The sequence below is a fragment of the Amycolatopsis circi genome (assembly GCF_003385235.1).
Lineage (GTDB): Bacteria > Actinomycetota > Actinomycetes > Mycobacteriales > Pseudonocardiaceae > Amycolatopsis > Amycolatopsis circi.
Window position 1 is genome coordinate 1 of the sequence record NZ_PQIA01000024.1, and the last position, 57,671, is coordinate 57,671.

A 57,671-nucleotide genomic window follows, 5' to 3' on the forward strand; every position below is an offset into this window, starting at 1 on the left:
CCCGGCCGGGTCGGTTCGGCCGTCGGTGCGGGCCCTTCGGTCGGGATGGGCTTTCCGGGGTGGGTGCTGGGCGGCGGTTCGGCGGGCGGGGTGCCGGTACCGCAGGAGACGGCAGCGACGGTCACAGTGATCGCTGGTGCGCCGGGGGTTTTGACGGTAATGGTGCCGGCGGTTGCTTGTGGTCCTCCGGATTTGCCTGGGGTGACGGTGAGGTTCCCGGTGGAACGCGTCGGGGCCTTGACGGTGGTGACGCCGTTGCGGCAGGTTGCTGAGAACGGGCCGACGCTGGTGGTGCCGACTCGGACGCTGGAAACCGTTGCCTCGGCGAGTCCGGCTCCGGCGCGGAGGCTGATGCCGCTGGCGACCACGGCGCCGCTGGGGGAGGAGACGGATCCTCCGCCGGTCTTGACGCTGCCGCTGCTGGAAACCGACGGCGCAGGGCCGAAATGTTCTCCACCGCTGACGGTGATGCCGGATGCGCTCGAGCCGGAGCCGGCTGCGAGTGCGGCGGGTTTCGCCGTCAGCGAGGTGGTTCCGACGGCGACGCCGAGGACGAGTGCGCTGACGCCTGCCCCGGCCAGTGCGAGCCGGACTGCACGCGGTTGTGTGGGCATTGTTTCTCCTTCTTGGGTGGGATCAACGGATGAGGACCGGAGTGCCCAGGGGCACCTCGGTGGCCAGCCGGTGCAGTGCGTCGGGAGGGACGCGGACGCAGCCGTCGCTGGAGCGGGTGCCGAAGACTTTGGGGTCGGGCCAGGTGTGGATGCCGGTCGTCCCTGGGCCGCCGCCGTAGGTTTCGTGACTGGTCGAGTGGATCCCCAACGGGAGGATCACGGGACTGTAGGCCTGTTTTCTGTCGGTGAGGGACGCCATCACGAACGTCCGGCCCGCTGGAGTCGGTGCGGATTCCTTGCCCACTCCGACAGTCCAGGCGGCGACCGTAGTGCCGTCGTGTGTGAGCGTAAGCCGGAATGCCGCCCTGTCTACTTCGATCCGGTAGGGAGTCCGGGTGATTGCCAAGGCGGAGTCTTGGGTGGATAGCCATCCGACCGATCCGTTCGGGCGGGACGGCAGCAGGACCTGGACCCAGCCGTCTTCCCTTGCTACAACGGGAACCCAGGTGTCGGAACTGATCTCGTGCGCAGGCAGCATCGCGAGCGGTGCCGCGCCGGGAGCGCGGTAGACCGGGACCGGTCGCAGCGGATGCACGACTGTTCCGTCCGGCGCATCGCGGTCGTTCACGTCTCGCGGTGCGGCGGGGATCGTGGCGTAGGTCGTGGCCTGAGGGAGCGACTCGGGGCGCGATACAGGTTGAGGCGTGATCGGTGGCGCGGTGTGTTGTGCCGGTGCGGGGATGCCTTCGCCGGTCGCCGACGGTGCCACGTCCAGGACGTTGTTCACGGAGATCGCCAGCAGCAGCCCGCACGCGAAACCTCCGGCCACGAACAGGAACCGGCGTGTCCAGGTGTGCAGCGGCGACGGGTGTCGGGAGAAAGGCGCGGGCATCGGGCCTCCGGTGGCGGGATCGGGAAGGGAGGTGGTGCGGGCCAGCCCCCTGACCGGGCCCGCACCACCGGTTCACTTCGCGGCGAGCGCCGCGACGAAACCGCGGTCGGGAGTGCCGACCCCGGTGACGTTGTCCCAGCCCGGCCCGCTCTGGAGCGTCTGGGGTCGGGTGTCGAAGTCGATCAGGTACTGGCCCTGCTGGCTCGGCACACCGGTCCCCGGCAACGTGTGCATCGTCGGACTGAATATGCCAGCCTTGACGGGCGTGACGTCCTTGATCCCGGCTCGCAGCGCGTACAGCGACGGGGCCAGCAGTCCGCCGCGCGCACCGCGTACCTGCTGGGCGTCGGCTGCCAACCCGGCGACAACGGGAGCGGCGAGTGACGTGCCGCCGAAGGAATACAGGCCGAACTGGTCCTGCCGTGTCTGCCCGACCAGGAAACCGGTGTAGGAGTCGGCCAGTGCAGCGATGTCCGGCACTGCGCGGTGTCCGTGGCTCGCCGAGGCTGGGACGACGCCCTCCTGCCAGTCAGGAGCGCCATAGAGTGCGGAGGAACCGCCCCCTGCACCGCCAGCGAAGGATCCGTCGGTGTTGCGCTGAGGGATCCACTTCCCGCCGGAGAGAGTGTTCCCGGCGTTCTCCCAGCCTGTGACCACAACCGGCTTGTTCTGCTGGTTGAGGCCGACGGTGGTGCCGCCTACCGCGGTCGCCCACGGGCTGGAGGACGGGAAGCTCGCGGTCGCTGCTCCGGTGACGCCGGCGTTCGTTCCGGCGTCGCCGGTCGAGACCACGATGGACTGCCCTTGGATGGCGGCCTGCAGCGCGATCGAGTTGAACTGGTCTCGGACCGCTGGGGCCAGGCTCCGTTCACCGTCGGCGTTGCCCCAGGAGAACGACAGCACGTCCGCGGCGTTCTCGTTGACTGCCTTGACGACCGCGTCGTACAGCCCGCCGAGGCAGGTCTTCGCGGCGTAGTACCGGATCTTCGCGTTGGGTGCGATGGCATGGGACGACTGGACGTCGAGCGCCTGCTCGCCAGCCCACCCGTCGGCGTCGCACTTCTGTTGATCGGTGAACCCGCCATCAGGCAGAACCGCGGTGTACTGGCCGGGCTTCAACTGGGGAATTCCGGTTTGGCCCGCCGCCTGGTTGGCGTCTTGCGCGACGGTGTTCCCGTTGTAGGCCCCGACGATTCCGATGGTGGTGCCGGATCCCTGGTCGCCGGAGCCGAGGCTGTACATGGCGCGCAGGGAGGTGCCGGTGTAGCCGCACAGCGAGTTCGATTGTGCGCCGGACGGGTACTTTTGCGGGACGTCGGTGTTGTTCTGCTCGCCCCACCAGCGCGCGCAGTGCTGGGCACTCGGGGCGTGCGGTGCGGTGTGCTGCGGGCGGATTGTTTGGCCGCTGTCGTCCAGCCCGATCACCGTGCTGACCATGCCGCGTAGCGCGCGGGGAATCGTGACCGGGTTTTCGGGTGCGGTGAGCGTTCGCGCGAGTCCGCTGATTTTGGTGCGGTATGAAGCGAGGTGCGTGCCGAAGGCGCGTTCGAGATCGCCGGTGGTGCCTTCGATGTCGACGAACATTCGGTTTGTGCTTGTGTCCTTCACTGTCAGGCCTGCGTGGGCAAGCCAGTCCCGCACCTGGCGTACAGAGTCGTCGGTCGGCCCGAACCGGTCGGTGAATTGTGCAGCGGAAAGGAAATGCCCGCGCTGGCTGCTTCCTGGCCTCGACACGTCGGCGGCAAGTCGTGCTGCGCCACTGGGATCGCGCAACGCCAAGGCGACTTGCACGCGGCGAACGTCTGAGGTGTCGGCGTTGCCGACCTTCGCCGAAGGCGTTGCCCACTCGGGAATACTGCCGGATAGGGCGCTGCGGTCGTTGTTCGCGTCATGGGTTCCGTCGGCGATCGCAGGTGCGGCGACAGCCGACGAGAGCGCCAGCGCCGCGGCCAATGCCGCGGTGGGCGGAGAAAAACGCATGAGTGTCCTTAGGTTGGTTTTGTGGCACGACAAGGTCGCGCCGGTTACGGCGCTGACGATGAACTGAGGAGAAAGTGATGCTGCCCGGCGATTCGCCGACAGGCACGGCACAGTAAGAGTCCATTGAGGACTGAAACTGCTGCTTTCGTGGTGCGCTGGGTTGGGTGAGAGCGAAACCAAGCCCGGTTCGCGGCGGCCCTCGGGGCGGGCCGCGTCCGAATGCCTGTCGGTCGGCGCGGTTCAGGTGGTTCGGTATCTCGGCGACGCAGTCAGGGCGCGGAGGGATGATTGAGAACGTGCGATCCCTCGGTGCGTGAACGTGCGTCGCCGGCACGACGTCAGTCGGCACGACAACTCCCGTGTCGGCGGCCGTCCGGCCAGTGCGCCGCACCCTCCCTGATGCGGCGGCCGTGGCGGCCAACTCGGTGTAAACCTACCCGCTGACCAGACTTTGTCAACAGGTGAATTCAATATGGGTTAGCGTGGGCCGTCAGTCTTCGTCGGTTGCCTTCTGATCCCGCGAGATGGCGGACAGAATCTCGATCAGCGCTTGCTTGTTGTCGGGGGACGAGTTGTCGAGAGCGGAGCCGATCTCCCGGGCCTGCACGCTTTGCAGGCCGATCTCGTTCATCAGCTCGAGGATGCGCCAGTCCGGTGCGGCGAGTTTGGTCTCCGTGTCGGGAAAGCCTGTGATCTGCTCGGCTGGCGTGGCGGGATCGAGCGCACGCGCGTCGATGCGCCAGTAATCGGCGAAGCCGTTCACCTCCGACGCACGTGGCATCGGACGGCGACCGGCCCGTAGGTTGTTGATTTGCTGACGGCTGATCGAGATCCCGCGATGCTCCAGGAGCCAGTCGGCGATCGCCTGGGCGGACGCTCGCTTCGTCCGCAGTTCGGCCGCGCGCGCCGCGATGAACTCCGGGTCGGTTACCGGCGTGCGATCGGCGTCGTAGTGGACGAACGACTCGTGGTCCAGCAGGTGCGTGAGGCGGCCGGAGAAACCGTCGAACCCAAGCAGCGTCCGGTACAGCGCGGTCTGCTGCTCGGCGGTGCGACGAGGGATCGGCGAATCGCCTGATCCGCGTGCGCTACCGCCCTGCTGCGCGCGCCGGTCGTTCATCTGGTCCCCTCGGTGCTGCTTGACAAGCACTGCTGTGTCGATACGCTGGCTCGTGTCGTGACAACACAGCGAGTCAAATCTCTCACGACCAGCCCTCCTTGACAACAGCTGAAGTCGTCGTGCCCTCCAAATGGAACGCGACGCAGGTCAGCGACGTCCGGGAGATACAAGATGGACACTCTGTCCGGCGGCACCGCCGCTGACCGGCACGCACCGGGAAACGCAGACTCGCTCCGCGCCAGGTTCGGTTTGGTGGCTCCGATCTTGGGCGCGTCCGGCGGCGTCGGGGCGAGTGTGGTCGCCGCTGCGCTCTCGGACGCGCTGCAGTTGGCCGGGTACTCGGTGCTGCTCGCCGACACCGCGGGTCCGGTTCGGTCCGGGCTCGGGCGGGCCGCCAGAGCGGACGGCCCGGTGGTCCGGGTGCCGGAGCCGACTGCGCGCGTGCGGTTCTCCTGGCGTGCGCAAGCGCTCGTGGGCCGGGTCGAGGACCCCGGCACAAGCCGGTCAGTCGCGCCGTCCTTGTGGTGGCTTCCCGGAGACCACCGCGTGCAGGCGACGGTTGTCGACGTCGCCGGAGACGCTTGGGAAATCGCGTCGGACGTGCGGTTGGGCACCGGTCGCTGGCTGGGCCTCGCTACGTGTCCACTGCTGGTCCTACGGCCTACCGTGCCGGGTCTGGTTCAAGCGGAGCAGGTTCTCGCTCGCCTCGAACCGTGGGTGTTGCGGCGGATGATTCCGCCGATCGGGCGACTGGTGGTCGTAGGTGCACGGCGATGGCCTCCGCGGGTTGCGGCGACCGCTGGGTACCGGGTCAGTGTGTTGTTGGAGAGCGCGGTCTTCGTGCCGTACGAGCGTGACGTCGCCACCGCCGGGATTACCGCCGACGTCACGCCGGACAAGATCCGCTCCGCTCTTTCTCCGCTGCTGCGCCAGTGGCGGACGGCGGGATGGCTGTCGCCTCCTCCTCCAGGGCGAAAGACCCCGTGATTTCGCGGTAGCTCGCCCTCGTCGTTTGAAGCCCTCCCGCTTCCCGCACCGGCCTCGTCCGGTGTGCCGAGCAGGGAGTCGCGATGCTCAGCCATGTCGTGTGGGCGTGGATCGTCCATCTCGCGGATCTTCCGAATCCGGACCCGGAGAAGCCGCCGGGAGCCGACCAGATCCTCGGGCTCGTCGGCAATGTGAAGTGGGCAGCCGGGATCGCTTTGCTGGTCGGGTTTTTCATGGGGTTGGTGGTGTGGGCAGGCGGCCGGTGGGTCGATCACCACCGCGCAGGCAAGGTCGGCCTGGTCATGATGCTCTGCGCGGTCGGCGGTGCTCTGCTGTACGGCATTGGCTGGACCGTCATCAACGGCTTCGCGGGTGCGGCACGATGAACAGCGACATCGACGACCGTACGCGCACGCGTGCCAGGATCCGTTTGCTGGCAATGGTGTTCGTCGGACTTGCGGCCATTGCAGCGTTCGTGGTCATCGCGCACACCCGGACCTCGCAGGCGACGCTGTCAGACCCGCCCGGTGCCGTGCTTCCTGGGCCGGGGCAGTTGCCCGGCGATCCGGAGTCGACGCTGGCGACGCGCCCGATGACTTGGTTGCCTGCGGAGGCGGCGCAGCCCCACCCCCAGAGCCCGCGAACGGCCGGACCGCCGATCGTGCTGCCGTCCCCGTCGCAACGCGCTGGATGGTGGATTCCCGACGGCTTCCCGCCGACCGCGGAAGGCGCACTGGCGCAACTGGCGGCCCTCAATCAAGCCGGGCTGTCCGGAGGAGATCCCGAAACCTACGACCGGGCCTACGCACAGTCGGCCCTGCAAGGAGCGCCGTCGGTTGCCGATGCGGGGTTGCACGTGCTGCTGCGGGAGTTCCGCAAGGCTGCCGGGATCGCCGCGGGCGAGATAACCGACGGACTGACCGTGCGTTATGAGGTGACCCACGGGCTGATCAAAGGCACTGCCGACCAGGGCCGTTACGTGGTCGCGTGCACCCTGGGACAGTTTTCCGTCGACTACCAGGGCCAGGGCATGAGCGTCGGAGTCGGGGATTGCCAGGCGCTGCGGTGGACCGGAAGCAGTTGGCGGATCAGTCCCGGACCCCGAGCGGCTTACGCCCCGTCGGCATGGCCGGGCACCAACGAATCCGTCGATGCTGGCTACCGGGCGCTGGGCGGTGCGCGGTGAACCCGATCGACTGGCTCACCCAGCTGGGAACCCTGGGCAAGCTGGCCGGCGGCGTCGCCAGCAAGGGACTGGCGGTCGCCGCCGGGAACGTGTTCGACTCCATCATGCAGGGCCTGTGGGGGTCCGGGCTGACCGTGCTGCAGCTTGTCCTCGAAGGCGTCGACGCTTACTCCCGGTTCACCGTGTCCAAAACGGACGGGCCGATCGGCGTCGTGTGGCCGTTCATGCTGTGGATCAGCGGTGTTCTCGCGTTGGGACTGTTCTTCTGGCAGATCATTTCGGCGGTGCTGCGCGGAGGGCGAGGGTTCACCCGCCTTGTGCTTGGACCTATGCAGTACTGCGTGGCCCTCGCGGTGTCAGTCGGGATCGTTGCGGCATTGCTGGCTTCGGCGGACGGGCTCACCACGTTCCTGCTGGGCTACGGCCTCCACAGCGACCGGTTCGCCGACGCGATGCACGTCCTGAACTTTCCCGACACTGTCTCCAAAGCGTTGAACGCGGTGATCCTCGGCGTCTCGGCCGTGCTGGGAACTTTCCCGGCCGGGTTCGGCATGGCCTTCGAGATGATCCTGCGGCAGGCCGGAATCGACGTGATCGTCGCGACGATCCCGATCCTCGCTGCCGGACTGCTCGCCAACACGACCTCGCGCTGGTTCTGGAAAGGCGTCCGGGGCCTGCTGGCACTAATCTTCCTCAAACCCGCGATCGCACTGGTCATCGTCATCGGCGTGGCCACGGTCGCTGGCCGGCAAGGCCTGTTCGGGTTGCTGTCCGGGATTGTGACGCTGCTGCTCGCGCTGTTCATGCCGATCGTGCTGTTCAAGCTGTTCTCCTTCATCGACCCGAACGCGGGCGGCGATCTCCGCGGCGAGATGTCGGATCTGGGCGCGGACACCTACGGGCCGGACAGCCTGCCCGCGAACCAGCTCGGGAACATGTTCGACAAGCTCAAGAAAGCTTGGCAGGACTGGAGATCAGGCTCTGGGGACGACGACGGCGACGAGGACAACGCGCAAGAAAACGCGAACGACGAACGCTTCGATGCTGCCGACTCCGAACCAGACTTCGAACCTGAGGACCACGAACCCGACGACGAGGAAGACGAGCGAGACGAGGAGCAGGATTCGGACGACGAATCCGCCGAGGACGACGCTTCGCCTGCCGACGACGTTCTCCCGCCTGTAGTCGACGCGGTCGAGGATCCAGCAGAAGAGGTGGTGCCGGACGACGATCCGCAGGACAACGACGATGACGACGACCACGGCCCAGCCGAGGAACCGGTGGTCGAATGAGTACCGGCACCCGGCTCTACACCGGACTCGGACACCGAGAACACGACGGCTGGCTGCTCGGCCTCCGCCCGGCACAGGCCCTCGCCTGCGTACTGCTCGCCCTGCCCGTGATCTTCCCGTTGGCCGGGGGACATCTCGCCGGAGCCCTGGCGACTGCCATGGTCTCCGTCCCCGCGATCGCATTGATCGTGGTTCCCGTCCGCGGCCGTCCGGCGGCCCGGTGGCTCTTCGACTGGGTGCTGTTCCAAGTCGGAATCGCGTTCGGCTGGTCGCGCTGGCAGTCCCGAGCCGCCACCGGAGCAGCGGTCGACCCGGCTCTCCCGGATCTGCCCGGCACCCTCGCGCGGTTGCGGTTCCCCGACGGTCCGCCGATGCGCGACCTCGGCCGGATCTGCCTGATCCACGACACCGGCGAAGCCCGTTGGGGTGCAACTGCGAAGCTGACGCACCGCGGAGTCGGCATGCTGTCCGACGCGCAATGCCAGCGACTCGCCAACCGTCTGGGAAACCTGCTCGCGACGCTGGCGCACCGCGAGGTCGTCGACCGGATGTCGCTGCTGGTCCGGACCGTGCCCGACACCGGTGCAGAGTACGACGCGTGGCGCTCGGTGCATGAACGCGTGGACGCACCTGCTGCTGCACGCCGCGCGGAGCGCGAGTTGGACCGCACAGTCGGAGCTGTCTCGGTCCGGCACGAGGTATTCGTGACCTTCACCGGCCCGGAAGCCGCGCTGCGCCGCCCGGCCGCAGCCGCCGGCGGCGGAACCGACGGGCGGGCTGTCGTCCTGTACCGCGCTCTCGACGGCCTCACCGAGTCGTTGCGCGCGCTCGGCGCGCAGCGGGTGACCTGGCTGTCCGGTGCCGGCTTGGCCGAAGCGATCCGGACCGGCTTCAACCCTGGCTCCGCCGGCTCGCTGAACGCTCGGCGCTCCGGCGTCGCGTGGGCCGCGGCCGGTCCCGGCCAGACGCCGACGCCCAGCGCGCGGGTCTACCGGCACGACGGATTCGCCACCGTGTCCTATGCCGTGCTGATGCCAGAATCCGGTACCACCTTCGGTTCTCTGAGCGGCCTGCTGGCGGTGCGCACAGCCGGGGAACGGCGCGCCCTGGCAATCCACTACGAAGCACTTCCTCCTCGCCGTGCTCGCAGCGCGGTCCGGGCAGGCAGGTTCCGCGCCGGAGCGGTGCGGGACTGGAAGCGCTCCAAGGGTTTCAGCGCCGCGGCGTCCGAGTCCCGCGCGGCTGCGGGCGCGCGAGCGCAGGAGCAGGCCGTCGCCGCCGGACACGGGCTGGTGCGTTTCGCTGCCGCGACTGCGATCACGGTGCCGGGGGAGTGGAGCGTGGAGGACCACGCCGCGCGGATGGAGAACGACATCGCGGGGCGCTTCGAGCTGCTGCGCCTGGACCTTGCGCAGGACGCGGGGTTCGTCGCCGCAGTCCTCCCCGTCGGCATCGGCCTGCCTCGCCTGCGCGGAGGCCTGGTCTGATGCCCGCGCGACCGCCGGAACGAACCGCTGCCGATCTCCTGACCACATTCGGCGCAGCCCCGTGCCCAACGCCTGGGCGATCGGCACCGGCCAAGACGGAACGCGACCGGGTGAACCGCTCGACGGCACCGTTGCGCGGGCACGCCCGGCCAGGCCACGGATGGTCGCCGGTGCTGGCACCGCTGCCGGTGTACCAAGCCAGCACCCGCGAGATCGGCGGACTGTTTCCGCTGCTGGTGGCCAGCCCGATGCCCGCGGTCGGTGCCCGGATCGGCTACGACGTCCAGTCCGGGGGCGCGTTCTACTGCCACCCCGTCGAATGGGTGCTGCGCAGCGGCCTGGCGACCAATCCCAACATCGCGCTGTTCGGCGAACCCGGCCGCGGCAAGTCATCCACGGTCGTGGCTTTCGCGCTGAGGATGCTCAACTTCGGCGTACGCACCCTGATCAGCGGAGACGTCAAAGGCGAGTACACGCCGGTCGTGCGAGCACTCGGCGCGACGCCGATCGAACTGGGCGCGGGCAGTCACGCTCGGGTCAACGCCCTCGACCTCGGACCGCTGACCGCCCGCTGGCAAACCTGGACTGCGCGGCGGCAACGGGACGAGCTTTCCAGCGTGTTGGGCCGGTGGGTGCAGCTGCTGGCCGCGCTGGCCGAATCCCAAGGGCATCCACCGAGCGTGTCCGACGAAGCCGCGCTGGCAGCGGTCCTGCGTCGCCTCGTGGGAGCCAGCGACGGCAACACCCGACTCCGGCCGATCACGATTCCCGACGTCCACCGGGAACTCGCCGCCCCGGATTCCCAGCTGTGGCGCGATCTGCGATACGAGGGGCGGCCCGACTTCCTGCATCAGCTGCGCCCGATGACCGACGCGCTCGCGAATCTCATCTCCGGCGCACTCGCCGGGATGTTCGACGCACCCACCACCGTGGCCATTGACTGGGACGCACCGGTGCAGAGCATGGATCTGTCCCGGCTGCGCTCCCGCGGAGACACGGCCGTCGCGGTCGCGCTGACATGCCTCGGAGCCTGGTCGTCCCTGGCCACCGATCTTCGCGACGACGGCGACATCCGCATCGTCGTGCGCGACGAATGCTGGCGGCAGCTGCGGCTCGGCCCGCGCGCGGTCGCCGCGATCGACGCGGAGCTGCGGCTGTCCCGTTTGGAGAAGATCATCCAGATCCTGGTCCTGCACAAGCTGTCCGATCTGTATTCGGTCGGCGCAACCGGATCGCAGGCTGTGTCGATCGCCAAGGACCTCATCGCGCTCTGTTCCACGAGAGTCCTTTTCGGACAATCCACGCGCGTCGCGGACGACCTCGCCGACGCGCTCGCGCTGACCGGACCGGAGCATCAACGGCTGACCGGGCCGGTGAACGAACGACTCGGCCGCGCGCTGTGGAAGACGGAGAACCACCCGGCTCATCTGGTGCAGACCGTGCTGTCCAGCTTCGAAAAACGCCTGTTCGACACCAATGCACAACTGCGGCCGACCGCAGGCCGCGGCAGGGGAGAAGGGCGAAGCCGTGGCTAACAGCCGTATCCGCCTGCAACCACTCGCCACTTTCCTGAACCCGAACCGGGAGGTCTACGTCGGCTGGGACGAGGGCCTGCAAACCTACTACGCCCAGGTCTTCGACGGACAAGACGAGCAAGGAGAGGACCGCCTGACCGTCGATGTCGGCAATGGCCTCGGCGACGTCACCTATCCCGGCGGCGTGATCACCGCGCTCCGGCCCTACGCCGAAATCACCGACGACCTCGGCGAACTGCTGAACGTCAGCCGCGTCTCGACGACGCCGACCTATACCGACTTGCGACCGGATTCCCGGCGCTACCAACAGGAGCAGTATGCCCAGTCCGGGTTGAACCGGCTGTACCGCCCGGACGGCTTCGTCACCACGCTCACCCGCGACGACGTCGCCCCCGTGCTCGGCGAGCACGGCTGGGCATCCAGCGGAATCAAAGCCACCGAGACCGGGCACACCGAGACCTACCGCCGCGGTGACCAGGAGCTGACCCTCGCCTGGACCTGGCCCGACCAGGACTACGACACCGAACGCATGCTGAGCCCGATCCACCTCGACGGTCAGCGCCACGGCGTGGACAAACGCGAAGAACTGTCGAGCTTGCTGGCCGAAGGTAGCCCGGATCCACAGGTTCTCACGCCAGGCAGCGAGGAGCGGGTCGACGAACTGCTTACCGGCATCTTCACTGACGACGAAGCGCAGAACCATGATCGTCGGTTCGACGCCGGGCCAGACGAATCGTGGTTCGACGACCCGCCGTCCGACGACGAGGGATTCCACTCAGGACTCGGCACCTAGCACAGCAGCGACCCGAAGGAGGTTCTGACATGGAGAAAGAGACAGCGGAACGGATTAGCCAAGCCGCAACCGAGGCCGCTGATCGCGTGTGGAACAGCTCCGTGATACCGAAAAACGTCAACTCGGGCGGCCTGCAATCGGCTATGTCCGCAGTCGAAAACCAAGCCGACGCGGCGTACCAAAAGACCGTCAGAGAGATGTCCGCTGCTCTCGGCTTCGAGGAACGTGACTACTACTTTGCCGATCCGCTCGCGGCAGTGATTCACGAGCCCGACTGTATGGCCGAACGAAACGAGTACTCGCTTGACGATCTAGCGGATGTGCTGAACAGCGAGGTCGACGAAGACCGTCTGCTGGACGACCACTTCCGGGCCAACGACGACCTCGGCCAAGGCTTCGGGTACTGAGCATGCTTCGGAGTTGCCGATGAACCGGGCGACCAAAGTCGTCACGGGCTTCGTCACTGCCGTCGTGACGGTGCTCTGCGGGCTCCTGCTCGGCGTCGCGATCGTCGCCGCCGGGCAGCCGCCCACGGCCATCGCCGCGGCGGGTTGCGGGAACTCCGCGTCCGGGACCGGACGGATCGTCCGCAGCGAACGGGACGCGGAAGCGACCAACATCGCCCGGACCATCGTCGGCATCATCCAGCAGCGACAGCTTCCGCGCCGGGCAGCCGTCATCGCGATCACGACCGGCCTGGTCGAATCACGCCTGCACAACCTCGACCACGGCGACCGCGATTCCCTTGGCGTATTTCAACAACGGCCGTCCCAAGGCTGGGGGAGCCGCGCGGAGATCCTAAACCCCGCACACGCCACGAACACCTTCCTCGACCATCTCCTCGCCCTGCCCGGATGGGACACGCTTCCGCCTGGCAAAGCGGAACAAGCCGTGCAGAACAGCGGCTTTCCCGGCCGTTACGCACCTCGCGAGCCGGAAGCGGCCCAGATCGTCGCCTCCATCTGGACCGGCCCGGACAACCCCGTCCCGCACACGACCGGTGATACTTCGACGACCACCTGCGGAGACGACGGTAAATCCGACGTCCCGCTGCCGCCCGGCAGCGACCAGAAGACGCGGATGCCGGCCGGATTCACACTGCCCGCGGATCCGCAGCAAAAAGCAGCGGTCGGGTACGCCGTGGCGAAACTGGGAAAACGGTACGTCTGGGGAGGCAAAGGCCCGGACGCCTTCGACTGCTCCGGCCTCATGCTCGCCGCATGGGCCACCGCAGGCATCGGCATCCCCGCGTCCACCCTCGGCCAGGTCAAAGCCGGCCACGCTGTCTCCGACCAGTCGCAACTCCAGCCGGGCGACCTGCTGTTCATCCCCGGAGCCCTGGGCACCCCCGCCCAGCCGCGCCACGTCGGCATGTACGTCGGCGCCGGGCTGATCGTCGACGCCTACGACGAAAAGCACGGGGTGATCGTCGAGCGCCTCGCCGACTGGTCCGCCCGCATCGTCGCCATCCGCCGAATCGCTGATCCAGCTTCGCCCTCCCCTCCGCCAGGAGGGAGCCAGCACCGATGACCGACCGCTGGTGCCTTCCCCGCACGGGAGGGACGCCGCTGTGCCCCGTCACCGCTCCGAACCAGCCGACACCGACCGCGACGTCGTGTTGGTGGCGCTACTCATTGCCGCAGTGCTCGTCGTCTGCGCAGTCGCCTTCGCGCTGACCGCGTCCGCAGTGCTGACCACCGGGTTCTCCACCGACACCTGGGCCTGGCCGACGCCACCTCGGTCGCTCAAGCTCGCCTTGCAGGTCGTCACGGATCCTGCCCGCCCGGCAGCAGCTCTGACCCATCCCTTCGACAACGGCATATCCGGCCGTGAACTGGCCTTTTACGCATACGCGATAGCCGTGATCATGGTGCTCGCGAGCATGATCGTCGGCGTCTCGATTCCGGTCTGGCGGCGATGCGGCCCCGTCCGACCAGGCCACGCCACCCGGCTGCAGGTCCGCCGCACCCTGACGCCCGCCGCCGCCCGGCGCACTGCTGCCTGGACCCGTCCGGATCTCACTCGGGAGCAACGCCGCCGCGCTCCGATCACCCAGATTTCCGCGCCGCTGCCACTTGGGCCGTACCGGGAACGCCTGGTCGTCTCGCTGGAAACACCGACTGGCACGATCGCACCGACCCGGTCCGGCAAGTCCCGCACCGACCTCGTCCACAAAGCCCTCGACGCACCGGGCGCGTTGTTCGCGTCCACGACGAAGAACGACCTGGCCGAATGGTGCCTGCTCGCCCGATCGCGCCGAGATCGCGGCGGTACGGCCTGGTTGCTGGACATGACCGGAACCACCGACTGGCCCCGCCACGTTCGCTGGAACCCGGTCGCCGGCTGCGACGAACCCGCAGTTGCGTTGCGCCGTGCTGAAACGCTGATTGCGACCTCGGCGCTCGGGATCGAAGATGTCGGCGGGAACGACGCCGTATTTCGCGGCCGGGCAAGGGTTGTGCTGCAGGCGTACTTGCTCGCTGCTGCCCGCCATCAACGCGGGATCGACGACCTGATCACCTGGTCGCTAACCAAACCCGCCGACCAGGAACCCGCCGAGTTGCTGCAGCGCGAATTCCCGTTCCTGGCCTACAACCTGCGCTCGGAAACCGGCATGGTCGCCGAGACCGCCGACGCGGTTTGGATGAGCGTGCGTCGCGCGCTCGAGCCCTTCATGAACCCCGATGTCCGTGCGCTTTGCACCCCGGGCAGCGATCCGTTCGACATCGACACCCTCCTCGACACCGGCGGCAGCGTTTTCGTCATCGCCGGTCAGCACCAAGCCGTGCAGGCCCGTCCGGTACTGAGCGCGTTTGCCGAGGAGTTCCTCACCCGCGTCCAGGAACGCGCACTGCACCAGGAACACCGGCGCAACACGCCGCCAGCGACCACGATCCTCGACGAAATCTACGAAGGCACTCCCGTGCCAAGACTGCCCGGGATCATCTCCGACATCGCCGGCCGCGGCGGGCCCGTCCACTGGTCTGCCCAATCCCGCGGCCAGCTCGACGAACTCTACGGCGAACACGGCCGCAAAACCCTCATTGACAACACTCTGACGCTGTCGGTCTTCCCCGGCATCAAAGACGACCAGACCCTTGAATGGCTGTCGACGATCAGCGGGCAGCACCGCCGTCGCACCTACCAGCACCACTCTGACGGCCTGCTCAGCAGCGGCCGCGGCTCGGTCGGCAGCGAAGACACCCCGACCTACCGTCCCGGCGACATCCGCACCCTCGACCGCGACCGGGTCCTCATCCTGCACGGTAACCTCAAACCGATCCTCGGCCGCACCGTCGACATCACCGCGCGGCCCGACTGGCCCCAGATCGAAGCCGACGTCGCGGCCATCCGGACAGGCAACGCACAGCACGAACTCGATCGAATCCAAGGCCGAGCGTGAACACCGACGACGACATCCCGATTCCCGACGACGAAGACGATGATCCTCAGCGGAGCGCTGCCGAGATCGCCGCGATGGTAGAACGGCTGTGGTCCGCGGCCCAGTCGCACGAAGCCCGCCTCGGCCACCTCCACGAGCGCCTGGCCAAGCTCGAAGCGGAAGACGAGTCGAACCCGCAACACGCCGCCCGTTGGCTCACCTTTCCTGCGCCCCCTGCTGCGGAAGACCCGGAGCACGAAGGGGAATCACCGTTGTTCACGATCGCGTGCTTCGTGCAGTACTACAACGAGGTTTATGTCGGACGACCCGGCAGCCGTGCCGTCGCGATACCCGACTGCTGGCTCAACCACCCCGGGCTGCTGGCCGAGATCGCGACCCTGACCTACACCTGGCGCGCCGCTCATCTCGGCCGGCACGCGAACGTCCGTGATGCCCAGTACTGGCACGACCGGTGGCGGCCCGCGTTCGCCGAACGCCTCGCGACTGAATGGACCCACCCGCACTGTCTCACCGCGACGCACAAGCCGGTCGGCGCGGGCGATCTGAAGGACCGATACACAGTCGAAGCAACGGCTTCGGCACAGTCTTCAGCCGGCTGAGAGAAACGCGGAGGCTAGGTGGTCGGTGCGTCGTCATTTTTACGAGGGGCCGGTGCCCGTTGGGGCAAACGGTGCACCGGCCCCGTTCCGCCTGGCGCGGTAGGCGGAACATTCAGTGCCGCAGGGAGGAACGGCACGGAAGAGGAGGAGGGACTACGCCGATCTTCGCAGGCTGGTTCGGTGCTCGGCCGCGTACTTGTCCATGAGCACCCGTGAGTCCATGTTGGACAGTGCGACGTTGTCCAGTTCTTCGAGCACGTCGTTGTAGTTCCCGTCGTCCGGCATGAAAACTGCGGCGCCGTGGCTCGGAAGGTGGACGACGGGTCCGCTGTTGGTGCGGTAGAGCGTGAACGCTCCCATAAGCCCGGGATGCCGTCCGGTGCCTGTCGGGACGACGCGGACCCCGACCGTCGAGGTCGGCGCGGCCAGACTGGCGAGGAAGTCGAACTGCCGAGAGACCGTTTCGAACGATCCGGTCATGTGGGTGAATGCAGCTTCGCCGAGGTAGGACGTGAACGGCTTGGACTGCATAAGCTCTCGGTGCTCTGCGCCGAGTTCGCCGACGAAGTGGACTTCAGCTTCCGACCTGCCCGCGGCGATCAGCGCTTCGCGTGCGTAGTCGTCGTGCTGTACGAGATCGGGAATGAACAGCGGGTGCCAGTCGGCCACGGAAGTGGCGGTTGTCCCGCAGTCGGCGAGCATCGCGTAACGGTCGTAGTCATGGTGCTGCCCCATGATGACGACCTCGGACGCGGTCATTCTTGCCAGTGCGAGAATGCGGCGCTTGTCGTCGCCGTCGACACCGAGCGTGCCGAGAATGTAGGCGACGTCGATGACCGGCGCGGCGCGCAGGCCCAGTTCCCAACTGGACAGTCTCGCTGGCCGGACCCCGATCCTGCGGGCAAGCTCGTTGAGACCCCATGACGCGCGTTCCCGTGCGGCACGCAACGCGGCTCCGAGCAGCGTGACACGCGTGCTCACCGCCATCGGCCCTTTGCTGGGTTTCATTGAGATTCAGCCCTTGTAGCTGTCATCGTCGGTCCGGCGACTCATCGCTGCTGCCTCCGCTTCGACTTCGCGGGTCGGCCAGCAGGCCTGTTCGGGACACTCCAGCCCAACTGTTCTCGGTACACCGCATCGCAGGGCAGGCACTGCGTCGGTATGCAACGCGCCCGGCGTTGGTCGTGCGGCGCGAACGCTGCGGCAGCCTTCAGGCCGCAGAGCATGGTGATGTGTTCCCCAGGCGCGGGGACGCTCGTAAGGCGTGCGCGGTGCCATACGCCGTTGACGACCGGGCGGACATGTTCGAGGTAGATATAGATCAAAGCTGCCATTGGCGACCGCTCCTCTCGTGTTCCGGCGTTCGGGCAACAGGCCTCAGATTTCGTGATACGACGTTATGATCACGAAGCAGCGCGCAGAACGGGCCGGAAGTACGCTTGCGGCCCAACGGAAACAGCCAGACCTGGAGCGTCCATGAGCAGATCAGCAGGAACACTGCTACCTCCTCGATGCGACCTGCGGTGGTTTTGCTGTGCTGGTCACAGAAAACTCCACTGTGGAGGACTCCGACACCGCGCTTGCGGGACGCTTGAGAACGGCCTGGCGGGCTGAAACGTCCCTCGGGACGTTTCCAAACGTGCTAGCCCAGGGGAGGGAATCTATGGCGAACGATCGGCTTCGCACCGCGATGCTGGCGGCGAACCTGACCATCGAACAGCTGGCTGAGCGGGTCGACGCGCACCCGAAGACCGCGGAACGGTGGATCCGGGACGAGGTCGTGCCGCACCGAACGACCAGGCACAGGATTCTCACCGTGCTGGGGGTCGGAGAAACCGAGATCTGGCCCTCCCTCAGCGGCGGTGCTCGGCCGGTGCCGTCCGAAACCGAGTTCGTCCATCTCTACCCGTCCCGGTCGGCCATCACCGGGGCCGGCTGGCAAGAACTCCTCGCGGGCGTCGAGGAGCAGATGGACGTGCTCGTGTTCTCCGGGGTATTTCTTGTGGAACAGTACGACCTGGTGCCGATGATTCAGAAGAAAGCGCAGTCTGGCGTTCGTTTCCGGTTGCTCGTCGGAGACGAGAAATCGGAAGCTGTCCTGCAACGCGCGATCGACGAAGGCACGCCTGGCGGCCTTGAGGGGCGCATCCAGCTGATGCGTCGGTACCTGGCCGAGGTCGCGGAACTTGACGGTGTCGAGGTTCGTACGCACGGCACAACTCTTTACAACTCGCTGTATCGCTTCGATGACCAGCTCTTGGTTAATCCTCACGTGTACGGAGCGCTCGCAGGACAAAGCCCCGTCCTGCATTTCAAGCGGCATCCGAACGGAACTGTGTGGGATCATTACCTGAAATCGTTCGAGCAGGTGTGGCGATCCGCGAGGCCGGAGAAGGGGGAGAAGTAGCCATGGCTAGGATTGATTATGTCGATGACCCAGCGGCACCAGCGGCCAACAGCGTAGTCCCGTCGGTCACCGTGGTGATACGCAACGATCGAGACGAAATCCTGCTGATCCACAAGGTCGACAACAACCTGTGGGCTCTGCCGGGCGGTGGGCACGACATCGGCGAGACCATTACGCAAACCGCCGTGCGCGAGGTGAAAGAGGAGACCGGGGTAGACATCGAAATCATCCGGCTCACCGGCACGTACACGAATCCGCGGCATGTGATGGCCTACGACGACGGTGAGGTTCGCCAGCAGTTTTCACTATGCTTCGAGGGGCGGGTGATCGGGGGCGAGCCCCGTGAAGACGGAGTCGAAACTAAGGCGGTTCAGTGGGTCGACTCGTCGCGGCTGGAAGAGCTCGCCATGCACCCTTCGATGAGGATGCGGATCGCGCATGCCCTGGACGCCGACAGGAAACAGCCTTACTTGGGCTGAGCCGCATCCAAGCGGCGTTGTGTGCGCTCGACGGCAGCGCGCATGACGGGTGCGGCGACGAGCCAAGCTTGGTGAACCGGGTCCGAAGCGGGATAGCGAGAGAGGATTTCCGAAATTCTCTCGTCGTAGGAGACCCGCTCTCCGTCCGGGCCGACTGTCAGGTCGGCAGCGACGAGCGCGTCCAGGAGCGCGGTCTCCTGGAACGGAAACTCGGCGAGCTGATCCGCCATTCCTCGCTGCTCTGCTTCGAACCTCGCTCCGGAGTGGTGCGCAACAAGGTTGACCACCACGTCGGCCCAGCCACTGGCCTTGAGATACCTCGCTCCGTCCAACGGGTGAAATCGGGTGTGCCCGATCTCCGGCGAGTAGCCAATGTCGTGCAGCCAGGCCGAGGCGACAAGCGTCGGCCGTTCGGGCTCGGCGACCGCGTCGCCAAGCTCCTGTGCACGGCTCGCGACGGCTTGGACATGGTCCCACCGCCGCCCGAGCGGCTTGACGAACCTCTCGCTGACCTGCCGCGCTTCCGTCACGGATTCCATGGCCTTCAACGCTACCGGTTGGCCGAGCTTGTTCGCTTGCGACACCTGAGCCGGGCTAGTCCGGCATGCGCTCGGAGCAGGTGTCGGGGCTGCCCGCGCTGTCGGCGTGACGCTGAGAGCACTCTGGTGGACGGAGCGCTCTTGTAGCGACTTGGCAGGAAGCCTGTGGAGGGGCGGATACAGACTTGATCGGTCGCCGCGTGGAGGAAGGTGCAAGGGGTGAAATTGCCAGCAAGGCGGATGCTCCTGGCCGGCACCGTGATGATCAGGGATATCTCCGCCGCGAGGGATGGTTTGTAGGCGTCGGCAGGTCGAATTTGCCGTCCGTGACGCCGCGCAGGAACGCGTCCCGGTCGGAGGGTCGAAGACCAGAGCCAGGCTGCGCTCGCGCGGGAAGCACCTCGGCCCGAGCGACCTCCTCCGGGTCTGAACCGGATCACTCCCGCTCGCGCGGGACCAATACTCTTTGACCTGCTGTTTTCTTTAGATGGAGGAGGATTTTCGTTCACTTTTTCTCGACGGCAGCTATGTTCCGGAGGCGGTTGCGTCTTCCTTTGAGACTTAGCTCGTCTTGCCGTCGCGTTGCCTTCGGTGCGGTCTGGGAACGCCTGGCACGACACGTTCCGGCACGCAGGGACTGGGCCGCCCGATGCCGCTGTCTGTGCTCGGTCACCCCAGTCCGTCGAGGGTGAGGTTCAGTGCGTCGATGAGGTTGGTGCGGTTTCCGCTGCACACGGTGGCTTCCAGACCACCGTTGCCGGTGTCGCTGGTGAACGCCAGGACTCTGCCGTTTCGGGTGAGGTCGTAGACCGTCAGCGGCGTGCTGTGAACCCGTTCCGCGCCAGCGTTTTTGGCGGTGTGGAGTTTGTGCACTGCGGTCCGTTCGGCCCGCATGAGATGGCGAAGGTCGTCGGCGCGCCCGGACATCTCCGAGAGCGGGTCCGCGCCGGTGTCTTCGAGATAGACCGTCGGGACCCGCAGCTGCGCCATTCGCGCCGGTGGATATTCCGGCAGGGCTTCGACCAGCGCCGTGGCGAGGCTGCGCGGCCGGATCGGGTCGAGCTGGATCGATCGGTGGTCGGTGATCAGCCGTACCGCGTCGCCGCCGGATGCGGCGACGAAGAATGCGCCGTCGTCCTCGGGACGGCCGGTGAACGCGGTCCAGGAGTAGCACTCCCGCGCGGGTGCGGCGAGCAGTTCCAGCGTGGCCCGGAATTGCGCGGTCAACCGTCCGTCCGGCGTGGCCAGGCCCAGCTTCGCGAACCGTGCCATCGCCCGTCGTTCGCGCTCCGCCGCGAACTCGGCGGTCGCGTACGTGTCGTCCGGGCTCACCACTGTCGGCAGCGTCGTCAGCCCGGTGTATTCCCACGCGACGAAAAAAGCTGGGCGCGGCATCCGGACCGGTCTGTCGATGATCGTCATCGGCGCGCTTCAGCCTCCGATGGTCGGGGGCGTGGGCGGAAGGCCGGTGCGCGGGTCGCGCAGCCGTCCGTCTTCGTCGTCGACGAGGTCGAACGCGGAATCGTCTTCCAGCCCGTACTTTCGCTGGTGTTCCTTGTCTTCCTCGCCTTTGCCGCCCTTGCCTCCGGCCATGCCGCCCATGCCGGGCGCTCCCTTGGACCCTGCCGCCCCTCGGGCCGGGGAAGTGTTCGCGCCTGCGCGGGTTGCGGGTTCTTCAGCCGCACCGGCTCCGGAACCTGTCCCGGCGGAACCTCCTGCCCGGCCGCCCGCGCTCCCGCTGGAACCGCCTGAGCCGTTTCCAGCCAGGCCGCCCGTGGGCCCGAATCCGGCGGTAGGCCCGAATCCGGCGACGAAGCCCGGCGAGGAACCGCCGCTGGTGTTCCCGCCGCTGTTCGGCAGCGACGGGGGCGTCCAGCCTGGGCCGCCTGGGCGGTCGTAGGACGGCGGCGTCCATCCGGACGTCGTCGTTCCGTCGCTGGGGCCGCCGCCAGGCTGATAGCGCGGTGGTCCGGTCGTTTCGCCGACCGGCACGTGCTGCACCGGAGGGGGCGGTGGCGGAGCGACGGGTTGAGGCGGAGGGAAGGGTTGCGGCCGCCCGCTCGTGTCCGGGGGCATCACCGGCGGTCGGTAACCGCCGCTGCGCTTGTGCGGATCGTTCGGGTCTTTGCCGTGGTCTGTCGGCTCCTTGGGCTTCGAGTCGATGTCGACCTTGCCGTCACCGAAGTCTTGCAGTTGCCCGTAGTCGATCTTCAAGCTCTGTCCTGCGGATTTCGCTTGGTCTGCGTACTGGTTGTACTTGGCGAGGTTCTGCTGCCCGATCTCGTTGTAGCTCTTGATTTTCGTTTCGGTGTCGGTAGTCCGCCAGAACTGTGCCTCGTCCAGGAAAGTCCGATGCGGCGGCGTCTCCGGCATCGGCTGCAACGACGCTTTCATCTGGTCGAACCCGTGCGCCAGGCCGCTCGTCGCCTGCGAATTCGACGTGAAGGTCTGCGACGCGGCCGCCGACACGTCCGACAACGGGCGGATCCTGGCCTGCGCCGCGTCCGCGCCGCCGCCGGTCCACGAGGACTCCAGGCCCGAGCTCAGCTGCTGGACCCGGCTGCTGATGTCCGAGTGTCGTTCTGCCAGCTTCGTCGCTTGACCGCTGCCGCCGTGCCAGTCCTGGGCACCGTTGGCCGCCATGATCGCCTTGACCAGGTCCGACTGCGGCGCTGCCTGGTCGCCGAGGTTGCCGTCGAACAGATCGCCGAACCAGTGGCCGACGTCCCCGGCTCGGTCCCCGACCCATTCCGCGGCGCCTTCGACCGCGTGCCCGACAGCCTTCGCGGCATCGCCGAGGACATCGAAGATCGACATCACGAACCCGCTTTGTGCTTCAGGTTCGTCATCACGAGGTCCGCGGTCCGCTCCGTCACCTCGCACGGGTCTTTCGTGCCCTTCTTGGCAGAGCTGAGCCCGATCGACACGTCGACGGTTTCCTGGTCGCTGACTCCGACGCTGACCTGGCAGTTCTGATCGGCCGCGACGCCGGACGTCGCATGCGCCACGGCGGGGAACCCCTGGATCGGCGAGAGCACCCGCCACACCACTGCCTGCGGCTTGGTGTTCTGGTAGACGCCGCTCAAACCTTGCTGGCTTTTCGTGTCGTAGGCCACGACCACATTGGCACCGGTGTCGAGATTCGACCAAGCGCACGAGGGGCCCAACTGACTGCCCGCGCCGCTGTCCTGCCGCTTTTGCCCCGAGCCGAGGACCGTCTCCACCTGGCTCGGCGTGAGCCCCGTTTGGCAAGGATCGGCGGACAGCGTGGAGCCCGGCAACGGCGTCTCGACCTTCGGCGCACCGTCATGCGGAAGCACCGCCGACGAGGAATTTCCCGACTGCGGTGCCGACGTTGCAGGAGGCGGCTGCGGAGTGTTGTTGCAGCCAGAGACGACGGCCAGCGAAACCAACGTGCATGCGCCGATAAGTGCGCGAATCTTCATCAGGCCCACCCGTCGTGCGGCGCGGCAGCATTCTTGACCGAGCTCGCGGCGTTTTGTTCGCCGGAACGGACGATGTGGAGTGCGTCTTCGAGGCGTCCGATCAACGTGTCGACATACGCGTACTCGCGCTGAATATGGCCTACGCCGTAGCCAAAAGCGCCGATTTTTCCCTCGGCGCCGGTCGCGAGTGTGTTGAACGTCTTGCTCGCTGGCTCTTCCGCCGGCGGTTTCATGCGGGTGAGTTGCTCCGCCTCGGGGATCATGTTCCCGAGATCGGCGCGGATGCCTTTCGCCAGGTTCAGCATGCTCATCGCCTCATCATGGCTGAGGCTGAACCCCTGCCCTCCAGGCCCCAGGCCGCCGCCATCGGCCCCGCCTCCTGCGGAGCTGATGGTTGGGTCCCAGATGCTGAACCCCAAACCATCCAGCCAGTTGCTGGGTTCCGGCGCAAGCTGAACCACAGTGCACACCCCTCAAGTGACACGTCGGTAACTAGCGTGGAGCGATCATGCCAAGACCTCCCCGACTGTTACTGTATTCGATCGATGACAGTCGGGTGATCAGAATGGCTCATCTCATCGTTGACCAGCGGACTTCTGGTCGGAGAAGCGTGCGACACCCAGGAAACCGGCCGCGATAGCGGAGAGTTGGTCATCACGACGGGGACGATGCGTGCGGGCCAGGCCGACCGCGACCCACGCCGGACCCCGCTCAAGCGGGGACAACCTGCTGGCCGACGGCTTGCACCCCACGCCGGTCGTTCGCCGGGACCGCAGGCGTATCCGCGCTCGCGCGGGGAGAGCTGAGCTTGTTTCGGTGCTCATCCGGGCGGGGCCCGCAGTGGGCAAGACGGCGTGCCTGTGACTCGACCTCCCGTCGCGACGGGGCCTGGTGTCAGTTTGGCGCAGCGTCGAGCGTGCTCAAGCACTGCGCGCGCATCCGATTTTCTTTCTTTTTTGCATGCGATGATGCGATTGCGGTATTTCCGCGAGCGTGTCGGCCATATTTCATGGCTATGAACATAGCTGCTCAAAATCCGATTATTAAAACGGAACATGGTTTCCGTTGAAACATTCGGGTGATGATGCTCCTTGCTCCTGCTTTGATCTTCCTGCTGCTGCCAAGATGATCCGAGGAGCGTTGCGCGTAGTCGACGGCGTTGATGCCGATGCGCGTGCGGCAGCTCCCGTTCGCATGCGAGGGGGCTCAGGAAATGTGTTCGTCCTGTTCGAGTTGGGAGCCTCTTCGTGTCAAAAAGAAGGGGTTTCTGTAATGCGATTACTTAGATCCGGCAGAAGACCGGTCCGCTTTCTGGTGGTGTTAGGGTTGGCGGCCGTTCTCGTGTCGACGGTTTCCGCGGGGACCGCGGCTGCCGAACCCGGGTCTGCCGACGGTAAAGCCGGCCTCGTCACCGACCGGACGACGGCTTCGGGCGCCACCGTTCAGGTGCCGGTCGGCGCGGTCCGGCAGACCAATCCGCCGCCGAGCACGCTGGCCGAGCGGCTGCGCTGGGAGCCGACGGTCAAGCAACAGACCTATGACGCTGACGCCGGCAAATTCGCTGTCCCCGGGCCGATTCCGCACATCGCCGTTGATCCGGTGACGCTCGACGAGTGCGATCACCACAAGTTCCCCGACGGGGCTCCGGTGTGGTGGCACAAGAGCCACTACTCGACGTGCTGGTCCGGGTTTGACAACCTGCTCAAGCCTGCCTCGTGCCCGATCTTCTGCGACGACTCGTTGAACTCGTTCCGGCTGGTCGTGATCGGCGTCGGCGACGTGAACGTCGTTCCGCAAGGTGACGCCAGCCCGCCGGTCCGCAAGGTGCGGTTCACGATCCGGACCAGTACGGCCCAGAAGTCCGGTCCGGAGCCCGCACCCGACAGTTCGCTCATCCAGCTTCGGATCAACTGCGCCGCGCTCGACGGCTCGACCTGTCAGAACTCCCAGAACGCCGGCGTGACCAAGACGCTCGGCGAGCTTCGCGCCGGGTTCGAAACCAGCTTTGATCTCACCGTCTCCGGCACCGGAGCGCTTGGCGACGCGGACAACAAGACCTACTACAACACCTCGCTGACCATCACCAACACCCTGCCTCCGGGTTACGAGCCGCCGGAGGTCTCGTTGCCCAACGACGCCCTGCGCTGTGACACCTCGACCTACAACTACAACCTCGATACCCAGCGTCGAGACAGAGGCGCGTGCATTTTCACCGATGTTGACGCGGTCCTGCACTACTCGAAAGCGCCCGGCTCGCCGGTCAAGGCGGTTGCCGATCACATCGCAGAGGCCCAGAGCCACCCGGAGAACACCAAGCCCGGCGGCGTCGGCAAGACCATCCCGGGTTCCCGGGCCTCCGGCTTCAAGCTGTCCCGGCTGGTCCCCGATCTCGGCGTGGGGAGGGACGACCGGTACGAAGCCAACCGGCTCATCGCCAAAGCCAACTGCATCCGTTACTGGGGCGTCGATTACACCCAGGGCGGCAAGCTGGACTGCGACGAGTACCCGTTCGCCTCGACCTACGAGGGAGCGGCGTACAACTTGTGGAACGGCGGCGGCACTGCAATATCGTTCTCGTCGATGCCTCTTGACATGGGCGAGAACCGCGCTGCCGGCCGCGCACTGAACGTCTGGTACGCCACCGACCATATCCTCGAGCGAGACACATACTACGTCGACATCGACGGATAGGATGACCCCGGCGGAACGGAGGCGACCGTGGCACAACTGCTGGCCGCGCAGGATACGGAAGTCCTCGTGGCCTACAGCATGTTCGCGATGCTCTCCGGTGGCGGCGGCGATCCGCTCGCCGACCAACAGGAGATCGCGGCCATCGGCCCTGGCGGCATCGGTTTCTTCAGTGCGGCCAACGACCACACCGCGACCGTGCGCCTGGAATGCTGGGACGGCGAACCGCCAGCCGACGCCTCCGGCGGCGAGACAGTCACCGGCGCGCTCGCCATCGCCCCATCGGGAGCCGTGGCGCTCGTAGGCATCACCACGGGGTTCTCACTCGAGATCCCGACGCCGTTCACCGGGCCGTGCCGAGCGGAGGTCGTCTGCACCGGCCGCGACGAAGCTGCACGCTTGTACAACGAAGAGCACGAGTTGTTCTTCGACGACGTCGAGCGGTGGCTTGTCCGATTGTGGCCCGACGAACACCGGAACCAGTAGCCGGTGCCGGGACGCGCCCGCTGGACGTGTCCCGGCACCGCTCGCCTCAATGGTTTGTCACGGCGGGGAGCGCCCAGCGACCCCCACGTTGGCCTGGCACCACGCGCCCCGCTCGAGTGGGGACAATCTTCGCGCACGCCAGGCGGACTCGGGGTTCTCCGGTCCACTCTGCTTGCGCGGGGTGCACCGGACGGTTCCACTACGGGGACCGCACTTGAGGGGACCGCCCCCGCTCGCGCGGGGAAGACGCCCTACCGGTGGGCCCAGTCGCGGCTGTCCGCGGACCACCCCCGCTCGCGCGGGGAAGACACTTCTTGACCTGCCGCTTATCGCATGGTCGACGTATTCTCATTCACTTCTGTTTGGTCCTAGGCAGGTCCGGGGGCCCCTCTGTGCTCCCTCGGTATTGCAGCCTTGACAGGCGATAGTTGATCTTGGAGGCGGGGGCAGCTCTCCAGGGAGATCGTTGGGCCCTCGATTGGTGGGGACGACGACCGGCGTGGTCTGGCTGGTGGTGTTGAACCTGGACGGGAAACGCCGTTGCGCCCGTTGAGATCAGTAGGCGTGTTTGGCACGGTCACCGTGGGAGAGGCGTTCTTCCTCGTCGTCGGGGCGCGGTCGGGTGCCAGGCCGGGACGATTGCTGTTTCGATGCGGTGTCTTCAGCGTTGCGGTAGCGGAGCCGGGCTGCTTCGACGCCGTCGTGGAACTCGCGGTCGAGAGGCTCCTCGGTGTGTTGTTCGGGTCCGCTGGTGTCGGTCGTATTCGACCGTACGGATGGTGCGGCGCAAGCTTTCCACTGTTCGGTGAGGAGTGTCCATGCGCGGGCGCGGGCGTGTTCGCCGGTCTGCGGTGTTCCGAGCGGACTTGTCGTCGCGGATGCCGATATGTGGAATGTTTCGCGGTAGGCCGCCGCCAGCGCGATGATCTTTTCCCGCCGGGCTGCGTGTTCTGGGTTGATCGGGCGGGGCCCGAGGGAAACGGCCCATGGCGGCGGATTCTCGGTGACTTGCTGGCGGAGAACGGCGACTCGGTCCCGGATTTCGGCACTGGTGACTTCGAGGCGGCTCATGCGGCTGGGTTCTTCGCCGGGTGCGGGGATGTCGGCGGCGGCGAGCCACGGCAATGCTGTGCCGTTGTTCATGCGGTGGCGGCGGGCGAGTTCGGTGACGAGCGTTCGTGCGACTTGGCCGGGGAGATCGGCTGAGTCGCCTGTCGGGTTGAGCGCGACCTTGCGGGCGGCTGTGTCAAGGGCGCCGTCGGGGTCGAGGAAGTTGAGGGGTCCGGCGGCGGCGTGGTGCCAGACGGTGCCCCAGTCCTGGTCGGATACGTTGGTGTGCGGGAGATACCTGGCGACGATCTGTTGCCAGCGTCTGGTTTGGTCGTCCGTCGGGTTGGCGGTTCGTGCAGGCGGTCGGCGGTTGGTGCGGTAGTTGCGGAGCGCGGCCAGGAGCGCAAGGTCGGGAGAATCGGCCCAGGCAAAGTCGTTTCCGCGGGTGACTGCGCGCAGGAGGCGTTCGGCTTGCCATCCTTCGTCCTGGGCGTCGGCGAGGGCATTGAGGATCGCTTGTTCGGCACCGCTGTTGACGGTGGCCGGGACGTAGCGCGCGAGCAGGTCAAGGTAGCGGTCCTCGTCTCCGGCGCGGGCGAGCTCCTCGTAGCGTTTGACCAAAACGTCGAGCGTTTCGAGGTGGTCCTCGTGTTCAGCGTCGAGGTGGTCGAGTACGTCGTCGGCCGTGAATTCGGCAGGTTGGCTTGTCGGAGAAGGCTTGGCGGGGGACGCGGGGGCGACGTAGCGTGCCCATCGGAGGTTGAGTTCGTCCCAGCTGTGAGCTCGTGCGCCGTGGGTATCGGGGCGCGGTCCCAGTGGGCTGTCGGGGCCGCTGTCGAGCCGGTAGGTCTTGCGGTAGGCGGCGGTGAGTCCGACGATTTCGTCCCATTCCCATGCGGTGATGGGGTTGTCGGGACGGGGACCGAGGCGCGTTGTCCAGGCTGGAGGGTTGCGGATGGCTTCGGCGCGGAGGTGTTCGAGTCGGTCGTGAATGGCGTCGTTCAACTCGGCGAGGTATTCGCGGCGTCCGGGTTGGGTGCGGGCTGCGGCGAGATCGGGGCGAGATTGCCAGGGGAGTGTGCGGGTGTGGACTTGGCCGCGGTCCTTCTGGGCGTCGAGTTCGCGGAGCAGGGTGTTGGCGGCGTAGGCGTGATCGGGCATGGGGTCGGGGGAGCCGCCGCGGTCGAGGATGTGCCGGGCGGCAAGGTGGTGCGCGGTCGTGGTGAGGGCGGCTTCGACGTCGTGGCCGAGTGCGATGGCGCCGGTGGCGATGCGCCAGACGCGGTTCCAGCGCGGGTTTTCCACGTCGGCGTCGGGTGCGATCGCGTCGAAGGCTGTTTGCCATCGGTGCACGTCGCGGGGATCGGGGTGTCCGGCGGGTGGTGCATTGGTGTCGGTGGCGAGGAACGTCGTGACGCGCGAGGCGAGGACCGCAGCGGGGTCGCCGGTTCCAGTGAGGGGTGATCCGGCGGTGAGGCGGGGGAGGAGTTGTTCGGGGCTCCAGCCTAGATCGCTGGCGTTGCGGAGAGTCTGTACAAGTGCCGCTTCTGCTTTGGTGTCAAGGGTTTCAGGGGCATGCCGGGACAGTGCGTGCAGATAGGTGTCTTCGTCGAGGTAGGTGGCGGCGTAGTTGTAGTGATCGACGAGCGTCGCGAGCGAGACGACTTGGTCGAGGCTGTCGCGGTACACCTCGGTCGCGGACGGTTCGATGCTGGTGTGGTTGAGGACGCCGGCGAGGACTTTGCGGGCGGCTTTGTCCGGGTCGGGGTCAACCTCGGGGGTCTTTTGGTGCAGGTCGATGACGTGGTGATGGGTGACCACGTAGAGGTAGTTCTCGTGTTGCGCGCGGGTGGTCGCTGGGTAGAGCTGCTCGCGGGTCATGGTCGGCGGAACGAGGGAGTGGGCGGTGCCGGAGCTGGTCATGCCCTGGACGCGGTTGACGGTGGCGGCGTAGGCAAGTTCGACGTACCGGCGGACGTAGTTTCGGGGCAGGGTGATCCGGGCCCCGTGCTCGACGTGGCGGATGGTCAGTTGGCCGCCTTCATGGGCGGTGACGACGCGCCATGTGTCGCCGTTCTTGACGAAGTCTGCGCCGCCGAAGAGACTCAGGCGGCGGCGGTTGTGCCGGGTGACGACCGTGTCGCCGGTGCTTGCCTGGGTGCCGTCGTGGAGGTCGACTTCGGGACCGGTGGGTTCACTGCTTCGGCGCAGGCGGATGGTGCGGGCTTCCAAGTTGAGCGCGACGGTGTCTTCGTTGGTGGGCACGATGAGCAGGGAGTCGGTTCCGGAATGCAGATCGCGTCGCCATCTGGTCAGGGCTGCGTTGCGCATGGTCTCGACCGAACCGGAGGAGATACGCCCGCTGTCGGCGTAGAAGTCGATTCCCCTCTCGTCTCCGACGCGGATCATGAGTGATGCGGCGGCTTGTTCGTCGCAGTCGTGGCCCTTGAATCGGACGACTTCCGAGAAGCGGACTGCGCCGACGTCGAGGGCGATGAGCCTGATCGCTCCGCCGGCTTCGACGGCGGCGAGTTGCCGGTCGTCGCCGATCAGACGGACGTCGGCACCGCGGTTCAGTGCGTAGGTGACGACGGTGTGCAGGGTGTGAGTACCAGCCATCGCGGCCTCGTCGACCAGGACAAGGTCGCCCTCGGCGATCGGGAACTTCCGTTCCGCGACGCCGTGTTCCAGCGCTGTCGGGAGCTGGTGCAGCGTGTGCGGCCGGGCTCTGATCGACACACCGAGCCCAAGCGCGGCCCGCGCGGAGGGACCGAACGCGTAGACCTGCCGCCCTCGAGACCGCCACAGGTTCGCCAGAACCTTCATCGCAGCGGTCTTTCCCGCACCCGCGGGAGCGAGCGCCAGCTGCAACCGCTTGCCGGAACCGGCGAATTCGGTGACCATCCGCCGCTGGCCCTCGTTGAGCTTCGAGGAGCGGAGTGCCTTGCGCACGGCACGGTCCGGAACGCGGTAGCCGCCGCCACGCTTGGCCCAAGCGACGAAATCACCTTCCTCGGCCAGCGTCTGCGTGGTGGTGTAGCGCGTGGAGTGGTGTTCGTGGAACACCGACTCTCCTGAGCGTCGCCGCAGGAACGGTGCTTCGGCGACGAGCGTCGCGCCTTCCAGGGCGAGGGTGGTGGGTGCCGAGATTGCGCGGTCGACGACGCGGACGATCAGCTTGGCACGCTCGTCGGCGGGCACGGTGATGCGTGCGGTCTGCCGGTGTGCTTGTGCTTCGAGGTGCCAGCGGGTGAAGTGCGCGTATTTCGCGCTGACCGTGGCGATAACGGCTTCGGCCAAGCTGTCGAGGTCGTGCTCCGTCAGCGTCCCGGCAGTCGGTGCGCGCCCGCGGGCGAAGATTCTCCGGCCGAGCTTGTCGATCGCTTCTTGGCCTACGAGGCCGCGGGCGAATTCGTGCCAATCGTCGGTGTGTTCGGCCAGTGACTTCGGCGGCGGTTTTCCGGGGCGGCCGTCCAGTTTGGCGGCACGGTCGATGGCGAAGATTTCCTTCGGTCGCGGTTCGCGTCCGTTGAGGTCGCGGAATTCGACGATCCGGCGGGCGCGAGCGGCTTCGAACTGGCGGGTCCGTTGCGAGAATCCCTTGATCAGCGGGAGCGGCACCGCGGCCAGTTGCCAGATTTTGCGGTTGTGATCGACGCCGTTGGCGGGACGTTGTGTCCACTGTGCACCGTGTTCGCGGAACAGATCGCGAGTACGGGTATCGAAAAACTCCGAGGCGGTGACGGTTCCGGCGAGCATCGGTCGTCCGTCAAGCGCTGTCCACTTGCCATCTTCGGATCGGCGGACTTTGGTCGAGATCAACGCGTGGAAGTGCAGATGCGGATCTCCCGCGCGGCTGTCCCAATGTTCGAAGGTCGCCACGGTGATCCCGTCGACGTCTACCTGGGCCTGGCCCCGGTTGCCAGCGCGGGTGAAGGCGAGGTTCTGCTCGACGTAGGCCAGGGTGTCCCGCATCGCTTGCCGGACAAGGTTCGCGATCAGTTCGCGTTCGTCCGGAGGTGCCAGAGCCCACGCGACCGACACGGATTTGTCCGGGGCGAAGACCATCTCGTAGCCGGACACCGCTTTCCGGAGCTTGCGTTGCTCCTCCGCGAGCCACGTCTCCAGCGCGGCCGGGTCGACAGGTCCGCTGGCTCCGGTCGCATCGCGATAGACCTGTTCCTGGACTTTCCGGCGGATCTCGTGTCGTGTCGCAGCATCGATCGGCGCTCCGATGGGGCGGCCGTGCTCGAGGTTGTAGTCCTTGTACGCCTGTGCGCTGTGGACACGCATGAGGTCCAGTCCGCTGTAGACAGGAAAGCCGCGGCCGAGTCTTGTTGCGCCGAGAGCTTCGGCTGCGGTCTTGCCATCGGCGATCATCTCGTTCTCGATCGCGTCGGCGTTGGGATGGCGGCCTTCGCCGAAGAGCGCCTTCATCTGGGCAGGCTTGACCTCGCCGGTGAGCCCGAAAATCTGCGCACCGGCGCCGAACCATTCGCCTGCCGGGTAACCGTGGGAGAGGTAGTAGTCACTCAACAGCTCGCCGGGGTCGAGCCTGCGGTCGTGACACGCGACCGCGTTGGTGAGGTACTCATGATCACCAGGGCTCAGCTTCCGCGAGCCGATCACTGAGATCGAGCGTACGCCCCAAAATCACCGACGCCCACCTGACTCAGAGGATCTGCAAGATGTCCTGTGTGTGCGGTGGGCCGTGCGGGCGGCGCGGGGTGTGGGCGCGGTGGTGACGGCGTCGGCGGCGGGGATATGGCGCGGGCGGTGAGGAGAAGGGCGCGTGGCGGTGCGCGGCGGAGCGACCTGTGTGGTGCGGCCGGGGCTACGCGCCTGCTGGTTGCGCGGATACGGTGCATGCACACGAAAGCGGCCGCCGGTCGTGAGACCGGCGGCCGCTTTCTAGGGACGGATGCGGCGTTACGCGGCTATCAGCTCGCGGTGTTGCGGTTGGGCGGAGCGCAGCGGCGGGCGGTCGAGTTCAGTGCAGTGCGCGCACCGCCCGATCGGTTCGGAGCGGTGTTCTGCCGGGGTGCGCTCCAGGTTGCACGCGATGCACAGCACGCCGTCTGCGAGAGGGAGTCGCCAAAGGTTGTCATAGAACTTCTCCAGGCTGCCGCGCTCCTCCGAGGTGACTTCGTCGCGCTCGTCGAACAGCGCGCCGCGTTCGTCCTCGTACTGCTCGGAAACGCGGTCGTCCTTGCGTGCGCGCCCGGTTTGCGGGATGGCGGGCTCAATTTCGCGGTGGTTCTCGTCGTAGCTGGTTTGCGGTTCGTACTCGACCCGGGAGCGGCGTGCGCGGACCTCGAACGGCTCGCGCGGCGCGGAGGCTGGGCGCGGGATCGGCTGCGGGATTCGCCGGGGTGCAACGGTGTCGACTGGTTGCGGGATCGTGTGCGATTCGGCTTCCCGGCGGCAGAACTCGGAGCAGTACGTCATGTCGGGTGCCATGCTGAGGTTCCCGTCGCAATGCCCGCACCGGTGGATGTCTCCAGTCTCGGTCTCACGTTGTGCTTCTTCCGCCGCGCGCTTGGCGCGAATCGCATTCGCACGTTGGCGACTGGCGTAAACACAGGTCGTGAGCAGGGTGCGGTGGGCTTGGTCGATAGAGGGCCATGCCTTGTGGCCGCTGCGGATTGCGTCGGTCACGGTCGGGTGGTCGGCGGACGGGTTTTCCAGCAACGTGGCGCAAGCGCGGAGCGCTTCGCGCTCGTGTCCTTCGGCGCGTGCGGCGAGCCATCGCAGCGACTGACGCGCAACGCTGCGGTTGTGCGATGGGTCGGCCAGGAGCGCCGTTACGTCGTTCGGGTGCCCAGCAAGCGACGCGCGGGATTCGGTGGTGTGCACGCACGCCGTGAATGCGCGTTGCGCATCCGGCGTGAGGTCCGTGAGGTGTTCGTAAATCTTGCGGACGCGTGCGAGGGTGTCTGGGTCAGTCGGATCGGTGGAGTTGAGCAGGTGTGCGCAGGTCATGAGTACGGCCTGCGGAGCGTCTGAAAGATGCTCGAACATCCATCGGAGCGCGATGAGCGCCGATGCGGTGCGCGGAGGTGTCGCGCTGAGTGCGGTCACTACGTCGTCAAGGGTGTAACGGTGCCGCCGATCAGTGCTGGTCATGTCGAAAATCCGTTTCTGTTATGTGTGGGTTTCCGGCGGATCGGGTTTGGCGCCCCGGCCAACCGGTAATTACCATATTAATGGAGTTCGTCGCTATTCTCAATAATGCAACGCCAGAAAAGCGGACTGCTTAGGATGCTCTGACCTGCGGTAAGGGTGACCAGGTGCAGAGCGGTGGAGAGGTGGCCCCGAAGCCGCCCGGGGCAGGCCTCCGGCCTGCCCCTAATGCCTGACCGAGGCCGTAAGGGGACCCGAATGCAAGGGTGGGGCCTCGCTATTTTTTTGACGCGCTTTTTGTCAAAAAAATAGTGGGGTGCCCTTGTATTCGGGGCAGCGGCCGATACAATTTCGGGGCCACCTCTCCACCGCGGACGGGACCGATCCGCAATCGCCGGCCACCGTGTCTGGCCTGCGCAAACGCTCCAGGTCGACCCTGGCTATGCTGGTCAGGTCGCGACGTGATGGGTCTTCTGTCCCGTGGGCATGTCGCGGCACCCGGCGTCGTTGCTTTGGCGAGCCGTCGCTCCGGCGATGTCGGCCCTGTGCCGTGCGCCGCCGGTCCGATGGGGCCGGGGCCATGCGCCCCGGCCCCATCCCGTAACTGCTGCGACGCGACTAAACTGGCGACCGCAGCCCTCCCTGTGCAGGGAGGCAACCATGCCGCAAGACGAAGAGCGGTCGATCCGTCGTCGACGTCGATCGAGTGCCGAGGTTGCTCGGCTGAAGGCACTGCGGCAAGCGCACGCAGAGAAACTCGAACGCGCCCGGCGAGACGAACAGCGGGTCGACGACGCACTGGCACCGTTCGCGGAAGCGGCAGAAGCCATCGCAGCGGCACAACGGCGACACGAAGACCGGTGCGCGCGAATCACAGCCAGGCTTGAGCGAGACTTAGCGGACCTCGATCGAGCACGAGAGAAGGCCATTGAAGAGGCGGCTGTCGAGCGGCGCGCGCTGAAGACTGCGCTTGACGATGAAACCGGCAAGTTTCGCGCTGTGATGGGAGAGTCGGTCAAGACGATCCGGGAAGTGGGCACCGGGATGCCGGAGACCGCTGCACTGCTTGGCGTCAGCGTGGGCGAAGCGCGCAGGCTGGCGGCTGCGGCAAAGCGACTGGACCGTGAAGCCTCGAGCACCTGGTCATCAGCCGATGACGGGGTACCCGAGACGCCTCTGGCCGAGTCGGCCCCTGTGCTTGGTCGGGGAGCGGAAGCAGCCACTGGCGCCGAGCAGCAGGAGCCAGATGCAGCGCCGGAAGGTGAACGAGAAAAGAAGTGGGGTGGTGCGAGCGCGTAGCGCTCGCACCACCCCACCAACTACCGGTGTGCGGTCACCCCGGCTGAACCGGCTCAGCCTCGCGTCGCTCGGTCCGAGAGTGCGCCTTCCGGCGCGCGAGTCGCCGTCGGGCCGCAACGCGCCAGGCAATCGACAAGCACCCGCCGACGAACAGGGTGGTCCCGAGTACTGGCTGGTCCCAGCCGAGATCTTGCACTTTCTCTATGGAGAGGATGCACGGCACGCTGCCCGCTCCGAAGATGACCGCTGTGCGTGTGTGGTGAGTGATCCGCGGGAAGATCGGGTGCCGTTTGCGTCGCGAGTCAGCCCAACCAGCTGCTGCACCGAGCACTGCGTACACCGGCAACCGGATGAGATCGACTGCCGTAGGCGCAGCGATCAAGGCGATGGCACCGAAGACCGCCGCGACGAGAAGGACGCCGTAGAAGGCGGCGTCGATCATTCCGCGAGCGGAAAGTCCAGCGACGATTCGGGTCATCATCCGAGCGTAGATCGGAAAACCGGCCCGTTTGGGGGAGATTCGTCGTTCTCGACGACGGGCCGGTCGGGGTCGGTCAGCCTGGGGTCGCAGTCCGTGCACTGTCTTAGGAGGGGCCGGATTCAGCGCGCGCCTGGAAGGGCTAGTCGCGTCTCGAGGGGTGCGGGCGCGTTGCGCGCACATGGTGTTCCTTACCTTTCTTCTTGGGCCGGTTCGGGCCAGTCGTAGGGTTCGAGCCACCCAGGGGTGCTGGGTATGGCTTGCATGGTTTTGCCGTTGATGGTCCAGGAGGATTGGCCGCCCGGCACCCTGCGACGACTCGACCGCTGATTGGGATGTGCGAGTGATCGCTGTGTAAGGACACGCCGGCGAGGTCGTCTGCTGGGCCTGTAAGGACTGCGACACAAGGGAAAACGGAGGTGACCGTGCCCGAAGTCTGGGCCGGCGTGGACGGCGGCAAAGTCGATCACCACTGCGTGGTGATCGACGCCGAGGGCAGGCGTCTGCTGTCGCGGCGGATCGCCAACGACGAGACGTCGCTGCTGGAGCTGATCGCCGATGTCACCCAACTGGCCGAAGGCCGGGCGGTGACCTGGGCGGTCGATCTCAACGCGGGTGGGGTGGCGCTGCTGCTGGCGTTGCTGGTCAATCACGATCAGAAGGTGGTCTACCTGCCCGGCCGCACCGTGCATCACGCCGCCGCCACCTACCGCGGTGAGGGGAAAACCGACGCCAAGGACGCGGCGATCATCGCCGATCAGGCTCGGATGCGCCGTGACCTGCAACCACTGCGCCTGGCCGACGACATCAGCACCGAGCTGCGGATCCTCACCGCCCGCCGCGCTGATCTGGTCGCCGACCGCACCCGTCAGATCAACCGGCTGCGCGCGACGATGCTGGAGTACTTTCCCGCGTTGGAACGCGCCTTCGACTACAGCACCACCAAAGCCGCGTTGATCCTGCTGACCGGATACGCCACCCCGGCTGCGATCCGCCGCGCCGGGGCTGGCCGGCTGGAGCAGTGGCTGCGCAAACGCAAGGCCCGCAACGCCGCCGCGATCGCTTCGGCCGCGGCGACGGCGGCCGACGCCCAGCACACCACCGTCTCCGGGGAAGACCTCGCCGCGCGTGTGGTCGCTCGGCTGGCCAAGGAGGTGATGGTCCTCGACCAGGAGATCACCGACACCGACGCCCTGATCGAGGAGCGGTTTCGTCGGCACCGGCACGCCGAGGTGATCACCAGCCTGCCGGGCATGGGCACTCTGCTGGGGGCGGAGTTCCTTGCCTTCACCGGCGGTGACATGGCGGCCTTCGGCAGCGCCGACCGGCTGGCCGGCGTCGCCGGGCTCGCGCCGGCGCCACGCGACTCCGGCCGGATCAGCGGCAACCTGCACCGGCCCCGTCGTTACAGCAGACGCCTGCTGCGCGTGTTCTTTCTCTCCGCGCTGGTCAGCATCCGCTGCTGTCCCGCGTCGCGGGCCTACTACGACCGCAAGAGGGCCGAAGGCAAGAAACACACCCAGGCCGTCCTCGCTCTGGCCCGCCGACGCCTCAACGTCCTCTGGGCCATGCTCCGCGACGCCCGCACCTACCACGCCGCACCACCGGCCACCGTCGCTGCCTGATTCCCTCACCGATGCCGCCCATCAGGGCTTGACAACTTCATTGGGAATCCTCCTAGAGATCCAGGCGGCAGACCGGTGGGGTGGAGCGGCAGCGCCGCTCCACCCCACCGGGTTCGTTCCGGCCTAAGGCCGACCAGGATCAGAACGGCGGGGCTTCGGAGTCCGTGTTGGCGCCGGCACCGACGAGTTCGCCTTCGCCGGCGGGTGCGGCGGCCCACGGGTCAGCGGCGGTCTTGCGCGAGGGCTTGGTGACCTTCGCGGTGGCATAGCTGAGCGACGGACCGATCTCGTCGACGGTCAACTCGACGACGGTCCGCGACTCGCCGTCGCGAGTTTCGTACGTCCGCTGGCGCAGCCGGCCCTGGGCGATCACCCGCATGCCGCGCTTCAACGACTCCGCGACGTTCTCGCCCTTCTCCTTCCACATCGTGCAGCGCATGAACAACGGGTCGCAGTCCTCGAACTGGCTGGTGGACCGGTTGAATGTGCGAGGCGTCGACGCGATGGTGAAGTTCGCGACGGCCGTGCCGTTCGCGGTGAACCGCAGCTCGGGGTCGGACGTGAGGTTGCCGATGATGGTGATGACGGTGTCGCCGGCCATCGTGTCCTCCGGTGAGGGTCGGTGGTGTGGAACGCGATCTGCCTGGAGCGCTCCCCGGGCGGGGCCGGTACGCCGCGGATCGGCTCGTCAGTCCGGCGCGAACCGGCTGTGCGGAACGTGCCGGGGCTCGCCGTCAGGAGGGCCGGTTCACCCGGACGGACAAGCCGAGGCTTCGCGGTGTTCACAGCCCCGTCCGGGGTGTGCTGGGCTGTTTGCGCTCCGCCCCCCGGTCCCTCGCAGGAGGACTGGCCGGTGACGGTGTCGCGGCAGCGGCACGTCGACGTCCGTCACTGGGCAGGCGGTTTCGCGTGACGGCTGAGGACAACCAGCATGATGCGTTACTTCGCGGCCATGGGCCGAACACGATGGAACCCGGCCGCCGCGCAGCTTCGGGGAGAAACGCGGCGGCCGGGAGTCATGCGGCGGAGGCTTCTCCGGCGGCGAACCTTCGCAGCGCCGCGGTTGATTCCGCCGGGGGCAGGGCGATTCGTTCGAGTTCGTTCGCCGCATGGAAGTAGTAGTCCGCCTGGTCGTGGACGAACGTGCCGCAGGTCAGGTGGTTGAGGTAGACGACCGACTTCCTGGTGAACTCCTCCGAGGGGCGGGGCATCTCGTAGAAGGTCCACGGGCTCGCCAGGCCGGGGTGATTGCTGAGGCCGAACGGTACGACGCGAACGGTGGTCTCGGAGGCAGCGTCGTTCAAATCGGCGAGGTGACGCAGTTGTGCACCGACCGTTTCGGCCGAGCCGGAGAGCTTGGTGAGCACGTGCTCACCAATGTAGGCGGTGACGGGCTTGGCGTTCAGGCCATCGATGATCTGGTTTCGGACCTCGCGCTGCTCGACAAGGTTCTCGACCACAGCAGGTGAGTTGCCGAGGGCGAGGAGCGCTTCGGCCGCGTACTCGGGCGACTGCAGCAAGTCGGGGACGATCAGCGGCTCCCAAATAGTCGCTGAGATGACGGCCGCCTCCAGATCGAGCAAGGTGGCCAGATGGCGCGGCTCAGTCTGCGCTCCTTCGATGACCACACCCGGCGTGATCGCGCGCGCAAGCGCGAGGATGCGGTTCCTGTCCTCTCCGACGATGCCGAGCGCCCCGAGGATCGCGGCGACCTGTTCCGCCGACGGTGTCCGTTCGCCGAGTTCCCAGTTCGAGATCATCGCGGCGTTGACGCCGATACGGCGCGCGAGTTCGCGCACGCCGAAGCGTTTGCCGATCCGTGCGGCGCGAAGAGCTGCACCAAGGATAGTCACGCGCGGTTGTTGAACGCGGTGTTCGTACTTGACGGGCTCCCTCATGACTGTGCCCGGTCGTCGGCGTCGAGGACTCTGCCCGTTTCGGGGTCGACGGTTACCTGGTTTCCGTCGTCGTCGATCCACCAGCTCATCCTGATCACCACGCCCAGGGTGAAGGCTGCGCGCCGGACGAGGACACAAGAGCGGCAATCGCTGTTGCCGCCCAGGCCACCAGCTGGTTTCGTCGCAGGCATGCGATCTCCACGTCGGCTTCATAGCGGTCAGTTACCGTCCTCAAGCTAGGGGTGATTGCTACGCTGAAGGGACACCGAAGGGACACCCGGCCAACGGCAGGAGACCCCATGGACGGTCTTGACCTCCGCGGTACCAGCGTCGCTGGCCGGCTCAAGGAGGCGCGGATACTGCGGGGCATCAGCCAGCTCCAGCTCGCGCAGCGGATGAACTTTTCGCATTCGCTGGTCAAAAAAGTGGAGCAAGGCTCGAGACCGCCCAGCGCCGCGTTCGTGGCTGGCGCGGCGCGGGTGCTCGGGATCAAGGTGTCGACCCTTTACGGTGTCCGGGACGACGAGGTGCTGGACGAACCGAGCCGCCAATCGGCCGGGATTGCTGACTTGCGCGCCGCGCTCGATGCCTACGACGACCCGCAACCCGAAGGCGACCTCCTCACCCTCGACACCGCCACTGCGCGACTTGCCACCGCCTCGGGGAAAGTGCTCGGTCAGGACCACGTCGAGGTGCTCGAAGAGCTGCCGAACCTGTTGCACCACCTCTATGTGCTTGCCGACGCGACGGGTCGCGCCGGTGAACTCGGCCGGTCGGCGTTGCATGATGCCTACCGGATGTCAGCGAACGTGGCTGGTCACTTCCGGCAAGCAGACCTGGCTGCGATCTCGTCCGAACGGCATATCCAACTCGCTCCGCGGACTGGGGAGCCGCTGCGGATCGCCATCAGCGCCTACCATCGCAGCAGCCGCTACCTCCAGCACGGCGACTATCGTGGAGGTTTGCGTCGGCTTGAGCGCGCTCGCAAGCACGTCGGCTCTGGCGCGGCTGACCGCGCCGTATCGATCCAATTGGACTTGAGAGCAGCGATTCTTGCCGCCCGCGCTGGAGACCCGGCCGAGGCTGACGAGTATCTGGCTGAGGCCCGGGCGTTCGCCGACGAGTTCCAGCCACCGCCGGTCCCGTACTACGGTGTTGACGCCAGCATGACGAACATCGTTGTGCATTGGTGCGCACGGCCGGTCGAGAACTACGACGGCGGTGAAGCGGTCCGACGCGCGTCCACCGTCGTGGTCGATGATCCTCGACGGCCGGAACGGGTGGGGCACCACTGCATCGACATGGCCCGGGCCTGGATGCTGAACGGCGACCGCGGACGGACGCTCGTCGAGTTGAACGCGGCGCGCAAGGTCGCGCCGAACATGACCCGCCACCACCCGTCGGTCTCGGAAACAGTTCGCGCGCTTGCGAAGTCCGAGCGACAGACGAACGAATCGCTTGCGAAGTTCGCACGGTGGGCAGGCATTCGGCTGTGAGCTGGCAATTGTCCCGTTGCTGTCTGGGCTCGGGATTTCCGTGTGGATAGCAGACAGTGACCTGATTGTCCTTGCGGATCTAAGCGACTGAACTGACTGCAGCGGCGAGGTTGCCGAGGAATCGGACGAAGTGCTGCCGAGGTCCGCGATGGTTGTCTCGGAGTTAGGAGAACGAATTGAACCCGGCGGTCAACCGGCAGCACGCTTGTTCTGTGCGAGCACGGTGATGAAGTCGAGACCTGTGGCTGGGTCAATCAAGTCCAACCCGGGGTCCCGCACGGTCATCCAGGTGACCCATCGTCGCCACCGGTACGTCGTGCCGGCCGGGCGAACCAACCACAATTCTTCGTGCCGCCGGGATTCCAGCGAGTCCAGGATGGCCTGTCGACGGTCTCGCCGTGCGGCTCGTGGCACGGCATGGAATTCGATGCGCACCACTCCGGGACATCGCTCGAATACGTGGCCATGAGCGACGCGTCCAGCAGCGAGCACGGCACGCACTGAGTCAGCTGTGACGCGCTCCATCTCCGCAGGATGAGACTTCACACTCATGGCCTAAGCGTAGTCCCGCTCGCACCGGATTGCTTCCGACACCAACGCCGCAGTCGGGACTGGCCGCTGGTTGGCATCGCAGATGCGGTGGTTCGGGCGGAGGTGCGCGTCTTAACCACCGCGTCTGCACGTTGACACCGGCGCTGGTTGCAAGGCCACTACCGGAGTCAGTCGGCCGCCCCGTTCAATAAACTGCGACGTTCGGTACGTGCCATGTTCGCGATAATGACTGTGAGGTCTCCGCCGGAGGGATCCAACGCGCGCGCTCGCATTTTCTCGGACAACGGCGACGGCGGGTCGATCGCCAACGTGGCCGCTCGTGCCGCATCGAAGTTGCCTTGGGCGTACTCGGCGAAGGCGAGCGCGGCGGCGACGTCGCTCGCGTAGTCGAGCGGACTGACCTCCAACAGGTAGCGGAAGAGCATCGCCCGGCTGCCTTCCGTGGCTTGCCCGGCCGGAGGGACCAGGACCGCCAGACCCACCGGTGCCGAACCCGCCGCGGCGATGAGAGCGGCGAGTTCCTCGTCGGATTGAGCACGCCAGCCGGCCGACCATGCATTGACCACAGCGTCGACCTGGTTGACTCGATCATTGAGCGCCCTGAGGTCATCGTGGTCGAGTTCAGCCCGGATCTGCCGCTTTGCTTCGTCCACCAGCGTCAGCAGGCGGGGATCACGTTCGGATTCGCTACCGACCGTCCGCGTCGTTTCGACAGCGGAGCGCGCGGAGCGGAAGTACTCGGCGAAGGAGCCGCGGTGGGCGTAGGGATTGATTGCCCGCTGGACATTCCTGGCGACTACAACCGCGTGCAAGGTGGGAATGGTCACCTGCTGTGTCGCGATTTCCGCGTGTACGTATTCGCCAAGCAGGTAGTACCCGACGGCCAAGACGGCGGAGATCTCGCGACGTTCCGGTGATGGGGCCAGCCGGTAGAGGTGCAGCAGCAGTTGGACGCGCTGGCGCTCGGGATGTCGGCTGCCCGCAGGTAGAACGCAGGCATCGCGGAACAGTGGTGACGAGAAGCTGGCGATGAGATTCGCGATGTCTTCGTCGGCGCTGGGCAACTCGCCGTCGATGGCCGCGGCGACTGCAGCGTCGAAGGTTTCGATCCGTTTCGCGAGCGACTCGGGGGCCTCCTGTTGCCGTGTGGTGGCAATCCGTGTCGCACGCGCGATTCGTTCCTGCTCATCGGTCGATGCAAGGCGGAACAGGTCTTCGACGGCCTGACGGCTCGGGTGGATGGTGAACCCGGAATCCGCAGAGGCGATCGCGACCAGCGACGTGGCCGGGTCGGGCATGATTCCCGCGGTGATTGACCTGTCGTAGTAGCTGCGCCACCAGGAACCCTCGCGGAACTCCGGGACGAAGAAGACTGCCCTGACCCGATGGCCAGCCTCGGTGATCGCGGATGCGAGGGCGTCGATTTCCGCGCGCAAGGGCAGTTCGGCATCGACATTGCCTCGCTGGGACACCACGACTGCGATCACAGTTCCGGCGGGCTGTGTCCGGAGCGGGCCCGTTACAGTCCTGCCGGACTCCGCCGGATCGGCGGCGAGACTGGCGAGGCCGAGCCGCATCGTCACTCCTACGCGGTCGAGGCCGTCGTCGCCAGGACGGAGATGGAGCAGGATGACTGCCTCTGCGGGGTAGAACCCGACAATAGCCGGAATATTCGCGAGGAACTGGCCGACGGCGTCGAGGTTCGAGGTTTCGGGATCTGACATGGGACTTCCTTTGGGAGGCAACGGAGGGCGTATGCGGAGGCGGGCACGGCCTATGCACCGGCCGTGCCCGCCGGAATTCACGCGTGTTCCGCGCTTTCGAGCCGATGACGTTCGGCCAACGCGATGTCGGCGATCAGGTCGCTGACGACCTTCGCGGACGAGGTCAGCGTCCCGTGGAGGACAGCTTCAGAGAGAAGCGATGGCAGGTCGACGGACCTTGCCGCGGCCCGTGCACGGACGAGGTCGCCCGTGGTCAGTTCGGCCACAGCGATAGCTCCGGCGATGTTGGCCGCGTAGTCGGGCGGAGCGACCGTCTGGAGGAGACGGAATAGTGCGACCCTGTCGGCGTCGATGGTTCCCGTTGACGGTGAGACCAGGGCCGCGATGCATACCGGCGGCGCGGTCATGCTGGCGACGAGTTCGGCGACGTCCTCGTCGTGTTCGGGAAGCCCGAATCCGGCACGTTCGGCTGCACGGTCGCTTCGTTCGAGGCGTGTTCGGAGCGCTCGATCGTCCTGGCGATCGTGCTCCGAGGCGACCTGTCGAACCTTGTCCTGCACGAGGCAATGAAGAGACGGTCGTCGGTCGGTTGGTGTGCCGACGGTATGGACCTGGGCGGCACTGTCGCGCGCGGAGCGGAAATAGCTGGTGAATCGGTCGTCGAGCGCTTTCGGGTCGACGCCGCTGCTGACCACAGTCCGGACAAGTTCCGCGAGCGCGGTCGGAGGTTGGATGGACTCGCCAGCCATCGATGCGTGCAGATAGTCCCCGGCAAAGCAGTATCCGACCGCCAACGCGGTGCCGATCTGCCGCCGAAGTTCTGGAGGCGCAAGGCGATTGAGGTGGAGCAGCAGGTTGAGCCGTTGCAGTTCTGGCCGCGGATTATTCGGGGGCAGAACGCACGCGTCACGGAACAGAGGCGAAGCGAAGCAAGCGATCAGATCCGCGACCCGGTTGTGGTCGGCGGGCAGCTGTCCTTCTCCGGCTGCCGCGACGGCTGCATCGAAAGCGGCAAGTCGATCGGCAAAAGGCAACGGGGTGTCCTCGCGCCGTTCCAACACTCGTCGTGTCGCGCCGCCAACGGTTTCCAGATCTGCGGCAGGTGCAGGGGAGAACAGCTGCTGGACCGACTGACGAGACGGTTGGACAGTGAATCCGTCCGCCGCGGCCAGGACTGCACCCATCGAAGATCGCGGATCGGGCAGGATTCCTCCGCATCCTGGCCTTCCGCAGTAACAGTGCCACCGGGCGCCCTCGGTGAATTTCGGGAGAAAGTAGATTCCCCGGACGTTGTGCCCGGCCGCGGTGGTCGTGGCGGTAAGGATGTCGATCTCGTTGTGGAAGGGAAGGTCGTTGTCCTGCAAGGGTTCGGTGCGATCGGAGACCACGCAGATCATTACGTCGCCGGTATGCTGAGCACGGAGTGGTGCAGCCGTCTGGGCGCTCCATTTTTCCGGTGCTGCGGCGAACTCGGGGAGGTCCAGCCTCATCGTGAGTCCCACGAGGTGGCGTCCGCCGTCGGCAGGCTTCAAGTACATGACAACGAGTGATTCTTCTGGGTAGAACCCGAGGACTGCCGGGACGGACGAGAGAAACCGCCCGGTGGCGCTTGAGGAATCCATTGGTGTCCTTAGCTTTTCGTGAAGTATTTCTGCGCGTCCGGCGTCGATCGCCGGACGAGTTCGCTTGAGCGCGCGCGGCCGGGCCCGGCTTTCGCCTCACCCGGCGAACGATGCGAGGACGGCCGGGCCCGGGCGGGCGTGCTGGAATCTCCGGTGCGGGGATCTGCGCGACAGGCCGGACAGGTCGTCAGCGCGGGTGGATCTGGCGTCGCCATCGGCGGCCGTAGGCGATGCCGTCTCTGATCGTGGTGGTCAATTCAGCCCAGTCGAAGTCGTCAACGTCGAGGTGCCGACGTGCTGCGTCGACGAGTTGCTCGGTGATGGCGGCGTCGCTGATCCAATCGTTGGCCGCGAGCTGGCCGAGCGACCTCGCGGCAGCCAGCACAGCTTCGTGCCGTCCGCCTACCTCCGCTTCGCGCACTCGCCGACTTTCCCCGGCTACTGCGGCCTTGACGTATGCGGCGACTCGCGGATCCGCCGCCGGGGGAACGGCTCCCACGGGGATAGGCGGCGGTGGTGGCGGCGTCAACCGGTCGGCGAGCCACTGCGGAAGCGGTGCGGCCGGAAGATCGCGGAGCACCGTGTAGGCCTGTAGCTGTCCGCGGCGATCGAGGACCGAGCCAGGCGCAACGACGAGGCCGCCGTTGCCGCGCGTGTCGACGAGGCGCCCCAGCCCTCGCCGCGACGTTCCGACCGAGCTGCGAAGGCTTTGGCCGGGCCGTTGCCGGAAGTACCGGTGCTCGCTCTCTTCATCGCCGGGGGTGCTGACCGTGAACGTGCCCGCCGGGTCCGGCTGACCGGCCTGGCACGCGAGATTTGCCAGTACGTCGCGCCCGTGCAGGAGTTCTCGATCGCTGGCGGTGCGCGGTGCGTCGAGGTCGAGGACAAGGAGATCGGAGGGGCCGCAGGCGATGCCGACATTGTCGGCGGGATGACTGCGCCACCAGCCGATGATGGCGGCGGGGTCCCTGGTGGCCCACTGCTGCCAGCCTTCGACCGCCGGGATCTTGCGTCCGGCCTTGAGCGGGAACACCGCCCAGCCTCGCGCTGCGCACCAGAGCGCGGTGGCCAGGAGCCGACGGGGACCTTCGATCGCGGGGAAGGGCAGGTCCGGTCGGCTGGGCAGTGCCAGATGAATTCGGGAAGGGTGCATGGTCGGCTCCCGTCGTGCGGGGAAGCATGGCTGCGGAGCGCGGCGGCGGATGTGAATGCGGCACCCGCCGCCGCGCTGCTCGGCGAGATCAGTCGTGGTCGGTCGTCTGGTCGTCGGCGGGCGTGAGTGCCGCGTCCGGGTTGTCGTCGACGCCCACCTCGCTGCTGTCCTGTTCCTCGAGAAGCTGAGTGATGGCCTCGGCCTCGTCGTCCGGTGTCAGAACCTTCAACTCGATGTCGGACAGCGTGTGGCCGAAGTCTTGAAGCGTCTGCATGTACTGCTGCTGCAGGTGTGTCGGCGCACGCCAAGGGCTGCGGTCGCGCTGCAGCGCTTCTTCGTGCGCGGCGAGGGTCAGGAACGCGTCGAACACGGTCGCCTGCTTGGCGCTCAGCCGCCCGGCGTAGGCGGCGAGGTCTTCCTCGCCGAGGAGAGCACGCGCCAGGGTGTGCCCGCGTTCCATCGCACGGACCAGAGGCTTGTCCCCGTTCACCTTCTGGATCGCGATCCAGTTCTGCAGGCCCGTCGGGACCTGGCGACGCACGGCGAAGGACTTCAGCCAATCCAGCCGCTTGGGTTTGGCACCGTCCCACAGCTTGTTGTTGTCCCGGACCCACCGCCACTGCGCGCGATTCCACTGCACTTCGGCGTCACGGTCATCGTTCTCGGCGGGGGCGTCGGCGCGGTTGTCCGGTACCCAGCGGAGCGCATGCCCGTGCGCGCGGAAGTTGTGGCACGCATAGGGAGTGACCATGACGTAGCCGATGCCGTGCGTGTCCTCCTCATCGTCTCGCAGATACCGGCGTTCCACTCGTACGCAGTGACCCGGGCAGGACGCGTGCTCGTCGGCTGTGAGTTCGGTTCCGCGGGGCGAGTCCGGGCTAGGACGCAGATCGATCAAGGGCAGCGAGGCATCGGCTTCGTCGCTGTCTTCGGCCAGCACCGTCACGTCGGCGGCGTCGAATTCGGCAGTAGCGGCGCCGACGAGTTCCTGGCGGATCTCGGCTTCCCGCAGGTCGTTGCGGAACTTCTGCGCCAGCATCTCGAAGTTGCGCGGCCGCTGGTTGGCCGTGACGATCAGTTCCTTCGCCTGCTCGGTCATGCCTTGCTGATCGAACCACGCGATCTCGGCGAGCTGCGGGAGGGTCAGTCCGTAGCGGTCGCCGGCCTTGGTCGCCAGCTCGCTGGCTCCCACGGCGAGAGTTTCCTGCACGACCTTGCGCTGCTGACCGCGTCGCCGCGCGAGCCTGGTCGGCGACACTCCCAGGTCGATAAGGTACTGGTAGGCCTGGGTATTTTCCTGGTGTGTGAGCGGCTCGCGGTGGTCGTTCTCGTCGAGCTGCTCCAGGACCCGGTCGATCTCACGAGCCTGGTCGTCGCCCTGCGGGGGCAGGTGCATCCAGACCGGCACGGTCGTGCCCGCTTTGCGCGCGTGCAGGACGCGCCGCTGTCCGGAGCGGACGACGATCGTGCCGTCCATCGACCGGTATCCGTTCGCGGCGGTGGTGACGCCGGACTGCTGGTAGTTGCGCACCGTCGCGGCCCGAGTCTTCACTTGAAGCGACCGGACGTTGTCCTCAAGCACGATCTCGTTCGGGTCAGCGTGCACGATGGTGTCGACTTCGTGTCCCCACTGGGATTCCCACGCCGCCAATTCCTTTTCGTCGGCAGGGCCGAGGACCGAGCGCTGCATTGGCACCGTCTCCTCGACGGTGTCTGTTTGACCAGGTTCGACGGCGAGGTCGGTGGTGGTGCTCATTCATGCTCCTTGCAAAGGGATTGGGCGCCGCCTCCGCGGACGGCGCGGGTGTCCCGGGCGGGACGCACGTGCTTGAGCGCAGCCGCGAGGCGTGGGGCGGATCGCCCTCGCTCAACCGGGCGGAACCCCGCCGACGGTCCTTTCCGGACGCGACGACGTGGTGGGTTCCACCCGGTTGGCGCGGGGATCAGCGATCCGGCTTGCGCCCGGTGCGCTGCGCTAGCGTGCGTTGTCCCGCCGGGACAGTCGCGTCGGCGAGCTGGCTACCGCGGATACAGGTGCCGAGGTTGGCAGCGCGAGCCGCCCTGTTTTGTCTGCATTCGCGGGACATTCGCATTCGTCGGCTGGAAGTTCGCACTCTTCGCATAGGGGGAGCGCCCAGATGCGAGGGCACCAGCGTGCGCAGCAACCGGGAAGCGACGCGCACTCGACACAGCTGCCGCAGACTACGCAGATCCCCCTGAGATCAGCCGAGTCCACGCTGTCGCACGCGATACACACTCCGTTAAACCCGCCTCGGGCCACCGGAACGAGAGGCTGGAAGTCGGAGTTGGAGTACCAGATCCCGTCGTCCCAGATGCCGGCTTTCTCGTTGAACAGATAGGACTGCTTGGAGTAGCGAGGGTCGACGGTGAGCACAACGACCTTGTTCCATGGACCGAGCCAGCGTTCGAGGACGAAGCGCGTCGCATCATCGTCGAACTGGTCCGAGATCGACTTGCCCAGGCAGTCTTCGGCGAAGATCCGGGTGTCGGATTTCTTCTGGCGGCGGGTGGGCTGGACGCTCGCCGGAAGAATACCGTTGTGTGCCAACACGGTGCTGGAGTTGAGGTTGACCTTGAACGGGTGGATGTTCGCCTCAGAGGTCTTCCCATGAGTGCGGAACCGGCTGTGGAACAACGCCGGTCCACCGGAGTGCTCCTGCCGGAGACGGGTGAACGTCTCCAGCGATTCCGCGAAATCGAAGGACTTGCCGACGATGATGCCCTGGGCGGTAACGACCGCGTAGCCGTGGCCGTGTGGATTCTGCGCGGCGCCGTTGGCCAAGGCCGCCGCGTGAGGCAGGACTCCGGCTGGAAGGTAGGTCAGCATGCACATGCGAGTGCCTCGCATTCGCGCGAGAGTGCGTCGTACTCCGGCCGCTCTGCGGCCCAGCCGAGGAACGCTTCCCAGGACCAGCCGTCGTCGCGGACGATGGCCCTGAGCGTCAGCTGCTGGGCGTAGCGGACGCTGGCGTCGGCGAACGCGAGCGCGGCCTGCACCTCCTGGGGCTTGATGCTGCTGGCGAACATGCGCAGTTCGAACGTGTCAGCGTTCTGCACGTTGATCGCCGAGTAGCGGGGCCGGTTCTGGTCGCCCTTGCAGATGTCCTTGATTCCTGCGCGTTCACCCGGGGAGAACTGTGCCCAGCTCGAATCGTGTCGGCGCGCGAGCTGCTGTACTTCAGCGGCATTGCGGTAGATGAACTTCATCCACCGGAACACGTGGCTGCGACCGTCGAACGCCTCTCGACTGACATGGATGTGGAGCCCGACGTCGTCGGTGGTGTGGCAGCCGCGGGCCGCCAGTTCGTCGAGCAGCGTCCAGGGAAAGTTGTCCTGTGCCCAGGCAAGCGACATCGGGTGCGTCACCAGCTCGAACCCGACCGTGATCGAGCCGTCCTCTTTCAGATACGCCAAACCGCCGAGCCGGTCTTCGCAGAGTTGGCAGAGCTGCGTGTCGCGGTCTGGGGTGTTGATCTCCAGTTCCATCCCGAGGAACAGCGGGCTGGAGCCGTGGAATCGCGGATACGGCTTGTAGCCGGAGCCGTAGACGTGGTCGTCCCAAGATCCCAGCAGCCGGTCGGCACAGTCGGTACACCGGGCGCGGCCGCGCACGAGGTATGTGCAGTCAAGACACTCGTGGTATCCGGCTTCCGCAGCGCAGTCGTCGCACAGCGACTCGCTGTCGTCCTCGACGGTCAGCAGCGTGCGGAAGATGTGGGCGCAGTTGTCGCATTGGAGATAGTGCAGCGGCGTGCAATCGTCACAGACGAGTTCGTCGTCGACGTTGGTACGCGTGCAACCGGGAATTACTTCAGTAGCGCAATGGATGCAGACGTCCTCGTCTTGGGTTGTGGTAGCCAATCGTGACTCCTCGGGAGCGAGCCACCCTTCGTCCGTCGTTGTCCGAGCAACGGCGGCAGAGGGGGCGTGGGCCGGCGGTGCCGGCGGCCCACGGGCGTGGGCCGCGTCCCGAAGAGCAAGGGCGGTGTGCGGCGGGCTTGTTCGCCGACCGGTGGCCGGTTGGCAGGTGCCCGCCGCGCACCACCCTCGCTACCGTTGGTGCGGCCTACGTCTGCTGGCGTCGCGTCGGCGCAACACCCGCTCACCGCTGTGCCGGACCCTCATTTCCATTGGGAACCTTGGATTTTCGGCAGTGGACGGGATCTTCAACACGACCTGTCACAAGTACGAGCGCTACAGACGACCGTTGCCAGCCTTCTGAACGGTGATGTGTTCGGCAGAGGTGGCCACTTCGACGGCTCGCGTGCGGAGCAGTTCGTTCACTCCCGCGGACGCGGCAGAGTGAATCGGACCGGGTACCCCGTAGACGAGGCGGCCGAGTTCACGGGAGGCACGGGCGACGGTAAGCGCACCGCTGCGCTGCCCGGCTTCGACGATCACCGTTGCCGGCGCAAGGGCTGCCAGGAGCCGGCAGCGTGCGTGAAGCCGGACGCGCGCCGGGCGAGTGCCGATGGGGTATTCGCTGACCAGTAGTCCGCCCTCGTCGATCACGGTCTGGAAAAGACGCGCGTGAGACAGCGGGTAGTTCTGGTCGACGCCGGTGGCAAGCACGGCAATTGTGGTGCCGTCGGCAGCCAGGGCACCGCGGTGTGCGGCTCCGTCTATCCCGTAGCTGCCGCCGCTGATGACGGTTGTACCGGTGCGGGCGAGTTCGTAGCCGAGATCGGAGGAGACGGTGTGGCCGTAGGAGGTTGACGCGCGGGCACCGGTGATGGTGACTGCGGACCGGGTGAGGTCGGTGAGGCTGCCTTTTCCGCGTACCCAAAGGGCCAGGGGAGCGCCGTGGCTGGCGAGGCCCGTCAACCGGACGATCGGCCAGTCGTCGTCTTCGGGCGTGACCAGGCGTGCGGTGCCGGAGTCGAGGGCGTCGAGATCGTCGTTGATCACGGCGTCGGGACGGCCGATCTCGTTGAGGACAGCGGCGGGGGCGGTGCCTTGCCGGATCTGTTCGGCGGCTTCGACAGGCCCGACGTCGGTGACGTAGCAGTGGACGTTGGGTGCCGGTGGTTCCGCGGCGTGGAGAAGGAAGAGGCGAGCGTGCAGCTCGAGGCGTGACGGCATGGTCGGTTCCTCCAGAGAAACGGGGATTGGTTCAGCCGCTGATCACAGCTCGTACCTCGGCGGCGGTTCGGAGGGCACCGCGAGCACTGGATTTGGCGTACGCCAGGGAATCCGGGCACGTGAACCACAACGTGAGAGTTTCGGCTCCTCGGGCGAATCCGCGACGGTAACCTCGCGCGTCGCGGAGTTTGTCAAGCGGAAGCGGAGGCAGGGTGCCGTCGAGTGTGCGGTCAGGGCGGGAGATCCATCCATGCGCGGCGAGATCGTCGGCGATTCGAGGGCAGTCCATGTCTTTGCTGTGCGCGTGGGCGTATCCGGCGGCGGCGCGGGCCAGAAGTTCAGCGAGGCGGTTCACGCGTTCGGTGACGTAGCGGAGTCCCTCCGGCGGGTAGGACTTTGCACTGAACTGGGTGTACGAGTCATCGGTGAAGTCGGCGACGTAGATGCGCAACTTCTCGGCATAGACCGTAATTTCTTCGAGGCTTGCGTTACGCAGCGCGGCGAGCCGCTCTGCCTCAGAAGTTCGCGCGCGAAGCTGTTCAACCTCGGCAAGATCCGGCGCGGTCGGATCGTAGTCGGCGTGCGGGCTCATCAAGGATCTCCTGTCCGGAAGGGTTCGCTTCTTCAGTGCCCGCGCGGAAGATGCACGCGCGGGCACTGAGGAGGCGAAGTGTGCGGCAGGCAGTCACCGCGGCGGCCGTGTGATCGGGCGGATCCGCAGCGGTTGCTCGCCGCGGTAGGAGGCCGCCAGGTGGCCGTGGTCGACCACCACGTGGTAATCGTTTAGCCACACCGAGAACCACCGTTCGGCCCGAGCACCGCGGCGAGACGAAGAGCTGGCTGTCACAGGCACGCCCGGCACGGGTGTGGTGCGGTAGGTCGCGAGCGTTCCGTTGACCATAGGGCAGGCGACGGCAGTGTAAGCCGAGCACTGCGGGTGCAACCCGGGCTCGCTCGTGCATTGCCGAGGAAGATCGGACGCTCGCAGCAGAAGGACAACAGGATGGGGCGCGAGGCGGTGCCCGCACACTCCGCACAGTCGGTGCACCAGGGCGTGCTCGGCGTAAGTCTGATCAATGCTGCCGAACACGTAACGACCGTCCGGCAGTTTCGGCGTTATCCACGGCACGACAAGTCCGCCGACGAGCGGTCGACCGGACAGCCATGCGGGAACGGGAGGATGGTCAGGATTCATCGAAGGGTTTCCTCTTGATTCGTGAGGCTCGTTCGATCCGCTCGCGGCGAGCGGCGTTGACCGCGGTCTGCCAGTGACTCCACCGGCGGCCCGCTTGGAGAGCCTTGTAGCGTGCGATGTTGTTGGCGGGAATGCCGACCGGTGCGGGCCCGAGGACGGAGAGCAAGTCCGACTCTTCTTGCGAATGCCAGCCGGCTTCGTCGATCGAGTCGGTGTCCGGAAAGACGTCCGCGACGCGGTCTGCCGACGGGTCGAGCTGGTCGTCTTGCCTGCCGCCGTAGGAGTAAACCCACCAGAAGTTGCCGGGCGGGTTTGGTTCAACGAGCGTCCGGAACGCGGATATTTCCTTGGTGTAGGCGTAAAAGCGGGTAGTTGGCGTGCTGGTGATGACGCGCAGCCAAGATGACAGGTAGTCGTGGGAGAAGAAGTCGCCGGAGTCGTGGATTCTCACCCAGCTGTCGGCGAACTTGGGATGCGCCAGTTCGGAAGTCATCTCCGCAGTCCACCCGGGAAGATCGTCGAGGACGTACCGGAGGTTTTCTTGGTGCCGCCGCAGCACAGCCGGGAATCGGTAGGTTCCGTTGCGGGCGTAGCAGACGCTCGCCCACACTCCGGCGGACGGGACAGGTGTTGTAGTTGCGTCCATCGGGAAGCGTTCCGGCGAATGCTGGCAGCGACCAGTTCCAAATCCCCATCCGCTTCAGCTCGCGGTTCTGACGCAGCAAAGTCATTGGCCCTCCTCGGAACCAAGCGAGGGGGCCGGACAAACGTCTGCTGTCGGGCGTACGCTCGTCCGGCCACGATCAGCGAGTTGGCCGGACGGGCGTGAGCGGTGACGGCTCGATCGCAGGACCGAACGAGGTGTCGGTCCCAAAAATGCCTACGTGGTAAGCAATCGCGACCGCGTGCGCTCGGTTGGCTGCCCGGAGCTTGCGAAATGTGTTGTACAGGTGGGTCTTCACTGTTTCTGCGCTGACGTATTCGATCTGCGCGATCCGACGGTTGGACAGTCCGCGGGCGACGTGCGCGAGCATCTGGGTTTCCCGTTCGCTGAGCGACGGTCGGCGGGTCATCGTCCACACCGCAGTACACGCTGCCACCAGGTAGCGGTTCGCCGGCCCCGCTTTGAGCAAGCCAGGATGGAACAGTCGGCGGGAATTCCTGCCCGGCGAGCGCGGCGAGAAGCGCGTCGGACACGGCCGTACTGGCTGACAACCTCCTGGGCGGCACGCGCATGCTGGCTTTTAGTTCGGCCCCAATCCTGTGGCACGACAGCCAGCAGAGTCCCGTTGTCTGCGAGCAAGGACCACGCCATGAGCAAGGGCTCGGCCCAATCGGGTTCGAATACCTGATTGAGGATCACGACGTCGAACTGTGCATGACCGTTGTCTCGCAACCGTTTGAGATCGCCGGCCGACTGGACGAACGTCAGCGAGTCTTGCGGTTCGCCCTCGGCGAGACGCTTCTGCTCGGCCGCGTTGGTGCAGGCGCAGCACACAAGAACTCGCTCGGCCGGAGAAGTCTCGGAACACGTCAGGGTGCTGCGGCTGTAAGCGGTGGGAGATGTCTTTGCGCTGTTCTCGTCTCGATGCATGCCAGGTTCCTTCGGGTCGGAGGACGGACCCGCACCCCGCAGCAGCCGCGCGTCGCGCGCGTGCAAGCCCGCGGGCAGCGACGGTGCGGTAACGCACCTCATCCGGGCTTGCACGCAGCCGCGCGGATGCTTGGGTGGCTGGGGGCCGTCTCGGCACGACGGAATCTCGTCGACTTCGCGATGGCCAACTCGGCAGATCGAAGCAAAGTGAATTCACTTGTTGACAAAACTGGGGCGCCTGGGCAAGGTGGAGGCAGAAGGTGATCAGCTGGCAGCCCGGACCGGAGCGGCTGCAGCAGCACCTTCCGGTCGGCGGCTCCCTCCTTGTATTCCCCCCTCAGTGGATGCCGCGGTCCGGTCCGGGAGGCGGTTGTCGGGGAGGGCGCCGCCTCCCGGGCGACCGGTCTTGCGAGTGGCGCTGATTGAAGTCGTTTAAGGGCGGGGGAGTCTGCTCTGCGCGAAGACCGGGAAATGCGAACAAAGCACTCAGCCATCCGAGTGAAGTGTTGCGTTCTGCATACACTCGCGCACTCAGCGGTATACGTTGATCCACTTGGAGGCGATGGGTGGAGTCGCCTTCAAGAAGTCATATCGGCAGGGGAGGCCGTATGAATCTCGTCGTCGTGCGCCGAAGGCCTATGGATTCGCGTCGCCACCTGCACGGAAGCAGGCGTCGCGATCGCGACCTATGACAGATTCCGCGGGGCCTGGCTGAGGACGCCTGGCCCGTCCGAACGTCCGGACAGCTGAGTCGGGCCTCTGCCCGCCGGTTCCGGTGACGCACGACCACCGCGGGGGATGAATGTCTGCAGGAAGCAAGCCCGGCTTCGCCGAACCATTGCGAAACAGCGAATTCCGGGCGCTGTGGCTTGCCGAGCTGAGTTCCGTCATCGGCGACCAGCTCGCGCGAGTCGCGCTTGCCCTGGTTGTATATGCCCAGACTTCGTCCGCTTTTCTCACTGCGCTGACATACGGCTTGACCCTCGTGCCCAGCTTGCTGGGCGGAATGCTGTTGTCTGGTTTGGCAGACAGGCTTCCCCGGCGCACAGTCATGGCTGCGGTGGATGGGGCACGCGCTCTGCTCGCGGGGGCGATGGCGGTGCCCGGATTGCCGTTGCCTGCGTTGTGGAGCTGCGTCGGGCTCCTAAGTTTCGCTGCGGGACCGTTCAAAGCCGCGCAGATGTCATTGCTGCCGGAAGTCCTGGGCCGCGGCGAACGCTACGAGGCAGGGCTCGCGCTGCGACAGTTCACGACGCAGGTTGCGCAGCTCGGGGGATTCGCCGGAGGAGGGCTGCTGCTGGCGTGGCTTGATCCGCATGTCGCGATGGGACTCAACGCCGGCACGTTCGTGATCAGCACAGTTCTCGTGCTGTGCGGCGTTCGGCGGCGACCGGCCGCGCGTACGTTGGAGCAGCCGGAAATCTCGGAGCCGAGTGACAGCATTCCTCACGGCAGTCGTGGCGTCGTTGTCGCGTTGTTCGGGCTGGTGCTGCTGCTCGGCCTGTACATCGTCCCCGAGGGCTTGGCCGCGCCGTACGGGCGCGAGGTCGGTGTTGGGGCGCTCGGGGTCGGATTGCTGATGGCCGCGGACCCGGTCGGCAGCGCGATCGGTGCTTGGGTTTCGACGTTGGTGGCCCTGCCGACCAAGGTGTCGACGGTTGTTGCGTTGGCCGTGTTGGCCGGAGTGCCCCTGGTCGCTTGCGCCGCGATGCCGAATCTTGCCGTGACGCTGGTGCTGTGGGCGATGACCGGCGCGGTTGCCGAGGTGTATGTGATCAAGGCGCAGGCGCTTGTGGTCAAGGTCGTGCCGAATCGAAGACTCGGCGGCGTGATGGGCCGGATGGGAACGGCCATGTACTGCTCGCAAGGTCTCATGATCGTGGCCGGCGGAGCCGTCGCGGACCGCATTGGGCCATTTCGGACGACAGCCGCAGCGGGTGCGAGCGCAGCAGTGTTGGCGCTGATCGTCGGTGCCGGGTGGTGGGTGGCTCGCTCCCGGGGAGCAACCAGGAGCGAGCCGATCTCAGCAGGTCGAAAGCGTGATCACCATTCCTTGCCGCGCACGTTCGGCACCTCCCCCCGGGACCAGGACCGCCTGGCCGACCGGGCCGTGCGCGAAGAGGCGGCACCGACCCGGTCGGCGACACACAGGGGTCAGTATGGCGGGTAAGGGCACGACGGAGCCAGGTGCGACCGGAACAGCCGCACGGAGGCGGAGGTCTGATCGGACGCCGAGACTGAGAGACGCTCCACGCTCGGTGTTCGTGACCGTCGTGGTTGTCGATCTTCTGGCTGCAATGCTGGTGCTCTGGTGGCTGTGGATCGAACCGCCGCTGTTCGCGGATCTCGGCCGGTCGGTGCTTGTCACCCTGGGAGGGCTTCTCAGCGCAGAGCTGACCTGGCGTCTCGAACGGCAACGTCGGCAGCTGACCGACACTCCGCACGTCAACATGAGTTCGGTTGCGATTCTGGCGGTCACGTTGGTTTCCGGCCCGGTCGCGGGGTCGACGGCCGCGGCGGTGCTCTACCTGCATCTCTGGTGGCGCGCGTCCAGGTGGACCAGCGGGATCGCCCCGTATCGCGCGGTGTTCAACACCAGCGCGATGGTCATCTCGGCGTGTGTGTCGTACGGCGTGGTCCGGGTGATGTCGTCCGGGGAGGTGCTGAGCGCGCCGAGCGACGTGAGCGCCTTGGTGCTCCTTGCCTCGATCTCAACGTTTTGGCTGGTCAATACGTTGGCAGTCGGTGCGGCGATCGCGACTGCGGAGAAGCAGCGTTCGATTGCCGGGATCGTCGGTGGCTGGAGCGCCAACGCGCTGGAGATCGTGACGCTGTTCCTCGGAGCGGTCACTGCGGTGTTTGTCGAGCTACGGCCGTGGCTTGCGCTTTTCCTGCTGCCGTTGGTTTACGTGCTGCACCGCAGCGATTCAGTGAAGCATCTCGAGATCGCTGCCAGTACTGACCGCAAGACCGGCCTGCTCAACATGGAGACGTGGCGGTGCCTGGCCGAAGCGGGTTTGCGTAAGGCGCGACGGCACCATGTGCCGACCGCGGTGCTGATGCTGGACCTGGATTTCTTCAAACGCATCAACGACACCCACGGCCACCTCTTCGGCGACGACGTACTCCGTGGGGTCGCACAGGTGATCAGCAGCGAGACTCGTCGGACGGATCTTGTGGGCCGCTTCGGCGGCGAGGAATTCGTCATCTTCCTGGCGGATGTCAATCTCGGCGGAGCCACTGAGGTCGCTGAACGCATCCGCTGTGCCGTCGCGGCATTGGAGATAGTCCCCAGCGAGGGAAGCAGTTCGTCGGCGGTTCCCGTTCGCGTCACGGTCGGCGTGGCGTGTGACAACGGGTACGGCGGCGACGAGGTCGATCTAAGTGAACTACTGCTCTCGGCGGACAACCGGCTGTTCTTCGCCAAAGGCCAGGGCCGCGACCGGATCAACGCGGGCTACACCAGGCAAGCTCGCTGACCTGACCCTGGCCGGTCAATGGTTCGGTGCTGTCTCGTACCGGTGCATCCACTCGATCAACGGGCGGACGGCGCGCAACGCTTCCGCGCCTTTCCGGGTCAGTTCGTACCAGGTCGGCTTGAAGTGGCCTTCGTCGGCGTGGAGACGGACGAGCCCGTGGTCTTGCGCTCGTTTGAGCGTCTTGGTGAGGCTTTGGTCCGAGAGCGGGCTGACGTCGTCGCCATTGCCCGGCCGCACTTCGCCTTCGTTCACTCGGTCGCGGATGTCGCGGTACTGGAGCTGGTCCTCGGTGGAGAGCGCGGCGAGCACCACGATCATCCAGCGTCCTCGGAGCATCTCGACCGCTGACTCGAAAGTCTTCTGGTACGACATGTTCTGCCTCGACACGTTCTCAGCTAACACGATCTATGTGTCGCTGTCTCGCTGAACGGGGGATTCTGTTCGAGCTACGCCAACTGAGTGAATATCGCCCGGAACACCCCTGCGTGAGTCGACGCAGATCACTGGCGTGAGTCGGCAGATTGCCTGGTAGGCATGCCGCAGCCGGGACTGACCGCCTGGCACCGCACAGAAGCGCGAGGCTTGGGTCGGCGGCCAGGAGCAGGCACCCGCCCAAGCCTCGCCGGGCAGGCACATGCGGCCCTGGAGTTGTCCGGCTTGGCCGGACGGGCCGAATTCACAAGGGTGGGGAATGCGCGCGAAGCGAGCGGAAGAGTCCAGGCTGGAACCGAGCATGGTCGCCGACATCGCGAGACTCGTCAGGGAGATTCCGGTTCCGCGGCCGTTCAGCATGAACGGTTTGGTCAGCCGGTTGAACCGGCTCCGGGACAAGCCGATCCGGTTGATGCGCGGCGATCTGAGCGGAGCCATGCCTACGGGCATGCTCATCAGAACCGAGACGGCGGACTACATCGTCGTGATCCGCGACGTCGAACGGGGACATGCCCGGCACATCCACTTCCACGAGCTCGGGCACATTCTCCTGGAGGACGTCCACGCTGCCGGGCCTTGTCTGCCACGTGCGGATCCGCACTGTCGCGAGGTTGACGAGCTGATGGCGGAGGAGTTCGCCCATCAACTGGCCGAACGAATCAATGCCCATGCCCTGAACAGGGACCGCGGTCGCGAGAACTACGCGGTGGCGGCGCTGGGCAAGACGTTCGCAGCGGCGACGGATCTGCGCGACGCGCATGCGTGACCCGCTTGGATTGGTCGCGCTCGCGACGGGAGTGCTGGTCGGGGCTGAAGGCGTCCGGACGATGATCGTGTTCGTCCGGCACCGTGACGCACGGGGCAAGGCGTATCTCGGGACGATGCTGACCTTGTTCGGTGCGTCGTTGGCTCTCA

General features: G+C 66.5%; 49 protein-coding genes and 1 pseudogene (1 of these 50 running past the window's edge). 22 read left to right on the forward strand and 28 right to left on the reverse strand.

Annotation, left to right across the window (positions count from 1 at the left end; all coding sequences use genetic code 11):
• The 4 genes from D0D37_RS13415 to D0D37_RS13430 form a co-directional block, all read right to left on the reverse strand.
• Positions 1-614: hypothetical protein (locus D0D37_RS13415; RefSeq protein WP_162834208.1), on the reverse strand; the 614-nt coding region annotated here is incomplete at its 3' end.
• Between the two features lie 22 nt (positions 615-636).
• Positions 637-1,506, reverse strand: a complete 870-nt coding sequence (locus D0D37_RS13420) for a L,D-transpeptidase family protein (protein WP_116200854.1) — start codon at positions 1,504-1,506, stop codon at positions 637-639.
• A 72-nt stretch (positions 1,507-1,578) separates the two neighbouring features.
• On the reverse strand, positions 1,579-3,486 hold the full coding sequence (locus D0D37_RS13425; protein WP_116200855.1) for a S53 family peptidase: 1,908 nt from the start codon (positions 3,484-3,486) through the stop codon (positions 1,579-1,581).
• A gap of 490 nt (positions 3,487-3,976) precedes the next feature.
• Positions 3,977-4,606 (reverse strand): hypothetical protein, encoded by a 630-nt coding sequence (locus D0D37_RS13430; protein WP_116200856.1) that lies wholly within the window; start codon positions 4,604-4,606, stop codon positions 3,977-3,979.
• 171 nt (positions 4,607-4,777) lie between these two features.
• On the opposite strand from D0D37_RS13430, the gene D0D37_RS13435 reads away from it, so the two are divergent.
• The 11 genes from D0D37_RS13435 to D0D37_RS13485 all read left to right on the forward strand — a co-directional run bounded on the left by D0D37_RS13435 (position 4,778) and on the right by D0D37_RS13485 (position 15,888).
• On the forward strand, positions 4,778-5,593 hold the full coding sequence (locus D0D37_RS13435; RefSeq protein WP_244223495.1) for a P-loop NTPase family protein: 816 nt from the start codon (positions 4,778-4,780) through the stop codon (positions 5,591-5,593).
• A gap of 83 nt (positions 5,594-5,676) precedes the next feature.
• On the forward strand, positions 5,677-5,979 hold the full coding sequence (locus D0D37_RS13440; RefSeq protein ID WP_116200857.1) for a hypothetical protein: 303 nt from the start codon (positions 5,677-5,679) through the stop codon (positions 5,977-5,979).
• Positions 5,976-6,779, forward strand: a complete 804-nt coding sequence (locus D0D37_RS13445; RefSeq protein ID WP_244223496.1) for a hypothetical protein — start codon at positions 5,976-5,978, stop codon at positions 6,777-6,779. The genes D0D37_RS13440 and D0D37_RS13445 overlap by 4 nt, the downstream gene beginning before the upstream one ends.
• Entirely contained in the window at positions 6,776-8,071 is a 1,296-nt protein-coding gene (locus D0D37_RS13450) for a hypothetical protein (protein ID WP_116200858.1), read from the forward strand. The genes D0D37_RS13445 and D0D37_RS13450 overlap by 4 nt, the downstream gene beginning before the upstream one ends.
• The gene (locus D0D37_RS13455) at positions 8,068-9,558 is read left to right on the forward strand and encodes an SCO6880 family protein (RefSeq protein WP_116200859.1); all 1,491 of its coding nucleotides are present in this window, start codon (positions 8,068-8,070) and stop codon (positions 9,556-9,558) included. The genes D0D37_RS13450 and D0D37_RS13455 overlap by 4 nt, the downstream gene beginning before the upstream one ends.
• Positions 9,559-9,668: 110 nt before the next feature.
• Positions 9,669-11,093: an ATP-binding protein gene (locus tag D0D37_RS13460; RefSeq protein WP_244223497.1), complete on the forward strand. Its 1,425-nt coding sequence runs from the start codon at positions 9,669-9,671 to the stop codon at positions 11,091-11,093.
• Positions 11,086-11,886 carry a hypothetical protein gene (locus tag D0D37_RS13465; protein ID WP_116200861.1) on the forward strand — a complete coding sequence of 267 codons (801 nt, stop codon included), beginning with the start codon at positions 11,086-11,088 and terminating at the stop codon, positions 11,884-11,886. The genes D0D37_RS13460 and D0D37_RS13465 overlap by 8 nt, the downstream gene beginning before the upstream one ends.
• 29 nt (positions 11,887-11,915) lie before the next feature.
• Positions 11,916-12,293 carry a hypothetical protein gene (locus D0D37_RS13470; RefSeq protein ID WP_116200862.1) on the forward strand — a complete coding sequence of 126 codons (378 nt, stop codon included), beginning with the start codon at positions 11,916-11,918 and terminating at the stop codon, positions 12,291-12,293.
• 19 nt (positions 12,294-12,312) lie between these two features.
• The gene (locus D0D37_RS13475; protein WP_116200863.1) at positions 12,313-13,416 is read left to right on the forward strand and encodes a C40 family peptidase; all 1,104 of its coding nucleotides are present in this window, start codon (positions 12,313-12,315) and stop codon (positions 13,414-13,416) included.
• 40 nt (positions 13,417-13,456) lie between these two features.
• Positions 13,457-15,289: a type IV secretory system conjugative DNA transfer family protein gene (locus tag D0D37_RS13480; protein WP_244223498.1), complete on the forward strand. Its 1,833-nt coding sequence runs from the start codon at positions 13,457-13,459 to the stop codon at positions 15,287-15,289.
• Entirely contained in the window at positions 15,286-15,888 is a 603-nt protein-coding gene (locus D0D37_RS13485; RefSeq protein WP_116200864.1) for a hypothetical protein, read from the forward strand. Before D0D37_RS13480 ends, D0D37_RS13485 begins: the two co-directional genes overlap by 4 nt.
• A gap of 153 nt (positions 15,889-16,041) precedes the next feature.
• Here D0D37_RS13485 and D0D37_RS13490 read toward each other — a convergent pair whose 3' ends face one another.
• The gene (locus D0D37_RS13490; RefSeq protein WP_162834209.1) at positions 16,042-16,869 is read right to left on the reverse strand and encodes a helix-turn-helix domain-containing protein; all 828 of its coding nucleotides are present in this window, start codon (positions 16,867-16,869) and stop codon (positions 16,042-16,044) included.
• 68 nt (positions 16,870-16,937) lie between these two features.
• Positions 16,938-17,222, reverse strand: coding sequence for an HC3 family zinc finger protein (locus D0D37_RS48470; RefSeq protein ID WP_116200866.1), 285 nt, complete (start codon positions 17,220-17,222; stop codon positions 16,938-16,940).
• A 224-nt stretch (positions 17,223-17,446) separates the two neighbouring features.
• Here D0D37_RS48470 and D0D37_RS13500 point away from each other — a divergent pair, with 224 nt between their 5' ends.
• Entirely contained in the window at positions 17,447-18,295 is an 849-nt protein-coding gene (locus D0D37_RS13500; RefSeq protein ID WP_244223499.1) for a helix-turn-helix domain-containing protein, read from the forward strand.
• Between the two features lie 2 nt (positions 18,296-18,297).
• Positions 18,298-18,774 (forward strand): NUDIX hydrolase, encoded by a 477-nt coding sequence (locus tag D0D37_RS13505; protein ID WP_116200868.1) that lies wholly within the window; start codon positions 18,298-18,300, stop codon positions 18,772-18,774.
• Here the strand turns inward: D0D37_RS13505 and D0D37_RS13510 are convergent.
• From D0D37_RS13510 to D0D37_RS13530, 5 genes are all read right to left on the reverse strand, one after another.
• Complete coding sequence (locus D0D37_RS13510; protein WP_116200913.1) at positions 18,762-19,313, reverse strand: HD domain-containing protein; 552 nt, start codon at positions 19,311-19,313, stop codon at positions 18,762-18,764. The two genes, D0D37_RS13505 and D0D37_RS13510, sit on opposite strands and share 13 nt — an antisense overlap.
• Positions 19,314-19,982: 669 nt before the next feature.
• A complete protein-coding gene (locus D0D37_RS13515; RefSeq protein ID WP_116200869.1) occupies positions 19,983-20,735 on the reverse strand; it encodes an ESX secretion-associated protein EspG in 753 nt (250 codons plus the stop codon).
• A gap of 9 nt (positions 20,736-20,744) precedes the next feature.
• The gene (locus D0D37_RS13520; RefSeq protein WP_116200870.1) at positions 20,745-22,130 is read right to left on the reverse strand and encodes a hypothetical protein; all 1,386 of its coding nucleotides are present in this window, start codon (positions 22,128-22,130) and stop codon (positions 20,745-20,747) included.
• Positions 22,130-22,759, reverse strand: coding sequence for a DUF3558 domain-containing protein (locus D0D37_RS13525; RefSeq protein ID WP_116200914.1), 630 nt, complete (start codon positions 22,757-22,759; stop codon positions 22,130-22,132). Before D0D37_RS13525 ends, D0D37_RS13520 begins: the two co-directional genes overlap by 1 nt.
• Entirely contained in the window at positions 22,759-23,220 is a 462-nt protein-coding gene (locus D0D37_RS13530) for a hypothetical protein (protein WP_162834210.1), read from the reverse strand. The genes D0D37_RS13525 and D0D37_RS13530 overlap by 1 nt, the downstream gene beginning before the upstream one ends.
• Positions 23,221-23,974: 754 nt before the next feature.
• Here D0D37_RS13530 and D0D37_RS13535 point away from each other — a divergent pair.
• Both D0D37_RS13535 and D0D37_RS13540 read left to right on the forward strand, forming a co-directional pair.
• The gene (locus D0D37_RS13535) at positions 23,975-25,450 is read left to right on the forward strand and encodes a NucA/NucB deoxyribonuclease domain-containing protein (RefSeq protein WP_162834211.1); all 1,476 of its coding nucleotides are present in this window, start codon (positions 23,975-23,977) and stop codon (positions 25,448-25,450) included.
• 27 nt (positions 25,451-25,477) lie between these two features.
• Positions 25,478-25,933 (forward strand): hypothetical protein, encoded by a 456-nt coding sequence (locus D0D37_RS13540; protein WP_116200873.1) that lies wholly within the window; start codon positions 25,478-25,480, stop codon positions 25,931-25,933.
• 555 nt (positions 25,934-26,488) lie between these two features.
• Here the strand turns inward: D0D37_RS13540 and mobF are convergent.
• Both mobF and D0D37_RS13550 read right to left on the reverse strand, forming a co-directional pair.
• Complete coding sequence (gene mobF, locus D0D37_RS13545) at positions 26,489-31,612, reverse strand: MobF family relaxase (protein ID WP_116200874.1); 5,124 nt, start codon at positions 31,610-31,612, stop codon at positions 26,489-26,491.
• A 300-nt stretch (positions 31,613-31,912) separates the two neighbouring features.
• Complete coding sequence (locus D0D37_RS13550; RefSeq protein WP_116200875.1) at positions 31,913-33,109, reverse strand: hypothetical protein; 1,197 nt, start codon at positions 33,107-33,109, stop codon at positions 31,913-31,915.
• A gap of 657 nt (positions 33,110-33,766) precedes the next feature.
• Between D0D37_RS13550 and D0D37_RS46565 the strand changes: the two genes are divergently transcribed.
• On the forward strand, positions 33,767-34,405 hold the full coding sequence (locus D0D37_RS46565) for a hypothetical protein (protein ID WP_162834212.1): 639 nt from the start codon (positions 33,767-33,769) through the stop codon (positions 34,403-34,405).
• Positions 34,406-34,439: 34 nt separating this feature from the next.
• Here D0D37_RS46565 and D0D37_RS13555 read toward each other — a convergent pair whose 3' ends face one another.
• On the reverse strand, positions 34,440-34,847 hold the full coding sequence (locus D0D37_RS13555) for a hypothetical protein (RefSeq protein WP_116200876.1): 408 nt from the start codon (positions 34,845-34,847) through the stop codon (positions 34,440-34,442).
• A gap of 455 nt (positions 34,848-35,302) precedes the next feature.
• Between D0D37_RS13555 and D0D37_RS13560 the strand changes: the two genes are divergently transcribed.
• Entirely contained in the window at positions 35,303-36,508 is a 1,206-nt protein-coding gene (locus D0D37_RS13560) for an IS110 family RNA-guided transposase (protein ID WP_116200877.1), read from the forward strand.
• A 139-nt stretch (positions 36,509-36,647) separates the two neighbouring features.
• Here D0D37_RS13560 and D0D37_RS13565 read toward each other — a convergent pair whose 3' ends face one another.
• From D0D37_RS13565 to D0D37_RS46570, 3 genes are all read right to left on the reverse strand, one after another.
• The gene (locus D0D37_RS13565) at positions 36,648-37,109 is read right to left on the reverse strand and encodes a single-stranded DNA-binding protein (protein WP_116200878.1); all 462 of its coding nucleotides are present in this window, start codon (positions 37,107-37,109) and stop codon (positions 36,648-36,650) included.
• A 415-nt stretch (positions 37,110-37,524) separates the two neighbouring features.
• Entirely contained in the window at positions 37,525-38,406 is an 882-nt protein-coding gene (locus D0D37_RS13570) for a helix-turn-helix domain-containing protein (RefSeq protein WP_162834213.1), read from the reverse strand.
• Positions 38,403-38,597 carry a hypothetical protein gene (locus D0D37_RS46570; protein WP_162834214.1) on the reverse strand — a complete coding sequence of 65 codons (195 nt, stop codon included), beginning with the start codon at positions 38,595-38,597 and terminating at the stop codon, positions 38,403-38,405. Before D0D37_RS46570 ends, D0D37_RS13570 begins: the two co-directional genes overlap by 4 nt.
• A 108-nt stretch (positions 38,598-38,705) precedes the next feature.
• On the opposite strand from D0D37_RS46570, the gene D0D37_RS13575 reads away from it, so the two are divergent.
• Positions 38,706-39,902 (forward strand): helix-turn-helix domain-containing protein, encoded by a 1,197-nt coding sequence (locus D0D37_RS13575; RefSeq protein WP_116200880.1) that lies wholly within the window; start codon positions 38,706-38,708, stop codon positions 39,900-39,902.
• A 719-nt stretch (positions 39,903-40,621) separates the two neighbouring features.
• Here D0D37_RS13575 and D0D37_RS13585 read toward each other — a convergent pair.
• The 10 genes and pseudogenes from D0D37_RS13585 to D0D37_RS13635 form a co-directional block, all read right to left on the reverse strand.
• A complete protein-coding gene (locus D0D37_RS13585; RefSeq protein WP_116200882.1) occupies positions 40,622-42,178 on the reverse strand; it encodes a DUF4192 domain-containing protein in 1,557 nt (518 codons plus the stop codon).
• 77 nt (positions 42,179-42,255) lie between these two features.
• Positions 42,256-43,800, reverse strand: coding sequence for a DUF4192 domain-containing protein (locus D0D37_RS13590; protein ID WP_116200883.1), 1,545 nt, complete (start codon positions 43,798-43,800; stop codon positions 42,256-42,258).
• Positions 43,801-43,987: 187 nt separating this feature from the next.
• On the reverse strand, positions 43,988-44,953 hold the full coding sequence (locus D0D37_RS13595; protein ID WP_116200884.1) for a bifunctional DNA primase/polymerase: 966 nt from the start codon (positions 44,951-44,953) through the stop codon (positions 43,988-43,990).
• 88 nt (positions 44,954-45,041) lie between these two features.
• Positions 45,042-46,709, reverse strand: coding sequence for a ParB/RepB/Spo0J family partition protein (locus tag D0D37_RS13600; protein WP_116200885.1), 1,668 nt, complete (start codon positions 46,707-46,709; stop codon positions 45,042-45,044).
• Between the two features lie 219 nt (positions 46,710-46,928).
• Positions 46,929-47,807 (reverse strand): class II glutamine amidotransferase, encoded by an 879-nt coding sequence (locus tag D0D37_RS13605; protein WP_162834215.1) that lies wholly within the window; start codon positions 47,805-47,807, stop codon positions 46,929-46,931.
• Complete coding sequence (locus D0D37_RS13610) at positions 47,795-48,835, reverse strand: hypothetical protein (RefSeq protein WP_208719931.1); 1,041 nt, start codon at positions 48,833-48,835, stop codon at positions 47,795-47,797. Before D0D37_RS13610 ends, D0D37_RS13605 begins: the two co-directional genes overlap by 13 nt.
• 333 nt (positions 48,836-49,168) lie before the next feature.
• The gene (locus D0D37_RS13615; protein WP_116200887.1) at positions 49,169-50,056 is read right to left on the reverse strand and encodes a DNA-processing protein DprA; all 888 of its coding nucleotides are present in this window, start codon (positions 50,054-50,056) and stop codon (positions 49,169-49,171) included.
• Between the two features lie 31 nt (positions 50,057-50,087).
• A complete protein-coding gene (locus tag D0D37_RS13620; protein WP_116200888.1) occupies positions 50,088-50,648 on the reverse strand; it encodes a hypothetical protein in 561 nt (186 codons plus the stop codon).
• A 592-nt stretch (positions 50,649-51,240) separates the two neighbouring features.
• Positions 51,241-51,982, reverse strand: a pseudogene (locus tag D0D37_RS13630) (GP88 family protein).
• 72 nt (positions 51,983-52,054) lie between these two features.
• Positions 52,055-52,324 carry a response regulator transcription factor gene (locus D0D37_RS13635; RefSeq protein WP_162834216.1) on the reverse strand — a complete coding sequence of 90 codons (270 nt, stop codon included), beginning with the start codon at positions 52,322-52,324 and terminating at the stop codon, positions 52,055-52,057.
• A 1,323-nt stretch (positions 52,325-53,647) separates the two neighbouring features.
• On the opposite strand from D0D37_RS13635, the gene D0D37_RS13640 reads away from it, so the two are divergent.
• Complete coding sequence (locus D0D37_RS13640; RefSeq protein ID WP_162834217.1) at positions 53,648-55,015, forward strand: MFS transporter; 1,368 nt, start codon at positions 53,648-53,650, stop codon at positions 55,013-55,015.
• 94 nt (positions 55,016-55,109) lie between these two features.
• Complete coding sequence (locus D0D37_RS13645) at positions 55,110-56,324, forward strand: GGDEF domain-containing protein (RefSeq protein ID WP_162834218.1); 1,215 nt, start codon at positions 55,110-55,112, stop codon at positions 56,322-56,324.
• A gap of 15 nt (positions 56,325-56,339) precedes the next feature.
• Here the strand turns inward: D0D37_RS13645 and D0D37_RS13650 are convergent, their stop codons facing one another.
• Positions 56,340-56,711, reverse strand: coding sequence for a winged helix-turn-helix transcriptional regulator (locus D0D37_RS13650; protein WP_162834219.1), 372 nt, complete (start codon positions 56,709-56,711; stop codon positions 56,340-56,342).
• Positions 56,712-57,057: 346 nt separating this feature from the next.
• Between D0D37_RS13650 and D0D37_RS13655 the strand changes: the two genes are divergently transcribed.
• A complete protein-coding gene (locus D0D37_RS13655) occupies positions 57,058-57,522 on the forward strand; it encodes a hypothetical protein (protein WP_162834220.1) in 465 nt (154 codons plus the stop codon).
• A gap of 61 nt (positions 57,523-57,583) precedes the next feature.
• Positions 57,584-57,671: the 5' portion of a hypothetical protein gene (locus D0D37_RS13660; protein ID WP_162834221.1), read on the forward strand. The gene runs 959 nt beyond the window's last position; the window shows 88 of its 1,047 coding nt (coding positions 1-88); the start codon lies at positions 57,584-57,586; the stop codon falls past the right edge of the window.

Excerpts from the sequence above, each read along its gene's own strand:
- D0D37_RS13635 (WP_162834216.1), bottom strand. The coding sequence starts at position 52,324 with ATGACCCGCCGACCGTCGCTCAGCGAACGGGAAACCCAGATGCTCGCG.
- D0D37_RS13615 (WP_116200887.1), bottom strand. The coding sequence starts at position 50,056 with ATGCCGTCACGCCTCGAGCTGCACGCTCGCCTCTTCCTTCTCCACGCC.
- D0D37_RS13470 (WP_116200862.1), top strand. The coding sequence starts at position 11,916 with ATGGAGAAAGAGACAGCGGAACGGATTAGCCAAGCCGCAACCGAGGCC.
- D0D37_RS13435 (WP_244223495.1), top strand. The coding sequence starts at position 4,778 with ATGGACACTCTGTCCGGCGGCACCGCCGCTGACCGGCACGCACCGGGA.
- D0D37_RS13430 (WP_116200856.1), bottom strand. The coding sequence starts at position 4,606 with ATGAACGACCGGCGCGCGCAGCAGGGCGGTAGCGCACGCGGATCAGGC.
- D0D37_RS13505 (WP_116200868.1), top strand. The coding sequence starts at position 18,298 with ATGGCTAGGATTGATTATGTCGATGACCCAGCGGCACCAGCGGCCAAC.
- D0D37_RS13420 (WP_116200854.1), bottom strand. The coding sequence starts at position 1,506 with ATGCCCGCGCCTTTCTCCCGACACCCGTCGCCGCTGCACACCTGGACA.
- D0D37_RS46570 (WP_162834214.1), bottom strand. The coding sequence starts at position 38,597 with ATGCCTGCGACGAAACCAGCTGGTGGCCTGGGCGGCAACAGCGATTGC.
- D0D37_RS48470 (WP_116200866.1), bottom strand. The coding sequence starts at position 17,222 with ATGGCAGCTTTGATCTATATCTACCTCGAACATGTCCGCCCGGTCGTC.
- D0D37_RS13515 (WP_116200869.1), bottom strand. The coding sequence starts at position 20,735 with ATGACGATCATCGACAGACCGGTCCGGATGCCGCGCCCAGCTTTTTTC.
- D0D37_RS13550 (WP_116200875.1), bottom strand. The coding sequence starts at position 33,109 with ATGACCAGCACTGATCGGCGGCACCGTTACACCCTTGACGACGTAGTG.
- D0D37_RS13520 (WP_116200870.1), bottom strand. The coding sequence starts at position 22,130 with ATGTCGATCTTCGATGTCCTCGGCGATGCCGCGAAGGCTGTCGGGCAC.
- D0D37_RS13555 (WP_116200876.1), bottom strand. The coding sequence starts at position 34,847 with ATGATCGACGCCGCCTTCTACGGCGTCCTTCTCGTCGCGGCGGTCTTC.
- D0D37_RS13575 (WP_116200880.1), top strand. The coding sequence starts at position 38,706 with ATGGACGGTCTTGACCTCCGCGGTACCAGCGTCGCTGGCCGGCTCAAG.
- D0D37_RS13600 (WP_116200885.1), bottom strand. The coding sequence starts at position 46,709 with ATGAGCACCACCACCGACCTCGCCGTCGAACCTGGTCAAACAGACACC.
- D0D37_RS13605 (WP_162834215.1), bottom strand. The coding sequence starts at position 47,807 with ATGTGCATGCTGACCTACCTTCCAGCCGGAGTCCTGCCTCACGCGGCG.
- D0D37_RS13595 (WP_116200884.1), bottom strand. The coding sequence starts at position 44,953 with ATGCACCCTTCCCGAATTCATCTGGCACTGCCCAGCCGACCGGACCTG.
- D0D37_RS13445 (WP_244223496.1), top strand. The coding sequence starts at position 5,976 with ATGAACAGCGACATCGACGACCGTACGCGCACGCGTGCCAGGATCCGT.
- D0D37_RS13620 (WP_116200888.1), bottom strand. The coding sequence starts at position 50,648 with ATGAGCCCGCACGCCGACTACGATCCGACCGCGCCGGATCTTGCCGAG.
- D0D37_RS13455 (WP_116200859.1), top strand. The coding sequence starts at position 8,068 with ATGAGTACCGGCACCCGGCTCTACACCGGACTCGGACACCGAGAACAC.
- D0D37_RS13425 (WP_116200855.1), bottom strand. The coding sequence starts at position 3,486 with ATGCGTTTTTCTCCGCCCACCGCGGCATTGGCCGCGGCGCTGGCGCTC.
- D0D37_RS46565 (WP_162834212.1), top strand. The coding sequence starts at position 33,767 with ATGCCGCAAGACGAAGAGCGGTCGATCCGTCGTCGACGTCGATCGAGT.
- D0D37_RS13510 (WP_116200913.1), bottom strand. The coding sequence starts at position 19,313 with ATGGAATCCGTGACGGAAGCGCGGCAGGTCAGCGAGAGGTTCGTCAAG.
- D0D37_RS13655 (WP_162834220.1), top strand. The coding sequence starts at position 57,058 with ATGGTCGCCGACATCGCGAGACTCGTCAGGGAGATTCCGGTTCCGCGG.
- D0D37_RS13640 (WP_162834217.1), top strand. The coding sequence starts at position 53,648 with ATGTCTGCAGGAAGCAAGCCCGGCTTCGCCGAACCATTGCGAAACAGC.
- D0D37_RS13565 (WP_116200878.1), bottom strand. The coding sequence starts at position 37,109 with ATGGCCGGCGACACCGTCATCACCATCATCGGCAACCTCACGTCCGAC.
- D0D37_RS13570 (WP_162834213.1), bottom strand. The coding sequence starts at position 38,406 with ATGAGGGAGCCCGTCAAGTACGAACACCGCGTTCAACAACCGCGCGTG.
- D0D37_RS13475 (WP_116200863.1), top strand. The coding sequence starts at position 12,313 with ATGAACCGGGCGACCAAAGTCGTCACGGGCTTCGTCACTGCCGTCGTG.
- D0D37_RS13440 (WP_116200857.1), top strand. The coding sequence starts at position 5,677 with ATGCTCAGCCATGTCGTGTGGGCGTGGATCGTCCATCTCGCGGATCTT.
- D0D37_RS13525 (WP_116200914.1), bottom strand. The coding sequence starts at position 22,759 with ATGAAGATTCGCGCACTTATCGGCGCATGCACGTTGGTTTCGCTGGCC.
- D0D37_RS13590 (WP_116200883.1), bottom strand. The coding sequence starts at position 43,800 with ATGGATTCCTCAAGCGCCACCGGGCGGTTTCTCTCGTCCGTCCCGGCA.
- D0D37_RS13585 (WP_116200882.1), bottom strand. The coding sequence starts at position 42,178 with ATGTCAGATCCCGAAACCTCGAACCTCGACGCCGTCGGCCAGTTCCTC.